We start from the raw sequence: 45532 nt of genomic DNA, 5'->3' as shown, positions 1-45532 counted from the left end.
CGGACGCACCCCCGCCGCCATCCGGCCTGCCCCGAACCCCTCCGGCGCACCCCCTCGTTAGCAGTCCGCCGGGCTCCCCGGCACGCCAGGACCCGGCCTGCCCACCCCCCACCTGGAGGCCCCATGAAACGCACCCCCGCGCGCCGCCGCCCACTGCGCCGCTGGGCCCTCGCCGCCGGCACCGCCCTGTGCCTGGGCGCCGCCCCCCTCGCCGCCACCGGCACCGCCCAGGCCACGCCCGCCCCCCCGACCGCACGGCCCGCCACCGTCGACGGACCCCCGTACCCCGTGGGCGACCTCGGCACCGCCGTACACAATTTCCTCGCCCGCCCGGACACGGTCGACGGCGCCAACGACTGGACGTGCAAGCCCACCGCGCGCCACCCCCGGCCGGTCGTCCTCACCCACGGCACCTTCGCCAACTCCGGAGCCAACTGGGTCGCGCTCGCCCCGATGCTCGCCAACGAGGGCTACTGCGTCTACACCCTCAACTACGGCATGAACCACCTGTCGATGGGCCGGATCGGCGGGCTGGCCGACATCGGCGACTCGGCCAAGGCCCTCGGCGCCTTCGTCGACAAGGTGCTCGCCGCCACCGGCGCCGACAAGGTCGACGTGGTCGGCCACTCGCAGGGCGGCATGATGCCGAATCAGTACCTCAAGCGGCTGGGCGGCGCCGCAAAGGTCCGCACCCTGGTCGGCATCGCGCCGAGCAACCACGGCACCACCCTCGACGGCCTGGTCGGCCTCGGCAGCACGATGAACGCACTCGGCTTCGTCAACAGCTTCCTCGACGTCACGGGGCTGACCGCGCTCAAGCAGCAGGCGGCCGGATCGGACTTCCAGAACGCCCTGTGGAAGGACGGCGACACCGTGCCCGGCGTCCGCTACGTCGTCATCCAGACCCGGCAGGACAAGGTCGTCACGCCCTACACCAACGCCTTCCTGCACGGCGAAGGCGTGACCGACGTCCTCCTCCAGGACCAGTGCCCCGACGACAAGGTCGGACATGCGGGCCTCTTCCTGGACAGCCCCGCCCTGCAGAACGTCATGAACGCGCTCGGCCCCGCCGACCCGCACTTCCGTCCCACCTGCACCGGCTACGGCCCCGCGGCCTGACACCAGGTCAACTCCCGGCAGCACAAAGGGCCTTCCTCCCCCGCCCGGGGAAGGAAGGCCCTTCGGTACAGCGTCCGGCCCGCCGGATCAGCCCAGCGCCGACTTCACCGCGTCCGCCAGCCGCTCGGCGACCGCGCGGGCCTGCTCGATGTCGGCGGCCTCCACCATCACCCGCACCAGCGGCTCCGTACCGGAGGGCCGCAGCAGCACCCGCCCGGTCGCGCCCAGCTCACGCTCCGCCTCGGCGACCGCGGCGGTCAGCGCGGGCGAGGTCGTGACCCGCGACTTGTCGACGTCGGGGACGTTGATCAGCACCTGCGGCAGCCGCTCCATGACCCCGGCCAGCTCGTCGAGCGGACGGCCGGTCGCCGCGACCCGGGCCGCGAGCATCAGGCCGGTCAGCGTGCCGTCCCCGGTGGTGGCGTGATCCAGCACGATGACGTGCCCGGACTGCTCGCCGCCCAGCGCGAAGCCGTTCGCCTTCATCGCCTCCAGGACGTACCGGTCGCCGACCGCGGTCGCCACGAAGTCGATGCCCTCGCGCTCCATCGCCAGCTTGAAGCCCAGGTTGGACATGACGGTGGCGACGACGGTGTTCTTGCGCAGCGCACCGGACTCCCGCATACCGAGCGCCAGCACGGCCAGGATCTGGTCGCCGTCGATCTCGTTGCCCGCCCGGTCCACGGCCAGGCAGCGGTCCGCGTCACCGTCGTGCGCCACCCCCAGATCGGCGCCGTGCTCGACGACCGCGGCGCGCAGCAGGCCCAGGTGGGTGGAGCCGCAGCCGTCGTTGATGTTCAGGCCGTCGGGGTCGGTGCCGATGGTGACGACGTCGGCGCCGGCCCGCGCGAACGCCTCGGGCGAGACCCGCGCCGCCGCGCCGTGCGCACCGTCGATGACGATCTTCAGGCCGTCCAGGCGGTTGGGGAGGACGCCGACGAGATGCGCGACGTAGTTGTCGAAGCCCTCGTCGTAGACGGTGACCCGGCCGACACCCGCCCCGGTGGGACGCTCCCAGGGCTCGCCCGCGCGGTGCCCGCGGTAGGTCTGCTCGATGCGGTTCTCCAGCTCGTCGGCGAGCTTGTGACCGCCGCGGGCGAAGAACTTGATGCCGTTGTCGGGCATCGGATTGTGGCTGGCGGAGAGCATCACACCGAGGTCCGCACCGAGCGACCCGGTCAGATACGCCACCGCCGGGGTCGGCAGCACGCCCACCCGCAGCACGTCCACACCGGCGCTGGCCAGGCCCGCCACCACCGCGGACTCCAGGAACTCACCGGACGCCCGCGGATCTCGCCCGACCACGGCCACCGGCCGGTGCCCCTCGAACGTGCCCGCCTCTGCGAGTACGTGCGCCGCAGCGACCGACAGACCGAGCGCCAGCTCCGCCGTCAGATCCGCATTGGCGACACCGCGCACCCCGTCCGTTCCGAAGAGTCGTCCCACTGGTGTCCTCCGAGTATCTGAGCTTGGTCCAGAGTGTGGAATCCAGGTATACGCCCCCGGCGTCCAGATATACGCCCCGGCCCCGGATAGCCGAACGCCCCGGCAGCACGGAAAGTGCCACCGGGGCGTTCGCCAAGTGCTGCATGTCGCAGCGAGCGCGCTTAGCGCTTGCTGTACTGCGGCGCCTTGCGGGCCTTCTTCAGACCGGCCTTCTTGCGCTCGACCGCACGGTCGTCGCGCTTGAGGAAGCCGGCCTTCTTCAGCGTGCCGCGGTTGTTCTCGACGTCCGCCTCGTTCAGCGCACGGGCGACGCCCAGACGCAGCGCACCGGCCTGGCCGGAGATGCCGCCGCCGGAGATGCGGGCAACCACGTCGTAGCGGTTGTCCAGTTCGAGCACCTTGAAGGGCTCGTTGACTTCCTGCTGGTGCACCTTGTTGGGGAAGTAACCCTCAAGGGTGCGACCGTTGATCTTCCACTGACCGGTGCCCGGAACGATCCGGACGCGGGCGATGGCGTTCTTGCGACGGCCCAGGCCGGCAGCCGGCTGCGGGTCGCCGAAGCGGGAGGCGAGGGACTCGGAGGTGTACTCACCCTCCACGACCTCGGTCTCGGTGGTGTATTCCTCGACGGCCGCCTCGTCGTTCTCGATGACGGGGGTCTCGGGAGTGGTCTCGGCCACGATGCTCCTCAGATTCTTTTCGTCTTAGGGGGTGGCCGGACTTACTGCGCGACCTGGGTGATCTCGAACGGGACCGGCTGCTGCGCAGCGTGCGGGTGCTCGGCGCCCGCGTAGACCTTCAGCTTCGAGAGCATCTGACGGCCGAGGGTGTTCTTGGGGAGCATGCCCTTGATGGCCTTCTCGACGGCCTTCTCGGGGTTCTTGTCGAGCAGCTCGTCGTAGCGGACGGACCGCAGACCACCCGGGAAACCCGAGTGACGGTAGGCCATCTTCTGGCTCCGCTTGTTACCGGACAGGTGCACCTTGTCGGCGTTGACGATGATGACGAAGTCACCCATGTCAACGTGCGGCGCGTACACCGGCTTGTGCTTGCCCCTCAGGAGGGACGCGGCCTGGGTGGCCAGACGGCCCAGGACAACGTCCTGCGCGTCAATGATGTGCCACTGGCGCTGGACATCGCCGGGCTTGGGGCTGAACGTACGCACGGTCGTAGCCTTCGCTTCTTCAGTGATGGGGTCACCCCGTACCCGCGAGGGTCCGGAGGACGGGGTCCTGTACTGGACACCCGGTCGATCGCACCAGCACTGGCAGCACTACGGGTGACGCAACCCGATCGTCCGCCGCTGGTTCATCGGCCCGGTGGCCGGCGTAAGGGCCCCTCACGTGAGATAGAGCAAGCCAATACGCATAACGAACCAGCAGAATACCGGCCTGCACCCAGCCGGGTCAAAACGCGCCGGGCGAACCGGGCCGGACCCGGCGCCTACCGCGCCCGCTCCACCCGCCGCTCGTCCCACACCGGCTCCGCCGTCTCCCGCACCAGGCCGTCCGACCCGAAGACCAGATACCGGTCGAAGGACCGCGCGAACCACCGGTCGTGCGTCACCGCCACCACCGTCCCGTCGTACGCCTCAAGGCCCTCCTGCAGCGCCTCGGCGCTCTCCAGGTCGAGGTTGTCCGTCGGCTCGTCCAGCAGCAGCGCGGTCGCGCCCGCCAGCGCCAGCAGCAGGATCTGGAAACGGGCCTGCTGGCCGCCCGAGAGCCGCTCGAAGCGCTGCTCCGCCTGCCGCTCCAGCTCGTACCTGCGCAGCGCGCTCATCGCCTTGCCGCGGTCCTTGGCGTGCTCGGTCCACAGGATGTCCAGCAGGGTGCGGCCCAGCAGCTCGGGATGCGCGTGCGTCTGCGCGAAGTGCCCGGGAACCACCCGCGCGCCCAGCTTCCAGGCGCCGGAGTGCGCGACCGGATTCCCGGTGTCCCCGGCCAGCAGCCGCAGGAAGTGCGACTTGCCCGAGCCGTTGGACCCCAGCACCGCGACCCGCTCGCCGTAAAAGATCTCCAGGTCGAACGGCCGCATCAGGCCGGTCAGCTCCAGGCCCTCGCAGGTGATCGCGCGCACGCCCGTCCGGCCGCCCTGGAGCCGCATCGTGATGTCCTGCTCACGCGGCGGCTCCGGCGGCGGGCCCAGCTCCTCGAACTTGCGCAGCCTGGTCTGCGCCGCGTGGTAGCGCGAGGCCAGCTCGTGGCTGTTCTCCGCGGCCTGGCGCAGATTGCGCACCAGCTTCTTCAGCTGCTCGTGCTTCTCGTCCCAGCGCCGCCGCAGCTCCTCGAAGCGCGCGAACCGCTCCTTGCGCGCCTCGTGGTACGTCGCGAAGCCGCCGCCGTGCACCCAGACGTCCGACCCGGCGGGCCCCGGCTCGACGCTGACGATCTTGTCGGCGGCCCGCGCCAGCAGCTCCCGGTCGTGGCTGACGAACAGCACCGTCTTCTTCGTCTCGCGCAGCCGCTCCTCAAGCCAGCGCTTGCCCGGCACGTCCAGATAGTTGTCCGGCTCGTCCAGCAGCAGCACCTCGTCGTTGCCACGCAACAGCGACTCCAGGACCAGCCGCTTCTGCTCGCCGCCGGACAGCGTGCGCACCTGCCGCCACTGCGCCTTCTCGTACGGCATCCCCAGCGCCGCCATGGTGCAGATGTCCCAGGCCGTCTCGGCTTCGTAGCCGTGCGCCTCCGCCCAGTCGCTGAGCGCCTGCGCGTAGCGCATCTGCGCGGCCTCGTCGTCCACCGTCATGATCGCGTGCTCGGCCTCGTCCACCGCGGCGGCCGCCTGGCGCAGCCGCGGCTGGGCCACCGACACCAGCAGATCGCGCACCGTACGCTCGTCCCGTACCGAGCCGACGAACTGCGGCATCACGCCGAGCCCGCCGCTGACCGTGACCGCACCGCCATGCGGCTGCAACTCCCCCGCGATCAGCCGCAGCAGCGTCGTCTTGCCCGCGCCGTTGGCCCCCACCAACGCGACCGAGGCCCCTTCCCCCACCCGGAAGGAGACGTCCCCGAGCAGGACCCTCCCGTCCGGCAGGTAGTACTCCAGATGCCCGGCCTCCACATGTCCCATGAAGCGGATTGTCACCGGAGACCGCCGATTTCCCCAAGCGGATTAGGATGCGCGGCATGAGCTTTGGGCATGGGGGGCCGTTCGACGGCCCCGGGGGAACCGGTTCCACCCCGGACTGGGAAGCGCTGGCCGAGGAGAGCGAAGCGGGCGCCAAGCGAAAGCGCTGGCTGCTGATCGGCGGCGGCGCCCTGGCCACCGTCGTCGTGGCGGGCATCGTCGCCGCCGCGGTGGTCAGCAGCAACAGCGGCGGCTCCGACGCCAAGCCGACGGCGCACGGCTCCGCATCGGGCTCGGCCATCGAACCGGACGCACCGCACCCGTCCTTCTCCGACGTCTCCGTCCCGCCGCCGCCGAACCCGCGGGACTACATCAGCGACCCGAAGAAGGACAAGGCGCCCTTCACACCCGCCACCCTCTTCCCGGACAAGAAGATGGTCATCGGCGACCACACCTACCCGCGCGCCGCGACCGCCGCCTCCAAGGACTGCACCGAAGCCGCCCAGGGCGCACTCGGCTCGCTGCTCAAACACAGCGGCTGCACGTCCCTGCTGCGCGCCACGTACGCCAAGGACGGCGTCGCGGTCACGGTCGGCGTCGCGGCCTTCGACTCCCCCGCGGCCGCCGCCCACGTCAAGGACAAGGCCCCCAACAACCTCGCCCCGCTGGCCGGCGGCGATGTCGGCGGGTCCTTCTGCCGCGGCACGGCCTGCCGGATGACGACCAACGCCACCGGCCGCTACGCCTACTTCACGATCTCCGGCTACCTCGACGGCAAGCGCACCACCGGCGCCTCCGCCCCGGTGATACAGATCGGCAGGGACGGCGAGTCCTACGCGTTCGCCCGGATCATCCAGCGCGGCAAGTACCAGGCGGCGAAGGCCGCCCAGGAGCAGGCCACCCACTCCTGAGCCCGGCGTGCGGGGCGGCCGCCTGCCGCCCCGCCCCGGCGCCTCAGCAGCAGCCGGCCCCCGGCAGCGTCCGCTTGTTGCGCGCCTCCAGATTGCGCGCCATCAGCAGCTCGTCGGCCGGATAGCCGACCTCTTCGAGCGTCAGCCCGTGCGGCCGCACCACATGCACCGCCGAGTCCCGCACCCCCGCCGCCAGCACCTTGCCCGGCCATTCCACCGGCCGGTGCCCGTCGCCGACGAACAGCAGCGCGCCCACCAGCGAACGCACCATGTTGTGGCAGAACGCGTCGGCCCGCACCGTCCCGGTCAGCACCCCGGCCGCGTCCCGCACCCAGCTCAGCTCCTGGAGCGTACGGATCGTCGTCGCCCCCTCCCGCCGCTTGCAGTACGCCGCGAAGTCGTGCTCGCCCAGCAGCGCCTGCGAGGCCGCGTTCATCGCCTCGACGTCCAACTCCCAGTCGTGCCACAGCACATGGCCGCGCAGCAGCGGATCGACGCCCCCGGGGTGATCGGTCACCCGGTACGCGTACCGCCGCCAGATCGCCGAGAACCGCGCGTTGAAGCCGTACGGCGCCTCGGCGACCCGCCACACCCGTACGTCCTTCGGCAGCCGCCCGGCCAGCCGGCGCAGCAGCCGCTCGCCGTGCTCGGCCCACACCGCCTCCGGCAGATCCACGTGCGCCACCTGACCGCGCGCGTGCACCCCGGCATCGGTCCGCCCGGCGACGGTCAGCTCGAACGTCTCGTCCGACCGGGTCACCGTCCGCAGCGCGGTCTCCAACTCCCCCTGGACGGTGCGCCTCTCGCGCTGCTTCGCCCAGCCGGAGAAGTCCTTGCCGTCGTACGAAAGATCCAGCCGCACCCGGACGCACCCGGGCTCCACCTCATCGCTCACGCATCGATCCTCTCAGAGCGGACAAACGGAACGGGCCCGCTCCCCGAAGGGAACGGACCCGTCCGCAGACTCAGCGGCCTCAGGCGTCCTTGGACTCCTCGGCCGGCACCTCGGCGGCCTTGGCCTCGGCGGCCTCGTCCTTCTTCAGCGCGTCTTCCTTGACCGCACGCTTGGTGGCGGCCTCGGCCTCACCGGTGGCCTGCTGGGCCACGGTCAGGGCCTCCACCAGCTCGATGACGGCCATGGGAGCGTTGTCGCCACGGCGGTTACCGATCTTGGTGATGCGGGTGTAGCCACCCGGACGGTTCTCGAACCGCGGGCCGACCTCGGTGAAGAGCGTGTGCACGATGCTCTTGTCCGAGATGAGCTGCATGACCTGGCGGCGGTTGTGAAGGTCACCCTTCTTCGCCTTGGTCACCAGACGCTCGGCGTACGGGCGCAGACGACGGGCCTTGGCCTCGGTCGTCGTGATGCGGCCGTGCTCGAAGAGCGCGGTGGCCAGGTTGCGCAGCATCAGACGCTCGTGCGCAGCGCTGCCGCCCAGACGGGCACCCTTGGCGGGCTTCGGCATGGTGTTTCTCCTTCATTGCTGCACCGGCCGTATCAGGTACCGGTGTCAGTTCCCACGAGGCGGCCGCCCCGCGGAAGATTTCATGCGGCCGGGCCCGGGGACGTACCCCGGGCCCGGCCGTACGACTCAGTACTGCTCGGTCTCCACGAAACCGGCGTCCGCGTCGTCGTCGGCGCCGAAGGCGTCGGCGGCGGCGGTCGGGTCGAATCCGGGCGGGCTGTCCTTGAGCGCCAGGCCCATGCCGGCCAGCTTCGCCTTGACCTCGTCGATCGACTTCGCGCCGAAGTTGCGGATGTCGAGCAGGTCCGCCTCGGAGCGGGCCACCAGCTCGCCCACCGAGTGGATGCCCTCGCGCTTGAGGCAGTTGTAGGAGCGGACCGTCAGCTCCAGCTCCTCGATCGGCAGCGCCAGATCGGCGGCGAGCGCGGCGTCCGTCGGCGACGGGCCCATGTCGATGCCCTCGGCGTCGATGTTCAGCTCGCGCGCCAGGCCGAACAGCTCGACCAGGGTCTTACCGGCCGACGCCATGGCGTCACGCGGCCGCATGGCCTGCTTGGTCTCGACGTCGACGATCAGCTTGTCGAAGTCGGTGCGCTGCTCGACACGGGTCGCCTCGACCTTGTACGTGACCTTGAGCACCGGCGAGTAGATGGAGTCGACCGGAATCCGGCCGATCTCCTGGCCCACCTGCTTGTTCTGGACGGCGGAGACGTAGCCGCGACCGCGCTCGACGGTCAGCTCCATCTCCAGCTTGCCCTTGCCGTTGAGCGTGGCGAGGACCAGGTCGGGGTTGTGGACCTCGACACCGGCCGGCGGGGCGATGTCCGCGGCGGTGACCAGACCGGGGCCCTGCTTGCGCAGGTACATGACCACGGGCTCGTCGTGCTCGCTGGAAACGACCAGCTGCTTGATGTTCAGGATGAGGTCGGTGACGTCCTCCTTGACACCCGGCACGGTGGTGAACTCGTGCAGGACGCCGTCGATACGGATGGACGTGACCGCCGCACCCGGAATCGAGGAGAGGAGCGTACGACGCAGGGAGTTGCCGAGGGTGTAACCGAAGCCCGGCTCCAGCGGCTCGATCACGAACCGCGAACGGTACTCGTCGACGACCTCTTCGGTCAGCGACGGACGCTGAGCGATAAGCATGTGTGCATCCTTCAGTCGTGGGCGCCCGCTATTTGACGCCCTCTGTACACAAGGGTACGGGCGGTACGGCTCCGAAGAGCCTGTACCGCCCGAGCCCGCTGCCCTACTTACTTGGAGTAGAGCTCAACGATCAGCTGCTCCTGCACCTGGGTGTCGATCACCTGGCGCTCGGGCATGCTGTGCACGAGAACCCGCAGGTTCGACGGGATCGCTTCCAGCCACGCCGGAACGGTCCTCTCGCCGGCCTCGGCCTGCGCCACCGCGAACGGGGTCAGGTTCCGGGAGCCCTCGCGGACCTCGATGATGTCGTTCGCGGACACACGAGCCGACGGAATGTCGGTCTTGCGGCCGTTCACGTTGATGTGTCCGTGACGCACCAGCTGACGGGCGTGGTCGCGGGACTTGGCGAAGCCGGCCCGGTAGACCACGTTGTCGAGGCGGGTCTCAAGGATGCGCAGAAGGTTCTCACCGGTCTTGCCGGTCTTCTGGTTCGCTTCCTTGTAGTAGTTCACGAACTGCTTCTCAAGGACACCGTAAATACGGCTGCACTTCTGCTTCTCACGAAGCTGGAGCAGGTACTCGCTGTCCTTGGTGCGCCCGCGACCGTGCTCACCCGGGGGGTAAGGACGAATCTCGATCGGGCACTTTGCGCTCTCGCACTTGCTCCCCTTGAGGAAGAGCTTCTGCTTCTCCCGACGGCAACGCTTGCAGTCGGCCCCGGTGTAACGCGCCATATTGTTTTGTCTCCTACTTCAGCTGGTCAGACGCGGCGACGCTTGGGCGGGCGGCATCCGTTGTGCGGAGTGGGGGTGACGTCCTGGATCGAACCCACCTCCAGGCCGGTGGCCTGGAGCGAGCGGATCGCGGTCTCACGACCGGAGCCGGGGCCCTTGACGAAGACGTCGACCTTGCGCATGCCGTGCTCCTGCGCGCGACGGGCAGCCGACTCGGCGGCCATCTGCGCGGCGAACGGAGTCGACTTACGCGAACCCTTGAAGCCCACGTGACCGGCCGAAGCCCAGGAAATCACGTTGCCGGTCGGGTCGGTGATCGAAACGATGGTGTTGTTGAACGTGCTCTTGATGTGAGCGTGCCCGTGGGCGACGTTCTTCTTCTCCTTGCGGCGCACCTTCTTGGCGCCGGCCGTACGGCCCTTCGGAGGCATTCATTACTCCCGTGGAGGTGGTCGGTCCTACAGCGAAGACCGCTTGGGGGGCCAAGGGGGAAGTCCCCCGGAGGCCACAGTGCGTCCTGCTGAGGACTACTTCTTGCCCGGCTTCTTCTTGCCGGCAATCGCGCGACGCGGGCCCTTGCGGGTACGGGCGTTCGTGCTGGTGCGCTGGCCGTGGACCGGAAGGCCACGACGGTGACGCAGACCCTGGTAGCAGCCGATCTCGACCTTGCGGCGGATGTCGGCCTGGATCTCGCGACGGAGGTCACCCTCGGTCTTGAGGTTGTTGTCCACGTACTCGCGGATCTTGACCAGGTCTTCCTCGGCCAGGTCGCGGACCCGGGTGTCCGGGTTCACGCCGGTGGCGGCGAGGGTCTGCTGCGACAGCGTGCGCCCGATGCCGAAGACGTAGGTGAGGGCGACCTCCACGCGCTTTTCACGCGGGAGATCAACGCCTGCGAGGCGTGCCATTGATGTGGCTCCTGATGGCTATTCGGAGGTCTTCCGCAGCACCGTTCCCGTAAGACTCTGCTGAATTACGAGCCGGGCCCCGGCCTCCGAGCCGGGGGTGTCGTCCCCACGCGACAGATGCGGGGGTCGGGTGACTGCGTATGTACGTGTTTACGTGCGTCGCGCGAAAAACTGCGAAATGCAGGTTGGTCGGCGTGCGTCAGCCCTGGCGCTGCTTGTGGCGCAGGTTGTCGCAGATGACCATGACCCGGCCGTGACGGCGGATCACCTTGCACTTGTCGCAGATCTTCTTGACGCTCGGCTTGACCTTCATGGGTGTGAGGTTCTCCGGGTCAGTGCCGTCGCCCCACGGGAGCGGGGCGGCGACAAGATCTACTTGTAGCGGTAGACGATCCGGCCACGCGTCAGGTCGTACGGAGAGAGCTCCACCACGACCCGGTCATCCGGGAGAATACGGATGTAGTGCATCCGCATCTTGCCGCTGATGTGCGCGAGGACCTTGTGACCGTTCTGGAGCTCTACCTTGAACATCGCGTTCGGCAGAGACTCGATCACGGTGCCCTCGATCTCGATGGCACCTTGCTTCTTGGCCACGCTTCGCCTTTCGAATCGGCTACCTTGATCAACTCTCCTGCGTGGGCCGCTCCGAGAAGCAGGCACACGGATGCACGAGAGCCGACGCGTCAGTCTACGTCAGCGCCACCGAAAAGACGAATCCACGATTATTGCCCACCCGGGGAGATCCTTACGCCACCGCACCGCCATCGGCCCGTCGCCGCGCCCCTGACGGACAGCGGCCGGGCCCCCGGATCAGGCGCCCGCGAGCGGATCCGGCGCGGCCTGAATGCCCAGCTCCGCCAGCTTCGCCTTGCCGCCGTCCACCGCGGTCAGCACCAGCGGGCCCTCTTCGGTCAGCGCCACCGAGTGCTCCCAGTGCGAGGACCAGCCGCCGTCGTTCGACTTGACCGTCCAGTCGTCCTCCAGCACGTGCGTCTTGGCGGTACCGAGGTTGACCATCGGCTCGATCGCGAGGCAGAAGCCCGGCACCAGCTTCGGGCCGCGGCCGCGCTTGCGGTCGACGTAGTTCAGCAGGTGCGGGTCCATGTGCATCTGCGAGCCGATGCCGTGGCCGCCGTAGTCCTCGACGATGCCGTACTTGCCGTTCGAGGGGCGCGGCTGCCGGCGGATGTAGCCCTCGATCGCCTTGGAGATGTCCACCAGCCGGTTGCCCTTGCCGACGGCCGCGATGCCGGCCCACATCGACTCCTCCGTCACCCGGCTCAGCTCGACCAGCTCCGGGGAGTGACCGGTGCCGACGAACGCGGTGTACGCGGCGTCGCCGTGCCAGCCGTCGATGATGGCGCCGCAGTCGATGGAGATGATGTCGCCGTCCCGCAGGACCGTCTCCGTGTCGGGGATGCCGTGCACCACGACGTCGTTCACCGACGTGCAGACCGTCGCCGGAAAGCCGCCGTAGCCAAGGAAGTTCGAGGTGGCGCCGTGCGCGGCGAGCACCTTGCGGGACACGTCGTCCAGATCCTTGGTCGTCGCGCCCGGCACCGCGGCCTCACGGGTCGCCGCGTGAATGGCGGCGACCACCAGCCCCGCCTCGCGCATCTTCGCGATCTGCTCCGGGGTCTTGATCTCCACCATGGCGAATAACGCCTTCCTGAACCGACGATGACGACATCTGCGTCCTTTGCCCGGCCGACCGCCGGACGGGCGCGCCCGCCCCTCATACACGATACGGCCGCGCCGCCCTCGCCGGGCAACGCGGCCGTACCGGAGTGTGTGTGCGGCCTTACGCGCCGCGACCCAGTGCGGTCATGGACCGCTGGGTGACCTCGTCGACCTTGCCGAGGGCCGGAATCGTCACGACGAGTTCCTGGTCCTTGTAGTAGTCGATGATCGGCTCGGTCTCCGAGTGGTAGACCTCCAGGCGCTTGCGCACCGTGTCCTCATGGTCGTCGTCGCGCTGGTACAGCTCGCCGCCGCAGACGTCGCAGACGCCCTCGGTCTTCGGCTTGCTGTACTCGGCGTGGAAGACGTGCGCGGAGTTCTTGCGGCAGATGCGCCGGCCGGCGATCCGCTTGACGACCTCGTCCTCGGGGACCTCCAGGTCGAGCACCGCGTCCAGCGCGATGCCCTTGCCCTTGAGGTAACCGTCGAGCGCCTCGGCCTGCTTGAGGTTCCGCGGGAACCCGTCCAGCAGGAAGCCCCCGGCCGCGTCCGACTGCTCCAGGCGGTCCTCGGCCATGCCGATCGTGACCTCGTCCGGCACCAGGTTCCCGGCGTCCATGTAGGACTTCGCCTGCACTCCCAGGGGCGTGCCCTGGCTGATGTTGGCGCGGAACAGGTCGCCCGTGGAGATGTGCGGGATCTGGAGGTTCTTGGCAAGGTACGCAGCCTGCGTACCCTTACCGGCCCCCGGGGGTCCGACGAGGACGATTCGCATCAGCGGAGGAACCCTTCGTAGTTGCGCTGCTGAAGCTGGCTCTCGATCTGCTTCACGGTCTCCAGACCCACACCCACGATGATCAGGATGCTCGTCCCACCGAACGGGAAGTTCTGTTGCGTGTTGAACAGCACCAACGCCACTGTTGGCACGAGAGCGATCAGCCCCAGGTACAGCGAGCCCGGCCACGTGATCCGGTTGAGCACGTAGCTGAGGTACTCGGCCGTCGGGCGACCAGCCCGGATGCCCGGGATGAAGCCACCATACTTCTTCATGTTGTCGGCAACTTCTTCGGGGTTGAAGGAGATAGCCACGTAGAAGAAGGCGAAGAACACGATCAACAAGAAGTACGTAACGATGTAAACCGGGTGATTGCCCTTGGTGAAGTTGGTGCTGATCCACTCCGCCCAGCCCGCCGTCGAACCGCTGAACTGCGCGACCAGGGCCGGAATGTAGAGCAACGACGACGCGAAGATGACGGGAATCACACCCGCCTGGTTCACCTTCAACGGGATGTACGTGGACGTACCGCCATAGGAACGGCGACCGATCATGCGCTTCGCATATTGGACCGGAATGCGGCGCTGGGCCTGCTCCACGAAGACCACCAGGGCGACCATGGCAAGACCCACGACGATCACGGCGAAGAACTCGATCCAGCCGTCGGCCAGCTTGCCCTGGACCTTGATCTGCCAGAGGGCGCCCGGGAATCCGGCGGCGATCGAGATGAACATCAGGATGGACATGCCGTTGCCGATACCGCGGTCGGTGACCAGCTCACCGAGCCACATGACCATGGCCGTACCGGCGGTCATCGTGATGACCATCGTGATGGTGGTGAAGATGGAGTTGCTCGGCACGATCTCGCTGGCGACCGGGCAGCCCTTGAAGAGCGCGCCGCTGCGGGCGGTGGCCACCAGGCCGGTGCCCTGCAGGATCGCCAGCGCCACGGTCAGATAGCGGGTGTACTGGGTGATCTTCGCCTGACCGGTCTGCCCCTCTTTCTTGAGGGCCTCCAGTCGTGGAATGACCACGGTCAGCAGCTGGAGAATGATGCTCGCCGTGATGTACGGCATGATGCCCAGCGCGAAGATCGTGATCTGCAGCAGCGCACCACCGCTGAACATGTTCACCAGGGCGAACAACCCGCTGTTGCCGCCGGCCTGCTTCATGCAGGTCTCGACGTTCGCGTAGCTCACCCCGGGGACCGGGATATGCGCACCGATCCGGTAGAGCACGATGATGCCCAATGTGAACAGCAGCTTCTTGCGCAGGTCGGGCGTCTTGAACGCTCGGGCGAACGCGGTGAGCACGGTGCCTCCTGCGCCTCCCGCCTCGTGGGCGAGAGGTGACGGTCTTGAGGATCGACGAATAGAAAGTGGCCAAACGCCGCACGGCCGGAGCCGTACGGCGGGGGTCCGGTGCTCTCCCCCAGGAAAACACTGCACCGGCAAGCCACCTTACCGGCGACCGTACCCCCGTGGAACGACCAACCGGGGATGCCCCAAACGATGGGCATCCCCGGTCAGTTGAACCAACGAACTCAGATGAGTTCGGTGACGGTGCCGCCGGCAGCGGCAATCTTCTCCTTGGCGGAGCCGGAGACGGAGTCCACCGTCACCTGCAGTGCCACGGAGACCTCGCCGGCGCCGAGCACCTTGACGAGCTCGTTCTTGCGCACCGCGCCCTTGGCGACCAGATCGGCCACCGTGACCTCGCCACCCTGCGGGTAAAGCGCGGCCAGCTTCTCCAGGTTCACGACCTGGAACTGCTTGTGGGCGGGGTTCTTGAAGCCCTTCAGCTTCGGGAGGCGCATGTGGAGGGGCATCTGCCCGCCCTCGAAGCGCTCCGGAACCTGGTAACGGGCCTTCGTGCCCTTGGTACCACGACCAGCGGTCTTACCCTTGGACGCCTCACCACGACCCACACGGGTCTTGGCGGTCTTGGCGCCCGGGGCGGGCCGGAGGTTGTGGACCTTCAGCGGGTTCTGCTCCGCCATGTCAGTCGACCTCCTCAACCGTCACGAGGTGGCGGACGGTCTGCACCATGCCGCGGAACTCGGGACGGTCCTCCTTGACAACCGAGTCGTTCAGGCGCTTGAGCCCGAGCGACCGCAGGGTGTCACGGTGGTTCTGCTTGCTGCCGATGTAGGACTTCGTCTGCGTGATCTTGAGGTGCGCCATTACGCGGTCACCCCGGCACGCGCACGCAGCAGGGCTGCGGGAGCAACGTCCTCCAGCGGCAGGCCACGACGGGCCGCGATCTCCTCGGGGCGCTGAAGGCCCTGAAGCGCGGTCACCGTGGCGTGCACGATGTTGATCGGGTTCGACGAACCGAGCGACTTGCTCAGGACATCGTGGATGCCCGCGCACTCCAGAACGGCGCGCACCGGGCCACCGGCGATCACACCGGTACCGGGGGAAGCCGGCTTGAGCAGGACAACGCCCGCAGCCTTCTCGCCCTGGATGGGGTGGGGGATGGTGCCCTGGATACGGGGGACCTTGAAGAAGTTCTTCTTGGCCTCTTCCACGCCCTTGGCGATGGCAGCCGGAACTTCCTTGGCCTTGCCGTAACCGACACCTACGGTGCCGTCACCGTCGCCCACCACGACCAGCGCGGTGAAGCTGAAACGACGACCACCCTTGACAACCTTGGCGACACGGTTGATCGCGACAACGCGCTCAACGTATGCGGTCTTCTCGGCGGCAGCGCCACCGTCGCGACCCTTCCGGTCCCGCCGCTCGCCGCCACCGGCACCGCTTCCGCGGCGCTGGGGTCCAGCCATTGGATTTACCTCTCTCTGTTACGTCCGCTAGCTCCGGAACCGGGGCTTAGAACTTCAGCCCGGCTTCGCGGGCGGCGTCCGCCAGAGCGGCAATGCGCCCGGCGTACTGGTTGCCACCGCGGTCGAACACGACGGCCTCGACGCCGGCGGCCTTGGCGCGCTCAGCGACCAGGGCACCGACCTGCTTGGCCTGGTCGCCCTTGCTGCCTTCACCGCCACGGATCGACGCGTCCAGGTGCGACGCCGACGCGAGCGTGTGGCCCGCGATGTCGTCGATGACCTGGGCGGTGATGCCGCGGTTGGAACGCGTCACGACCAGACGCGGACGCGCCGGCGTACCCGCAATCCGCTTACGGATGCGGATGTGGCGCCGCTTGAGGGCGGCACCCTTACGGGCATTGCCCTTCGCGATCTTCACACCGTATGCCATGGCTTACTTACCAGCCTTTCCGACCTTGCGGCGGATGACCTCGCCGGCGTACTTGACGCCCTTGGCCTTGTACGGGTCAGGCTTGCGCAGCTTGCGGATGTTCGCCGCAACCTCGCCGACCTTCTGCTTGTCGATGCCCTCGACGCTGAGCTTGGTCGGGGACTCGACCTTGAAGGAGATACCCTCGGGCGCCTCGACGACGATGGGGTGGCTGTAGCCCAGGGCGAACTCCAGGTTGGAGCCCTTCGCCTGGACGCGGTAGCCGACACCGCTGATTTCGAGCGCCTTGCTGTAGCCCGTGGTCACGCCGGTGATCATGTTCGCCACCAGCGTGCGGGACAGGCCGTGGAGGGCCTTGTTCTGACGCTCGTCGTTCGGGCGCGAGACGGTGATGAAACCGTCCTCACCCTTGGCGACCTCGATGGGCGCGGAAACGGTGTGCGAGAGGGAACCCTTGGGGCCCTTCACCGCGACCGTCCGGCCATCGATGGTGACGTCCACACCAGCGGGAACCTGGATGGGCAGCTTGCCAATACGCGACATTAGCTATTCCTCCGTTCCCTGGTTACCAGACGTAGGCGAGGACTTCCCCACCCACGCCCTTCTTGCTGGCCTGCTGACCGGTCAGGAGACCGTGGGACGTGGAGATGATCGCCACGCCCAGGCCACCGAGGACCTTCGGCAGGTTGGTGGACTTTGCGTAGACCCGCAGGCCCGGCTTCGAAATCCGCTTGATGCCGGCGATCGAGCGCTCGCGGTTCGGGCCGAACTTCAGCTCGAGGGTGAGGTTCTTGCCGACCTCGGCGTCCTCGACCTTCCAGCCGGTGATGTAGCCCTCCTGCTGGAGGATCTCCGCGATGTGCGACTTGATCTTGCTGTGCGGCATCACGACGGTGTCGTGGTACGCCGAGTTCGCGTTACGCAGACGGGTCAGCATGTCTGCGATGGGATCAGTCATGGTCATGAATTGGCCTTCGGCCTCTCTCGCCGGGGTTTCCTATGTGCGCCATCCCTCTCCCCGATCAGAGTCGGGACGGGTGCGGCGCGGGGACCTACGGCGTAGTAAGCGACGTTATGCGGGCGGTGTGCCCGCGGTCGGTCTCGGGCGGCGGGGCGCCCAACCCTTCTACCCTACGGGACAAAGGGCGGGGCGCCTGCCGACCGGATGCTTACCGAGAGCTTCCGGGTGAACCCAACTAGGGGTTTACCAGGAGCTCTTGGTCACGCCCGGCAGCTCGCCACGGTGAGCCATCTCACGAAGGCACACGCGGCAGAGGCCGAACTTGCGGTAGACGGAGTGCGGCCGGCCGCAGCGCTGGCAACGCGTGTACGCGCGCACAGCGAACTTCGGCTTGCGGGCCGCCTTAGCAATCAGGGCCTTCTTCGCCACGGTCAGTTCTCCTTGAACGGGAAGCCGAGGTGACGAAGCAGGGCACGGCCCTCATCGTCGTTCTGGGCGGTCGTCACCACGGTGATGTCCATGCCCCGGACCCGGTCGATCTTGTCCTGGTCGATCTCGTGGAACATGACCTGCTCCGTGAGACCGAAGGTGTAGTTGCCCCGGCCGTCGAACTGCTTCGGGGACAGACCACGGAAGTCGCGGATGCGCGGCAGCGCGAGCGACAGCAGGCGGTCCAGGAACTCCCACATGCGGTCACCACGGAGGGTGACGTGGGCACCGATCGGCTGGCCCTCGCGCAGCTTGAACTGCGCGATGGACTTACGGGCCTTGGTGACGGCCGGCTTCTGGCCGGTGATCGTGGTGAGGTCCTTGATGGCACCGTCGATCAGCTTGGAGTCGCGGGCGGCGTCGCCCACACCCATGTTGACCACGATCTTGGTCAGACCGGGGATCTGCATGACGTTCTCGTACGAGAACTCGTCACGCAGCTTTCCGGCGATTTCTTCGCGGTAGCGCTGCTTGAGGCGCGGCGCGTTGGTGGTGGCAGTCATCAGATGTCCTCACCGGTCCGCTTGGCAACGCGGATCTTGTTGCCGTCATCGTCGAAGCGGTAACCGACGCGGGTGACAACCTTGTTGCCGTCCTTCTCCACAACCAGCTGAACGTTGCTGACGTGGATCGGGGCCTCGGTCGTGACGATGCCGCCGGTCTGCGAACCGCGAGCGGTCTGGCCGGCCTTGGTGTGCTTCTTGACCCGGTTGACACCCTCGACCAGGACACGGTCCTCGCGGGGGAAGGCCGCGATGACCTTGCCCTGCTTGCCCTTGTCCTTACCGGTGATGACCTGGACCAGGTCGCCCTTCTTGATCTTCATCGGTTACAGCACCTCCGGCGCGAGCGAGATGATCTTCATGAACTTCTTCTCGCGCAGCTCACGGCCCACGGGGCCGAAGATACGGGTGCCGCGGGGGTCGCCATCGTTCTTGAGGATGACGGCCGCGTTCTCGTCGAAGCGGATGTACGAGCCGTCCGGACGGCGGCGCTCCTTGACGGTGCGAACGATGACAGCCTTGACGACGTCACCCTTCTTCACGTTGCCACCGGGGATCGCGTCCTTCACGGTGGCGACAATGACGTCACCGATGCCCGCGTAGCGGCGACCCGAACCACCGAGAACACGGATGGTGAGAATTTCCTTCGCACCCGTGTTGTCGGCGACCCGAAGTCGCGACTCCTGCTGGATCACGTCTATCTCCTGATCGTCTGCCGGTTCCCGGCAGGGACTTCAGCGAAGTCCCTGCCGAGCCTGGCGGAACTGACCTGAGGGGTAACCCCCACAGGCGGTATCTCTCGGAACTCCCTTACGGGAAATCCCTACTTGGCCTTCTCAAGGATCTCGACGATGCGCCAGCGCTTCGAGGCGGACAGCGGCCGGGTCTCCATCAGGAGGACGCGGTCGCCGACACCAGCGGCGTTCTGCTCGTCGTGCGCCTTGAGCTTGTTGGTACGGCGGATGACCTTGCCGTACAGCGCGTGCTTGACACGGTCCTCGACAGCGACGACGACGGTCTTGTCCATCTTGTCGCTGACGACGAGACCCTCGCGGGTCTTGCGGAATCCGCGCTCGTTCGTCTCAGTCACATTCTTCTCGCTCATCAGGCGCTCTCCACCGTCTCGATGCCCAGCTCGCGCTCACGCATCAGGGTGTAGATCCGGGCGATGTCCTTACGGACGGACTTGAGCCGACCGTGGTTCTCAAGCTGTCCGGTCGCCGCCTGGAAGCGGAGGTTGAACAGCTCCTCCTTGGCCTCACGAAGCTTGCCGACGAGGTCCTCGTCATTCAGCTCGCGCAGCTCGGTCGCCTTGATACCGGCCGCCATCACGACTCACCTGCCTCGCGCCGCACGATGCGGCACTTCATCGGAAGCTTGTGGGCGGCGCGGGTCAGCGCCTCCTTGGCAACCTTTTCGTTCGGGAAGGACAGCTCGAACATCACCCGACCGGGCTTGACGTTCGCGACCCACCACTCCGGAGAACCCTTACCGGAACCCATGCGGGTTTCGGCCGGCTTCTTCGTGAGCGGGCGGTCCGGGTAAATGTTGATCCAGACCTTGCCGCCACGCTTGATGTGACGGGTCATCGCGATACGAGCGGACTCGATCTGACGGTTCGTCACGTAAGCCGGGGTGACGGCCTGGATGCCGTACTCACCGAAGGCCAGCTCGGTGCCACCCTTGGCCATGCCGTTGCGCTTCGGGTGGTGCTGCTTGCGGTGCTTGACCCTGCGAGGGATCAGCATGTCGGTCAGGCCTCCGTTCCGGGGGTCTCCGCCGGAGCAGCGGCAGCGGCCTCGGCCTTGGGGGCCTCGGCAGCGGCGTTCTGCTGCGGCTTGCGGCCGCGGCCGCCACGCTCGCCACCGCGGCGCGGGCGGTCGTTGCCGCCACCACGCGCCGGGCGGTTGCCCGCACGGGCGGCAGCGTTCTCCGCACGAACCTCGGCGATGTTCTTGACGTCGCCCTTGTAGATCCAGACCTTCACGCCGATGCGGCCGAAGGTGGTCTTGGCCTCGAAGAAGCCGTAGTCGACGTTCGCACGGAGCGTGTGCAGGGGCACACGGCCCTCGCGGTAGAACTCCGAGCGGGACATCTCGGCACCGCCGAGACGGCCACCACACTGGATCTTGATGCCCTTGGCGCCGGCCTTCATCGTCGACTGCATGCTCTTACGCATGGCGCGACGGAAGGAGACGCGGGAGGACAGCTGCTCGGCGACGGCCTGGGCCACCAGCTGAGCGTCCACCTCGGGGTTCTTGACCTCAAGGATGTTCAACTGGACCTGCTTGCCGGTCAGCTTCTCCAGTTCGCCACGGATGCGGTCGGCCTCGGCGCCACGGCGGCCGATGACGATGCCCGGACGAGCGGTGTGGATGTCAACGCGGACGCGCTCACGGGTGCGCTCGATCTCCACCTTGGAGATACCGGCGCGCTCCATGCCCTTCGTCATCATGCGACGAATGGCGACGTCTTCCTTGACGTAGTCCTTGTACAGCTTGTCGGCGTACCAACGCGACTTGAAGTCGGTGGTGATGCCGAGCCGGAACCCGTGCGGGTTAACCTTCTGGCCCATTACCGGGTTCCTTCCTTGCTGCTGACGACCACGGTGATGTGGCTGGTCCGCTTGCGGATCCGGTAGGCACGGCCCTGGGCGCGCGGACGGAACCGCTTCAGGGTCGGGCCCTCGTCGACGTACGCCTCGGAGATGACGAGGCTGTCGGCGTCGGTGTGGTCGTAGTTGTGCGCGGCGTTGGCAATGGCGCTGTCCAGCACCTTGCCAACCGGCACGCTCGCGGCCTGCGGGGCGAAACGCAGGACCGCCTGAGCCTCCGTGGCATCCATGCCACGGATAAGGTCCACCACGCGGCGGGCCTTCATGGGCGTGACGCGGATGTACCGCGCCTGGGCCCTGGCTTCCATGGTTGTCCCTTCGGTGTCAGTCATAGTCTTCGCACTCCGCCGATCAACGACGCCGCGACTTGCGGTCGTCCTTCTCGTGGCCGCGGAAGGTGCGGGTCGGCGCAAACTCGCCGAGCTTGTGGCCGACCATCGACTCGGTGACGAACACCGGGACGTGCTTGCGGCCGTCGTGCACCGCGATCGTGTGGCCGAGCATGGCCGGGACGATCATGGAGCGGCGGGACCAGGTCTTGATGACGTTCTTGGTGCCGGCTTCGTTCTGGACATCCACCTTCTTGGTGAGGTGTCCGTCGACGAAGGGCCCCTTCTTGAGACTGCGCGGCATCTAAACCCGCTCCTAGCGCTTCTTGTTCGTCTTGCGGCGGCGGACGATGTACTTGTTGCTGGCCTTCTTCGGCGAGCGAGTACGACCCTCCTTCTGACCCCAGGGCGAGACCGGGTGGCGACCACCGGAAGTCTTGCCTTCACCACCACCGTGGGGGTGGTCGACGGGGTTCATCACGACACCGCGCACGGTCGGGCGGACGCCCTTCCAGCGCATACGGCCGGCCTTGCCCCAGTTGATGTTCGACTGCTCGGCGTTGCCGACCTCGCCAATCGTGGCGCGGCAGCGGACGTCGACCAGGCGGATCTCACCGGAGGGCATACGAAGGTGGGCCATGGTGCCCTCCTTCGCCAGCAGCTGCACGGAGGCACCGGCGGAGCGGGCGAACTTCGCACCGCCGCCCGGCCGCAGCTCGATCGCGTGGATCGTCGTACCCACGGGGATGTTGCGCAGGGCCAGGTTGTTGCCCGGCTTGATGTCGGCGCCAGGGCCGTTCTCAATCCGAGCACCCTGGACCAGGCCACGGGGCGCGATGATGTAGCGCTTCTCGCCGTCTGCGTAGTGCAGCAGCGCGATGCGCGCGGTGCGGTTGGGGTCGTACTCGATGTGCGCGACCTTGGCCGGCACGCCGTCCTTGTCGTGACGACGGAAGTCGATCACTCGGTAGGCGCGCTTGTGGCCACCGCCCTGGTGGCGAACGGTCACACGACCGGCGTTGTTACGGCCGCCCTTGCTGTGCAGCGGGCGGACCAGCGACTTCTCCGGCGTGGACCGCGTGATCTCGACAAAGTCGGCGACGCTGGAGCCACGACGGCCCGGGGTCGTCGGCTTGTACTTGCGGATACCCATTTCTCAGTCCTCGTCCGATTCCGGACGACTCGACCTCCGTCAGGAGGTCGGGCCGCCGAAGATGTCGATACGGTCGCCCTCGGCGAGGGTCACGATGGCGCGCTTGGTGTCCGCGCGCTTGCCGAAACCGGTGCGGGTGCGCTTGCGCTTGCCCTGCCGGTTGATCGTGTTGACCCCGGTGACCTTGACCGAGAAGACCGCCTCGACGGCCTGCTTGATCTGGGTCTTGTTGCTGCCGGGCGCGACGATGAACGTGTACTTGTTCTCGTCCAGCAGCGCGTAGCTCTTCTCCGAGACAACCGGCTTGACGAGAATGTCGCGCGGGTCCGAGAAGGTCTTGCTGGTGACGACGGCCTCACTCATCAGGCGTCGCTCCCTTCGGTCTCAATGGCCTGGGGGCCAGACACGAAGGACTCGAAGGCGGCCTTGGTGAAGACCACGTCGTCCGAGACGAGCACGTCGTACGTGTTCAGCTGGCCCGGCTCCAGGAGGTGAACCTGGGGCAGGTTGCGGGCGGACAGCCACGCGGCCTCGTCGGAACGCTCGGCGACCAGCAGCACGTGCTTGCGCTCGCTGACCTTGCCGAGGAGGTCCTTGGCGGCCTTCGTGGAGATCGCACCGTCGACCACGCCGGAGACGACGTGGATGCGGCTGTTGCGGGCCCGGTCGCTGAGGGCACCGCGCAGGGCGGCAGCCTTCATCTTCTTGGGCGTCCGCTGCGAGTAGTCACGCGGCACGGGGCCGTGGACGACGCCACCGCCGGCGAACTGCGGCGCACGGGTCGAACCCTGGCGCGCGCGGCCGGTGCCCTTCTGGCGGTACGGCTTCTTGCCACCGCCGCGGACCTCGCCGCGAGTCTTGGTCTTGTGCGTGCCCTGGCGGGCAGCGGCCAGCTGAGCGACAACGACCTGGTGGATCAGCGGAATGCTGACCTTGGCGTCGAAGATCTCCGTGGGGAGCTCGACGGTCCCGGCCTTGTCACCTGCCGGCGAAAGGATGTCAATGGTGCTCATCGGTTACCTCAGGCCCCCTTGGCCGCGGTACGGACCAGGACGAGGCCGCCGTTCGGACCAGGAACTGCGCCCTTGATGAGCAGCAGACCCTTCTCCGCGTCAACGGCATGGACGGTCAGGTTCTGGGTGGTGACCCGCTCGTTGCCCATACGACCGGCCATCCGCATGCCCTTGAACACGCGGCCCGGGGTGGCGCAGCCACCGATGGAGCCCGGCTTACGGTGCACACGGTGGGCACCGTGGGAAGCCTTGCCGCCGTGGAAGCCGTGACGCTTCATGACGCCGGCGAAGCCCTTGCCCTTGCTCTTGCCGGTCACGTCCACCTTGATGCCGGACTCGAAGGTCTCGGCAGTCAGCTCCTGGCCGAGGGTGTACTCGCCGGCATCGGCGGTACGGACCTCGACGAGGTGGCGGCGGGGGGTGACGTCGGCCTTCGCGAAGTGGCCCTTGAGGGGCTTGTTCACCTTGCGCGGGTCGATCTCGCCGAAGGCGATCTGGACGGAGTCGTAGCCGTCCTGGTCATTGGTGCGCACCTGGGTAACGACACAGGGGCCGGCCTTCACCACGGTCACCGGAACGACACGGTTGTTGTCGTCCCAGACCTGGGTCATGCCGAGCTTCTCGCCCAGGATGCCCTTGATCTGCTTAGCCATCTCTTCCGCGCCTCTCAGAGCTTGATCTCGATGTCAACGCCGGCCGGAAGGTCCAGGCGCATCAGCGAGTCAACGGTCTTGGGCGTCGGGTCGAGGATGTCGATCAGGCGCTTGTGCGTGCGCATCTCGAAGTGCTCGCGCGAGTCCTTGTACTTGTGCGGCGACTTGATGACGCAGTACACGTTCTTCTCAGTGGGCAGCGGCACCGGGCCCGCGACCGACGCACCAGTTCGCGTCACCGTCTCGACGATCTTCTTCGCCGAGCTGTCGATGACCTCGTGGTCGTAGGCCTTGAGCCGGATGCGGATCTTCTGTCCCGCCATGGCTACTTCGTAGTCCTGTCTCTCGTAACGCTCTGGGACTCGGTGCGTTCGCGTCCCGCCTCCGACCCACGCGGTCGGGCGTGTCGCGCCCCTTCCCGAAAATTTCCGTAACGGAAACCCTTCAAGAAGGAGAAGTGGGGGCAGAACACCCACCGAGCGCCTGGCTGAGGCACCCCGCTGACACTTCCCGGAAGATTCCCGTACTTCCGCCCCTGAAAAGGGACGACGAATACCTGGGACTCGCTTCCGGTCCTCCCGGCGGGAGGCGCGCAGCATCGGCACTCAACCGAGCAACCTGGACAGTGTGCCACACCTGCGCCATGGCTGGCCAACCGAAGCCGGGGAGGGTACCCCACGACACCGGCGCCCAACCCCTCGGCTCGCGCGAAAGGGCGGTTTGCCCACCCTTTCCGGCCGCCCGCGGGCACCCTCCGACGCGCCTACACCCCCGCGACCGCCCCGGGCCCCCGCACCGTCCCGCTCCCCGGCGCCGGCTCTGACGCGTCCGCCCCGACCCCGGCGATCCGGTTCCCGGCGTCCACATGCACCACCCGCGGCCGCAGTGCCCGCGCCTCCGCGTCGTCCACCTGCGCGTAACTGATGAGGATGACGAGATCGCCGGGGTGCACGAGGTGCGCGGCGGCCCCGTTGATCCCGATGACGCCCGAGCCGCGCTCCCCCGCGATGGTGTACGTCTCCAGCCGGGCCCCGTTGGTGACGTCGACGATGTGGACCAGCTCGCCGGGCAGCAGATCGGCGGCGTCCAGCAGGTCGGCGTCGACGGTGACCGACCCGACGTAGTGCAGGTCGGCCTGGGTCACGGTGGCCCGGTGGATCTTGGACTTGAACATGGTGCGCAGCACGGCGTCACTCCTGGGACAAAGGGTCGCGTCTCCCCGGGGGAGTACGCGCCGGCCCGCCCATCGTCGGCGAGCGGCCCCGCCCAGGCAAGCCCCGGCCGCCCGCGCGACCCCGCACCGGGACAGCGGAAAGCGCCCGCACGACCGAAGTCGTACGGGCGCTTCCGTGAGCCGAGGCTCGAATGCTCCGGGGAGCTACCGGGTTACCCCGATCAACGAAATCAGACGTTGATCTTGGTGACCTGGCCGGCGCCGACGGTCCGGCCACCCTCACGGATGGCGAACTTCAGGCCCTCCTCCATGGCGACCGGCTGGATCAGCTCGACCGACATCTCGGTGTTGTCGCCCGGCATGACCATCTCGGTGCCCTCGGGGAGGGTCACGACGCCGGTCACGTCAGTCGTACGGAAGTAGAACTGCGGGCGGTAGTTGTTGAAGAAGGGGGTGTGACGGCCACCCTCGTCCTTCGACAGGATGTACGCCTGGGCCTCGAAGGAGGTGTGCGGCGTGACCGAACCCGGCTTGATGATGACCTGGCCGCGCTCGACGTCCTCGCGCTTGATACCGCGAAGCAGCAGACCGACGTTCTCACCGGCCTGACCCTCGTCCAGCAGCTTCCGGAACATCTCGATGCCGGTGACCGTGGTGGTGGTCTTCTCCTGCTTGATGCCGATGATGTCGACGGTCTCGTTGACCTTGAGGACACCACGCTCGATACGACCGGTGACAACGGTGCCACGGCCGGTGATCGTGAAGACGTCCTCGATCGGCATCAGGAACGGCTTGTCGACGTCACGCTCGGGCTGCGGGATCGCCTCGTCGACGGCCTTCATCAGCTCGACGATCGACTTGCCCCACTCGGCGTCGCCCTCGAGCGCCTTGAGCGCCGAGACCTTGACGACCGGAACGTCGTCGCCCGGGAACTCGTACTCGGAGAGGAGCTCACGGACCTCAAGCTCGACGAGCTCCAGGATCTCCTCGTCGTCCACCATGTCGGCCTTGTTCAGGGCGACAACGATGTAGGGAACGCCGACCTGGCGGGCCAGGAGCACGTGCTCCTTGGTCTGCGGCATCGGGCCGTCGGTGGCGGCAACCACGAGGATGGCGCCGTCCATCTGCGCCGCACCCGTGATCATGTTCTTGATGTAGTCCGCGTGACCGGGGCAGTCGACGTGGGCGTAGTGACGGTTCTCCGTCTGGTACTCGACGTGCGCGATCGAAATCGTGATACCGCGCTGGCGCTCCTCGGGAGCCTTGTCGATCTGGTCAAAGGCCGAGGCCTCGTTCAGGTCCGGGTACTCGTCGTGCAGCACCTTGGTAATGGCGGCCGTGAGGGTCGTCTTACCGTGGTCGATGTGACCGATGGTGCCGATGTTGACGTGCGGCTTAGTCCGCTCGAACTTCGCCTTCGCCACTGGTTCCTCCTGAAGTGGTTCTGTACGCCTTACTCATCGGCGCCAGGTGATCTTTGCTGGGATGCCGGCTGCCGGGACATTCCTCACGGATTGCGGGGATTGCCCCGGCAGACGGTGTCAAGCCTAAAGCGTGTTCCGACTATCGGGAGACGGAGCTACTCGCCCTTGGCCTTCGCGATGATCTCCTCGGCGACGTTCCGGGGAACCTCGGCGTAGGAGTCGAACTGCATCGAGTAGCTTGCGCGACCCGACGTCTTGCTGCGGAGGTCTCCGACGTAGCCGAACATCTCCGACAGCGGGACCAGGCCCGTGACGAGCTTGGCGCCGCTGCGGTCCTCCATGGACTGGATCTGACCGCGGCGCGAGTTGATGTCGCCGATGACGTCACCCATGTAGTCCTCGGGCGTCGTCACCTCGACCTTCATCATCGGCTCAAGCAGGGCCGGGCTGGCCTTGCGGGCGGCCTCCTTGAAGGCCATCGAACCGGCGATCTTGAAGGCCATCTCGGACGAGTCGACCTCGTGGAAGGCACCGTCGAGCAGGGTGACCTTGACACCGGTCAGCGGGTAGCCGGCGAGAACACCGAACTCCATGGCCTCCTGGCAGCCCGCGTCCACGGACGGGATGTACTCCCGCGGGATACGGCCACCGGTGACCTTGTTCTCGAACTCGTACCCGTCGCCCTCAAGCGGCGCGATCGCGATCTGGACCTTCGCGAACTGACCGGAACCACCGGTCTGCTTCTTGTGCGTGTAGTCCAGGCGCTCGACCGGCTTGCGCAGCGTCTCACGGTAGGCCACCTGCGGCTTACCGACGTTGGCCTCGACCCGGAACTCGCGCTTCATACGGTCGACCAGCACGTCGAGGTGCAGCTCGCCCATACCCGCGATGATGGTCTGGCCGGTCTCCTCGTCGGTGTGGACCTGGAACGACGGGTCCTCTTCCGCGAGGCGCTGGATGGCGACACCCAGCTTCTCCTGGTCGCCCTTGGACTTGGGCTCAATGGCGACCTGGATGACCGGAGCGGGGAACTCCATCGACTCCAGGATCACCGGGTTGCCCGCGTCGCAGAGGGTCTCACCGGTGGTGGTCTGCTTCAGACCCATGACGGCGACGATGTCACCGGCACCCACCGACTCGATCTCCTCACGCTTGTTCGCGTGCATCCGGTAGATCTTGCCGATGCGCTCCTTCTTGCCCTTCACCGAGTTCTGCACCTGCGAGCCGGCCTCAAGGCGGCCCGAGTACACCCGGATGAACGTGAGCTTGCCCAGGTGCGGGTCGCTCGCGATCTTGAAGGCGAGGGCGGCCAGCGGCTCGTCCTCGGAAGGCTTACGGGTGACGACCTGCTCGGCGTCGCTGACCGCGTGGCCCTCGATGGCCTCGACGTCCAGCGGCGAGGGGAGGTAGCGCACGACCGCGTCGAGCAGGGGCTGCACGCCCTTGTTCTTGAACGCGGTACCGCAGAACACCGGGGTGACGGTCTTGTTCTCCGCCTTGCCGGAAGCGATCGTGATCCGACGAATCGCCGCGTAGAGCTGCTCCACGGTGGGCTCCTGGCCCTCCAGGTACAGCTCCATCATGTCTTCGTCGTTCTCCGCGACGGCTTCGAGGAGCTTGCCGCGCCACTCTTCGGCTGCCTCGGTGTGCGTGGCCGGGATGTCGACGGTGTCGTACATCTCGCCCTTGGCCGCCTCGGCGGACCACACGAGGGCCTTCATGGTGACGAGGTCGACGACTCCCTGGAAGTCCGCCTCGGTACCGATCGGCAGCTGCATCACGATCGGCACCGCACCCAGGCGGTCCACGATCATGTCGACGCAGCGGTGGAACTCGGCACCGGTGCGGTCGAGCTTGTTGACGAAGCAGATGCGCGGCACGCCGTAGCGGTCCGCCTGACGCCAAACGGTCTCGGACTGGGGCTCAACACCGGCAACGCCGTCGAACACCGTCACGGCACCGTCGAGGACGCGCAGCGAACGCTCCACCTCGACGGTGAAGTCGACGTGGCCCGGCGTGTCGATGATGTTGATGGTGTGGTCGACGTCGTTCAGCGGCCAGTGGCAGGTCGTCGCGGCAGACGTGATCGTGATGCCGCGCTCCTGCTCCTGCTCCATCCAGTCCATCGTGGCAGCGCCGTCGTGGACTTCACCGATCTTGTAAGAGACACCGGTGTAGAACAGGATCCGCTCGGTGGTGGTCGTCTTGCCCGCGTCGATGTGGGCCATGATCCCGATGTTGCGGACCTTGGCCAGGTCAAGCGAAGTGGTGGCCATATCGGCTCAATCTTCTCTCGGTCTCGATGTGGGTTGCGACTACCAGCGGTAGTGCGCGAAGGCCTTGTTGGACTCGGCCATCTTGTGCGTGTCCTCGCGCTTCTTGACCGAAGCGCCGAGGCCGTTGGAGGCGTCGAGCAGTTCGTTCATGAGGCGCTCGGTCATGGTCTTCTCGCGACGGGCGCGGGAGTAGCCCACGAGCCAGCGGAGCGAGAGGGTGGCGGCACGGCCGGGCTTGACCTCGACCGGGACCTGGTAGGTCGCGCCACCGACACGGCGGGACTTGACCTCAAGGGTCGGCTTGATGTTCTCGAGCGCGCGCTTGAGCGTGATGACCGGGTCGTTACCGGTCTTCTCGCGCAGACCCTCCATGGCGCCGTAAACGATGCGCTCGGCGGTGGAGCGCTTTCCGTTCAGCAGAACCTTGTTGATGAGGGAGGTCACCAGAGGAGAGCCGTAGACCGGGTCGATGATGACCGGGCGCTTCGGGGCGGGGCCCTTACGAGGCATTCTTACTTCTCCTTCTTGGCGCCGTAGCGGCTGCGAGCCTGCTTACGGTTCTTGACGCCCTGCGTGTCGAGGGAGCCGCGGATGATCTTGTACCGAACACCCGGCAGGTCCTTCACACGGCCGCCACGCACGAGCACGATCGAGTGCTCCTGCAGGTTGTGGCCCTCACCCGGAATGTAAGCGGTGACCTCGATCCCGCTGGTCAGACGCACACGCGCGACCTTACGCAGGGCCGAGTTCGGCTTCTTCGGGGTGGTCGTGAAAACACGCGTGCAGACGCCGCGGCGCTGGGGCGAACCCTCCAGAGCGGGCGTCTTGTTCTTCTCGACCTTGTCCTGCCGGCCCTTCCGGACCAGCTGCTGGATCGTAGGCACTACTTCTCCGGTTTCTGTGTGCCAATCACGGTAAAGCTAACCTGAAACACACGCCGACCCACGAGGTCGGGTGTGTCGAAACTGCATGCTCCCGCTGCGAGGCGGAAAAGGCGCAGATTGCGGCGTGGCCGAAAACAGCTCGCCATGCGGCTGAAGACACGCATGGCAGCCAGGGCACACCCCAGGCACAAGGTCTGAGCGTACCTACCTCACCGACTCCGGTCAAAACAAATGCCTCGGGGCCGACACGCCGGGCACAACCGGTCAGAAGCCGGTCACGGTGAGCCCCACGGCCGGGCGCCTCCCGCCGCAGCCGACGCTCACCCTCGGGAAGCCACCGCGACGAGGAACACCAGGAAGAACAGCGCCCAGCCACCGATCCCCAGCCAGCCCAGCACCAGCCCCGTGAGCGCCTGCCCGTCCCCGCGCTCGCCGCTCCTGCGGATCTCGGCGCGCGCCTTGTGCCCCAGGATGACGGCCGGGATCGCGGTCAGCCCCCAGGTCACCGGCGTCATGATCCCGCACACCAGCGCGCCGGTGGCGGAGCTGTTCGTGTGCACCGGCACCGGCATCTGCATCGGCAGGAACGCCGCCGGCACCGGCCGCGGCGCGAACTGCGCCTGCGGCACCGGCCCCTGCGGAAGGTCAGCGACCAGCATCTGCAGCTCGGCATGCGTCTGCGCCTGATAGGCCCGCGTGATGCGCTGCTCGTACTCCCCCTGCGCGAGCCGGCCCTCGGCGAACCCCGCCTTCAGCACGTCGACCGCACGCTCACGGTCCGCATGCGAAGCACGCATCGTCGCCGCCACCTGATGCGGCGGCTGAACGGGCTGCCCACCCTGCCACGGCTGGAATGCCATGCGCGATCCTCCCCCGCTCGACAGCTCTCCCCATCTTCTCATCACAGACGCAGCAATGGGAGGACGAGTTCCCTCGGGCGGCGGGCCGCGGCGCGACGGCTGCACAACGCCGCAGGGCGGTCACCCGATCGGGTGACCGCCCTGCGGTTGAGCACGTATCCGGCGCGCGGCCGGACGGCCGTCCTACTGGTTGTAAGGACCGTAGTCGTAGTCCTCCAGCGGGACCGCCTGGCCGGAGCCGGTGCCGAAGGGCGAGTAGTCGATGTCGTCGTAACCGACGGCCGAGTACATCGCGGCCTTGGCCTCTTCGGTGGGCTCGACCCGGATGTTGCGGTAGCGGGACAGGCCCGTACCGGCCGGGATGAGCTTACCGATGATGACGTTCTCCTTGAGGCCGATCAGGGAGTCCGACTTGGCGTTGATCGCCGCGTCGGTCAGGACCCTGGTCGTCTCCTGGAAGGACGCCGCCGACAGCCAGGACTCGGTGGCCAGCGAAGCCTTGGTGATACCCATCAGCTGCGGACGACCGGAGGCCGGGTGGCCGCCTTCCGCCACGACGCGACGGTTCTCGCCCTCGAACTTCGTGCGCTCCACCAGCTCGCCCGGCAGCAGCTCCGCGTCGCCGGACTCGATGATCGTCACGCGGCGCAGCATCTGCCGGATGTTGATCTCGATGTGCTTGTCGTGGATCGCCACGCCCTGGCTGTTGTAGACCTTCTGGACCTCGCCGACGAGGTGGACCTGGACGGCACGCTGGCCGAGGATCCGCAGCACGTCGTGCGGGTTGATGGCACCCAGCGTGAGCGGCTGGCCGACCTGGACGTGGTCGCCCTCGCCCACCAGCAGACGGGCACGCTTCGAGACGCCGTAAGCGGTCTCGTCGCTGCCGTCGTCGGGGGTGACGACAACCTTCTTGGTCTTCTCGGTCTCCTCGATACGGACGCGGCCTGCCGCCTCCGAGATCGGCGCGACACCCTTGGGCGTACGGGCCTCGAAGAGCTCGACGACACGCGGCAGACCCAGGGTGATGTCGTCACCCGCCACACCACCGGTGTGGAAGGTACGCATCGTCAGCTGGGTGCCGGGCTCACCGATGGACTGGGCGGCGATGATGCCGACCGCCTCACCGATGTCGACCAGCTTGCCGGTGGCCAGCGAACGGCCGTAGCAGAAGGCACAGGTGCCGACCGCGGACTCGCAGGTCAGGACCGAGCGGGTCTTGACCTCCTCGACGCCGTGCGCGACCAGCTGGTCGATGAGCACGTCACCGAGGTCGACGTTCGCGGAGGCGATGACCTTGCCGTCGACGACGACGTCCTCGGCCAGCATGCGGGCGTAGACGCTCGACTCCACGTCGTCCGTCTTGCGCAGGCTGCCGTCGGCGCCGCGGGTCGCGATCTTCAGCTTGAGGCCGCGCTCGGTGCCGCAGTCCTCCTCGCGGATGATCACGTCCTGCGAGACGTCCACCAGACGACGGGTCAGGTAACCCGAGTCGGCGGTACGCAGGGCGGTGTCCGCCAGACCCTTACGGGCACCGTGCGTGGAGATGAAGTACTCCAGCACGGAGAGACCCTCGCGGAACGACGCCTTAATGGGTCGCGGGATGGTCTCGTTCTTGGCGTTCGACACCAGACCACGCATACCGGCGATCTGACGCATCTGCATCATGTTTCCTCGGGCACCCGAGTCAACCATCATGAAGATGGGGTTCGTCTTGGGGAAGTTCTCATTCATCGCCTCGGCAACCTCGTTGGTCGCCTTGGTCCAGATGTTGATGAGCTCCTGCGTGCGCTCGTCCTTGGTGATCAGACCGCGCTCGTACTGCTTCTGGACCTTCTCGTCCTGGGCTTCGTAGCCCGCGACGATGCCCTTCTTGGCCTCCGGGACGACGATGTCCGAGACGGCGACGGTGACGCCGGAACGGGTCGCCCAGTGGAAGCCGGCCGCCTTCAGGTTGTCGAGCGTCGCCGCCACGATGACCTTGGGGTAGCGCTCGGCCAGGTCGTTGACGATCGCGGAGAGCTGCTTCTTGCCCACCGAGTAGTCGACGAACGGGTAGTCCTCGGGCAGCAGCTCGTTGAAGAGCGCGCGGCCCAGGGTCGTCCGCAGGCGGAAGCTGTCACCCTGCTGCCACTCGGGCTCGCCCTCCTCCGGAGTCGGCGGGGTCCAGCCACGGGGCGGGACGGTGCCGATCGGGAAGCGGATGTCGACCTTCGCCTGGAGCGACAGCTCCTTGGCGTCGAACGCCATGATCGCCTCGGCGACCGAGCCGAACGCCCGGCCCTCGCCGATGACCTTGCGCTCTTCCTCGTCAGTGGTGAGGAAGAACAGGCCCAGCACCATGTCCTGGGTCGGCATGGTGACCGGACGGCCGTCGGCCGGCTTGAGGATGTTGTTCGAGGACAGCATCAGGATGCGGGCCTCGGCCTGCGCCTCCGCGGACAGCGGCAGGTGCACGGCCATCTGGTCACCGTCGAAGTCCGCGTTGAACGCGGTGCAGACGAGCGGGTGAATCTGAATGGCCTTGCCCTCGACCAGCTGCGGCTCGAAGGCCTGGATGCCGAGGCGGTGCAGGGTGGGCGCACGGTTCAGCAGCACCGGGTGCTCGGCGATGACCTCTTCGAGGACGTCGTACACGACGGTGCGGCCGCGCTCGACCATGCGCTTGGCCGACTTGATGTTCTGCGCGTGGTTCAGGTCGACCAGGCGCTTCATCACGAACGGCTTGAAGAGCTCCAGCGCCATGGCCTTGGGCAGACCACACTGGTGCAGCTTGAGCTGCGGGCCGACGACGATGACGGAACGCGCCGAGTAGTCGACTCGCTTGCCGAGCAGGTTCTGACGGAAACGACCCTGCTTGCCCTTGAGCATGTCGCTCAGGGACTTCAGCGGGCGGTTACCGGGACCGGTGACCGGGCGACCGCGACGACCGTTGTCGAAGAGCGCGTCCACGGCCTCCTGGAGCATGCGCTTCTCGTTGTTCACGATGATCTCGGGCGCACCGAGGTCGAGAAGCCGCTTCAGGCGGTTGTTGCGGTTGATCACACGGCGGTACAGGTCGTTCAGGTCGGAGGTCGCGAAGCGGCCACCGTCCAGCTGCACCATCGGACGCAGGTCCGGCGGGATCACCGGGATGCAGTCCAGCACCATGCCCTTGGGGCTGTTGCGGGTCTGCAGGAAGGCGGAGACGACCTTGAGGCGCTTGAGCGCACGGGTCTTCTTCTGGCCCTTGCCGGTCCGGATGATCTCGCGGAGGCGCTCGGCCTCCTCGTCCAGATCGAAGGTCTCCAGCCGCTTCTGCAGCGAGGCGGCGCCCATCGCACCGTCGAAGTACGTGCCGAAGCGGTCACGCAGCTCGCGGTAGAGCAGCTCGTCGCCCTCCAGGTCCTGGACCTTGAGGTTCTTGAAGCGGTTCCAGACCTCGTCGAGGCGGTCGATCTCGCGCTGCGCACGGTCGCGCAGCTGCTTCATCTCACGCTCGGCACCCTCGCGCACCTTGCGGCGCACGTCGGCCTTGGCGCCCTCGGCCTCCAGCTCGGCCAGGTCGGTCTCAAGCTTCTTGGCGCGGGCCTCCAGGTCGGAGTCGCGGCGCTGCTCGATCTGCTGACGCTCGACGGAGACGTGCGCCTCCAGCGAGGGCAGGTCGCGCGTACGGCGCTCCTCGTCCACCCACGTGATCATGTAGGCGGCGAAGTAGATGACCTTTTCGAGGTCCTTGGGCGCGAGGTCCAGCAGGTAGCCCAGCCGGCTCGGCACGCCCTTGAAGTACCAGATGTGGGTGACGGGAGCGGCCAGCTCGATGTGGCCCATCCGCTCACGGCGCACCTTGGCGCGAGTGACCTCGACGCCGCAGCGCTCGCAGATGATGCCCTTGAAGCGGACGCGCTTGTACTTACCGCAGTAGCACTCCCAGTCCCGGGTCGGACCGAAGATCTTCTCGCAGAAGAGTCCGTCCTTTTCGGGCTTGAGGGTGCGGTAGTTGATGGTCTCCGGCTTCTTGACCTCACCGTGGGACCACTGACGGATGTCGTCAGCGGTGGCGAGGCCGATCCGCAGCTCGTCGAAGAAGTTGACGTCGAGCACTGTCGTCAATCCCTCTTTCAGGGTCGAGTCTCAATCATGGTCTGACGGGGGGTCCGGGGACGGCCGGGGCTCTGAGTGGGAGCCCCGGCCAGACCCGTCAGACCTCTTCGACGCTGCTCGGCTCGCGCCGGGACAGGTCGATACCGAGCTCTTCCGCTGCACGGAAGACGTCCTCGTCGGTGTCGCGCATCTCGATGGACATGCCGTCCGAGGACAGCACCTCCACGTTGAGGCAGAGCGACTGCATTTCCTTGATGAGCACCTTGAAGGACTCGGGAATGCCGGGCTCGGGGATGTTCTCGCCCTTGACGATGGCCTCGTAGACCTTCACGCGGCCGGTGACGTCGTCGGACTTGATCGTGAGCAGCTCCTGGAGGGCGTACGCGGCGCCGTATGCCTCCAGCGCCCACACCTCCATCTCACCGAAGCGCTGACCACCGAACTGGGCCTTACCACCCAGCGGCTGCTGGGTGATCATCGAGTACGGACCGGTCGAGCGCGCGTGCAGCTTGTCGTCGACCAGGTGGTGCAGCTTGAGGATGTACATGTACCCGATCGAGATCGGGTCCGGGAACGGCTCACCGGAGCGGCCGTCGAACAGCCGCGCCTTGCCGGAACCCTTGACCATGCGCTCGCCGTCGCGGTTCGGGATCGTGGACTCGAAGAGACCGGAGATCTCGTCCTCGCGCGCACCGTCGAACACCGGGGTGGCGACGTTGGAGCCGGGAGCGACCTCGTCCGCCGCAATGGCGTGCAGGCGCTGCTTCCACTCCTCCTCGACACCCTCGACCTTCCAGCCCTGGCTGGCGAGCCAGCCGAGGTGGATCTCCAGGACCTGTCCCGGGTTCATTCGGGACGGGACACCCAGCGGGTTGAGGATGATGTCGACCGGGGTGCCGTCCTCCAGGAACGGCATGTCCTCGACCGGCAGGATCTTCGAGATGACGCCCTTGTTGCCGTGACGGCCGGCGAGCTTGTCACCATCGGTGATCTTGCGCTTCTGCGCGACGTAGACGCGAACCAGCTGGTTCACACCCGGGGGCAGCTCGTCGCCCTCTTCGCGGTCGAAGACGCGGACGCCGATGACCTTGCCGATCTCACCGTGCGGCACCTTCAGCGAGGTGTCGCGCACCTCGCGCGCCTTCTCACCGAAGATCGCGCGCAGCAGGCGCTCCTCGGGGGTCAGCTCGGTCTCACCCTTGGGCGTGACCTTGCCGACGAGGATGTCGCCGGCGACGACCTCGGCACCGATACGGATGATGCCGCGCTCGTCGAGGTCGGAAAGGACCTCTTCGGAGACGTTCGGGATGTCCCGGGTGATCTCCTCCGGGCCGAGCTTGGTGTCACGGGCGTCGACCTCGTGCTCCTCGATGTGGATCGAGGAGAGGACGTCGTCCTGCACGAGGCGCTGCGACAGGATGATCGCGTCCTCGTAGTTGTGACCCTCCCACGGCATGAACGCCACGAGCAGGTTCTTGCCGAGCGCCATCTCGCCTTCGTCCGTGGACGGACCGTCGGCGAGGACCTGGCCCTCGATGACCCGCGCGCCCTCGTCCACGACGACCTTCTGGTTGAAGGAGGTGCCCTGGTTGGAGCGGGTGAACTTGGCGACGCGGTACGTGGTGTACGTGCCGTCGTCGTTGGCGACGGTGATGTAGTCCGCGGAAACCTCCTGGACCACACCGTCCTTCTCCGCCTTGATGACGTCACCGGCGTCGACCGCACAGCGGTACTCCATGCCGGTGCCGACCAGCGGGGACTCCGCCTTGATCAGCGGAACCGCCTGGCGCATCATGTTCGATCCCATGAGCGCGCGGTTGGCGTCGTCGTGCTCCAGGAACGGAATCATGGCGGTCGCGGCCGACACCATCTGGCGCGGCGAGACGTCCATGAAGTCGACGTCCTCGGCGGGGATCAGGTCGACCTCGCCGCCACGCTGGCGGACCAGCACACGCTGCTCGGCGAAGCGCATGTCCTCGGTGAGCTTGGCGTTGGCCTGCGCGATCAGGAAGCGGTCCTCCTCATCTGCGGTGAGGTAGTCCACCTCCTCGGTGACCTGGCCGTCGACGACCTTGCGGTAGGGCGTCTCGATGAAGCCGAAGACGTTGACCCGGCCGTACGAGGCCAGCGAGCCGATCAGACCGATGTTGGGACCTTCAGGGGTCTCGATCGGGCACATGCGGCCGTAGTGCGAGGGGTGCACGTCACGGACGTCCAGGCCGGCCCGCTCACGGGAGAGACCACCCGGGCCAAGCGCCGACAGACGGCGCTTGTGGGTCAGACCCGACAGCGGGTTGGTCTGGTCCATGAACTGGGACAGCTGGCTGGTGCCGAAGAACTCCTTGATGGAGGCGACGACCGGCCGGATGTTGATCAGCGTCTGCGGCGTGATCGCCTCGACGTCCTGGGTCGTCATGCGCTCACGCACGACGCGCTCCATACGCGCCAGGCCCGTGCGGACCTGGTTCTGGATGAGCTCGCCGACGTTGCGCAGACGACGGTTGCCGAAGTGGTCGATGTCGTCGGTCTCGACCACGATCGAACGGCCGGACTCGCCGGTCGTCTCGGTCTCGCCGGCGTGCAGCTTGACCAGGTACTTGATCGTGGCGATGACGTCATCGGTGGTCAGCACACCGGCGTCCAGCGGCTCGTCGCCGCCCAGCTTCTTGTTGACCTTGTAGCGGCCGACCTTGGCGAGGTCATAACGCTTGGGGTTGAAGTAGAGGTTCTCCAGCAGCGTCTGCGCGGCCTCACGGGTCGGCGGCTCGCCCGGACGCAGCTTGCGGTAGATGTCGAGCAGCGCGTCGTCCTGGCCCTGGGTGTGGTCCTTCTCCAGGGTGGCGCGCATGGACTCGTACTCGCCGAACTCCTCCAGGATCTGCTCGGTCGTCCAACCGAGAGCCTTGAGCAGGACGGTGACGGACTGCTTGCGCTTGCGGTCGATGCGCACACCGACCATGTCGCGCTTGTCGATCTCCAGCTCCAGCCAGGCACCCCGGGACGGGATGACCTTGGCCGAGAAGATGTCCTTGTCGGACGTCTTGTCGATGGAGCTGTCGAAGTAGACGCCCGGCGAGCGCACCAGCTGCGAGACGACGACACGCTCGGTGCCGTTGATGCAGAAGGTGCCCTTGTTCGTCATGAGCGGGAAGTCGCCCATGAAGACCGTCTGGGACTTGATCTCGCCGGTCTCGTTGTTGGTGAACTCCGCGGTGACGAAGAGCGGAGCCGCGTACGTGAAGTCGCGCTCCTTGCACTCGTCGATGGAGTTCTTCGGGGGCTCGAAGCGGTGGTCGCGGAACGTCAGCGACATCGACCCGGAGAAGTCTTCGATCGGGGAGATCTCTTCAAAGATCTCTTCGAGACCGGACTTGGTGGGGACTTCCTGCCCACTCTCCAGCGCAGCCTCGACGCGACCCTTCCATGCGGCATTGCCGAGCAGCCAGTCGAAGCTTTCGGTCTGCAGCGCAAGGAGGTTGGGAACCCCGAGGGGCTCCTTGATCTTCGCAAAAGAGATGCGCAGCGGGGCGGTGCTGTCGCCGTTGTTCGTATTGGCAGTCGAGGCGTTGCGCGAGGCGGCCAAGAGGGGGTCCTTCCGAGGGCTCGGACTCACTACGCGCGTACCGGTCCCGAATCGAACAGACTGAGGGAAAGCCCAGGTCAGGGCGGTTCAGTCAGTGATGCTCAGGTTCGGGCATGCCCCTGGTGACGGGCAGGGAGCAGCTAACAGGCAGCGCAAAGGGTCAGTGTAGCCACTTGGCACACTGATGTCCAGAGCGAGTTTCCGGAGACCGGTCCAGCACCGTGATACCGATCTTCTCCCTCCGGGAGGTGGCGCCCTCCGAGCCGGAGGAACCCCTCGTTGTTCTTCGCTGCGTCCAATGCCCTGCGCCTGCCGAAAGCCCTGCGCCAGTGGCGCACACCGATGCTTCCCTCTTCGCCCGCGATCCATGCCTCGGACCCTGGATCGCTTCTGCGTTGCGTCCCGAGAATTGCGCGCCGCGTCCGGTTCGTCAAGGCCCCCCGCCCCTGCGAGATCGTCACACGGGGCACGTCAGGGCAACGAAGATCACCATACTCGCACGCCGGGCCGGGGCAACGCAGCCGTGGCGAGCACGCCGAAGGGCGACCACCCGCTTGGGTGATCGCCCTTCGCTGTGTCCAGGGGCGCCAGAGGCGCTCAGGACGTGAGTCGGAGACTCAGTGAGGTCACTTGACCTCGACGGAGGCGCCGGCGCCCTTGAGGGCCTCGGCGGCCTTGTCCGCGGCAGCCTTGTCGACCTTCTCGAGGACGGGCTTCGGGGTGCCGTCGACGAGGTCCTTGGCCTCCTTCAGGCCCAGGGAGGTCAGCTCACGCACGACCTTGATGACCTGGATCTTCTTGTCACCGGCGCCGGTGAGGACGACGTCGAACTCGTCCTGCTCCTCGGCCTCGGCGGCGGCGGGGGCACCGGGGACACCGGCGGCAACGGCGACCGGGGCGGCAGCCTCGACGTCGAACTTCTCCTCGAAGAGCTTCACGAACGCGGAGAGCTCCAGGAGGGTCATGTCCTCGAACTGCGCGAGCAGGTCTTCCTGGCTGAGCTTCGCCATGGGGGCGGTCCTTCCACTAATTCGGCTGGTGCCGGATGTATATGTCTGGCGGGCGTACGGGCCCGCTGGACTGCTGAGAGCCACGCCCCGCGAGGGGCATGAAGGTGCTTACTCGGCAGCCTCGGCGGGAGCCGGCGTACCGGCACCGCCCTGCTCCACCTTGCTGCGAAGCGCGTCCGCGGTGCGGGCGAACTTCGTGAGGGGGGCCTGGAAAGTCGCCGCGGCCTTGGCCATGGACGCCTTCATGCCACCCGCCAGCTTGGCGAGCAGAACCTCGCGGGACTCGAGGTCCGCAAGCTTCTTGATCTCGTCGGCGGACAGCGCCTTGCCATCAAGGACACCGCCCTGGATGACGAGAGCGGGGTTCTCCTTGGCGAAGTCACGAAGACCCTTCGCCGCCGTGACCGGGTCACCGGTCACGAAGGCAACTGCGGTCGAGCCCTTGAGGTGCTCGTCCAGCGCGATTCCGGCCTCATTCGCCGCAATCTTGGTCAGCGTGTTCTTCACCACACGGTACTGAGCGTTGTCACCGAGCGAACGGCGCAGCTCCTTGAGCTGCGCAACGGACAGTCCGGTGTACGCGGTCACCACAGCTGCGTTGGAGTTACGGAACTTGTCCGTGATCTCCTCAACTGCTGCGACCTTGTCGGGCCTCGCCATGAGCCTCGGCCTCCTTCCGGGTGATGAGGACCGCGCAGAAGGGGCTGGGCAAAACAAACGCCCCGGCGCAGGCGCACGGGGCGTGACTCAACCGGACGGAAAACATCCGGGAGTTCATCCACTCACACCTGCGCAGGCCGTCCGCAGCTAGCGGATCCTTCGGCCACTACGCATCCGGGAAGGACGCGTAGAGACAACCAGCGGTCTTTGGCTTCTTCGGTACGGTACGCGAACGGCCTACGCTCAGGCAAATCGGCCCACCTGAGGGCGCGGGAACGCCCCCACGGCGCCCATGCTTGGACATAGCGTCCGGCGCGCAGGGCGCCGGCAGTACAAGCGGCAGGCCCCGCCCTCCGGTGCGGAGAGCGGGGCCTGCGTCACGTAGCGCGCGCTACGAAGCGTCGATCACGGAGATCAGACGGCTTCGTCCTCGGCAAGGAGGTTGCGGGTGCGGTTGGCGTCCAGCGGAATGCCGGGGCCCATCGTGGTGGTGATGGTCGCCTTCTTGATGTAGCGGCCCTTCGCAGCGGAGGGCTTGAGGCGGTTGATCTCCTCAAGCGCCGCGGCGTAGTTCTCCACCAGCTTGGTCTCGTCGAAGGAGACCTTGCCGATGATGAAGTGGAGGTTCGCGTGCTTGTCCACGCGGAACTCGATCTTGCCGCCCTTGATCTCGGTGACAGCCTTGGCGACGTCCGGGGTGACCGTGCCGGTCTTCGGGTTCGGCATCAGACCACGGGGACCGAGCACGCGGCCGAGGCGGCCGACCTTACCCATGAGGTCCGGGGTGGCGACGACGGCGTCGAAGTCCAGACGGCCCTTGGAGACCTCGTCGATCAGTTCGTCCGAGCCGACGATGTCGGCGCCGGCGGCTTCCGCGGCCGCAGCACGGTCGCCGGTCGCGAAGACCAGGACCCGGGCGGTCTTACCGGTGCCGTGCGGGAGGTTCACGGTGCCACGGACCATCTGGTCGGCCTTGCGCGGGTCGACACCCAGACGCATGGCAACCTCGACGGTCGCGTCGAACTTGGCGGAGGTGGTGTCCTTGGCGAGACGGACGGCCTCGAGCGGGGCGTAGACGCGCTCCCGGTCGATCTTCGCGTCCGCGTTGCGAAGAGTCTTGCTGCGCTTCACTGCTGCTCCTGTGTGCTGGAGATGGAGTCGTGGTGCGGGCCAGCGCCTGGCCCTGCCACGGGCGGTGGCCTTCTGCGGCTACCGCCGGGGGCTACGAGGTGACCTTCAGCCCTCGACCGTGACGCCCATGGACCGGGCGGTGCCGGCGATGATCTTCGCGGCCGCGTCCAGGTCGTTGGCGTTCAGGTCGGGCATCTTGGTCGTGGCGATCTCGCGCACCTGGGCGTCGGTGATCTTGGCGACCTTCTTGGTGTGCGGCTCGCCTGAGCCCTTGTCCACACCAGCGGCCTTCAGGATCAGCTTCGCGGCCGGCGGGGTCTTGGTCACGAAGGTGAAGGAGCGGTCTTCGTAGACCGTGATCTCCACCGGCACGACCATGCCACGCTGCGACTCGGTCGCGGCGTTGTAGGCCTTGCAGAACTCCATGATGTTGACCCCGTGCTGACCCAGCGCGGGGCCGACCGGCGGAGCCGGGTTCGCGGCGCCGGCGCTGATCTGGAGCTTGATGAGCCCCGTGACCTTCTTCTTCTTGGGAGGCATGCTCTCTCCGGGTCCTAGTGAGAGGTTTCGCCCCGCAATCCGGTCATCCGGATGGAGGCATACCGCACCACGATAACGGGTATGGTCGTGCGGCCAAAAACCGAGCAGGTCAGACCGGCTGTGACAGCCGGTCTGACCTGTTCGGAAGCAGTGGTCCGAAGAACGTCAGTTCTTCTGGATCTGGTCGAAGCTCAGCTCGACCGGGGTCTCGCGGCCGAAGATCTCGACGAGGCCCTTGACCTTCTTCGAGTCGGCGTTGATCTCGTTGATCGTGGCCTGCAGCGTCGCGAACGGACCGTCGGTGACGGTGACCGAGTCGCCCACCTCGAAGTCCAGCACCTGGACCTCGACCTTGCGGGACGGCGCCGGCTTGCCCTCGGCCGCGGCGGCCTCCTTGGCGGCCTTCTCCTCGGCCTCCGGGGCGAGCATCTTGACGATCTCGTCCAGCGTCAGCGGGTACGGGTCGTAGGCGTTGCCGACGAAGCCGGTGACACCGGGGGTGTTGCGGACGACGCCCCAGGACTCGTTCGTCAGATCCATGCGCACGAGCACGTAGCCCGGGAGCTTGTTCTGGCGAACGTTCTTGCGCTCGCCGTTCTTGATCTGGACGATCTCCTCTTCGGGGACCTCGGCCTGGTAAATGAACTCCTCGACGTTCAGCGAGACCGCACGCTGTTCGAGGTTGGCCTTCACGCGCTTCTCGTAGCCCGCGTAGGTGTGGATGACGTACCACTCGCCGGGGAGGAAGCGCAGCTCCTCGCGGAGTGCGGTCACCGGGTCGACCGGCTCCTGCTCCTCCTCGGCCTCGGCGTCCTCGTCGGTCTCGGCAGTGGCCTCGGCGTCGTCCTCGACGTGCACCGCTGCGGACTCGGCGGGCTCGCCTGCCTCGGCGTCCTCGGCATCGAGCTCGTCGGCGCCGTCGGCGTTCTCGACGATCTCCACGGCGCCCTCGTCATCAGAGACGGCGGCAGCGTCGCCCTCGACCTCCGCCGGGACGGCCGCGTCCGCGTCGGCCTCTGCGGCCGCGACGGGCTCGGCGGCGTCGTTCAGGTTCGGGTCAGACACGTGGCTGCTTCTTCCTGGCTTCAAGGGGTTGAACATGCGAAAGGGCACCCCGCTGAGGTGCCCTCCGCGGGATCAGCCGAAGACGTACCCGACGACTCGGTTGATTCCCAAGTCAATCACGGTTACGAGACCGATGATGATGACAACGAAGACGATCACCACGGTGGTGTACGTCGACAGCTGGTTGCGCGTGGGCCAGACGACCTTGCGGAGTTCCGCCACGACCTGGCGGTAGAAAAGCGCGAGACGCGCAAAAGGCCCCTTCTTGCCGCGCTTACCGCCGCGACGGGGCTTCTTGGATTCCGCTGTGTCGTCCTCGGAACGACCGCGCTCAGGCATGTCGATGGAGCCCAGGGCGTCCGTCACTCGTCCTCACCTGAATCCGGGTCGTGGCCGTGCGGCGTCCGGCCCGGCCGCACGGCGGTGCATTTCAGTACGTACGCGTGCACGCACCTTGGTGAAGAAGTGCGTGTAGCAGGGCCGGAGGGACTTGAACCCCCAACCGCTGGTTTTGGAGACCAGTGCTCTACCAATTGAGCTACGACCCTTTGTGTGTCCCCAACCTACCGCATGCGACCGACTGCTCTAAGTGCGTGAGCCGCGGTGGCCTGTTGGGAGCCAACGGTCAGCGAGTGTACGTGTTCCGGAGCCGGGCGTCGAACAGAAACGTCCCGGGTGGTGCCCGCAAACCCCCGCGCCGGGCCGCTCCGGGGTCTGCGACGATGCATGTATGAGCGCTGCCACTCCTTCCGAGTCGTCCTCCGCCAGCCGTCCGGGGCAGTCCCCGGCGGACCGCCGTGTGTCCGCCCGCGTCGGGGCCATCTCCGAGTCCGCCACCCTCGCCGTCGACGCCAAGGCCAAGGCACTCAAGGCCGCCGGGCGTCCGGTGATCGGCTTCGGCGCGGGCGAACCGGACTTCCCCACGCCCGACTACATCGTCGAGGCGGCCGTGGATGCCTGCCGGAACCCCAAGTTCCACCGGTACACCCCGGCCGGCGGCCTCCCCGAACTGAAGTCCGCGATCGTCGCGAAGACGCTGCGCGACTCGGGGTACGAGATCGAGGCCGCCAACGTCCTGGTGACCAACGGCGGCAAGCAGGCCATCTACGAGTCGTTCGCAGCCCTCCTCGACCCGGGTGACGAGGTCATCGTCCCGGCGCCGTACTGGACCACCTACCCCGAGTCGATCCGGCTGGCCGGCGGCGTCCCGGTGGATGTCGTCGCGGACGAGACGACCGGGTACCGCGTGACCGTCGAGCAGCTGGAGGCGGCCCGCACGGAGCGCACCAAGGTGCTGCTGTTCGTCTCGCCGTCGAACCCGACGGGCGCGGTCTACACGCGCGAGCAGGTCGAGGCGGTCGGCCGCTGGGCCGCGGAGCACGGCCTGTGGGTGCTGACCGACGAGATCTACGAGCATCTCGTTTACGGGGACGCGGAGTTCTGCTCGCTGCCGGTCGTCGTCCCGGAGCTGCGCGACAAGTGCGTCGTCGTCAACGGCGTGGCGAAGACGTACGCGATGACCGGCTGGCGGGTCGGCTGGGCGATCGGCCCGAAGGACGTCATCAAGGCCGCGACGAATCTCCAGTCGCACGCCACGTCCAACGTCGCCAACGTCTCGCAGGCCGCGGCCATCGCCGCCGTCTCCGGTGACCTCAAGGCCGTGGACGCGATGAAGGTCGCCTTCGACCGCCGCCGGCGCACGATCGTGCGGATGCTGAACGAGATCGACGGCGTGCTCTGCCCCGAGCCGGAGGGCGCGTTCTACGCGTATCCGTCCGTCAAGGAGCTGCTGGGCAAGGAGATCCGCGGCAAGCGTCCGCAGACCAGCGTGGAGCTGGCCGAGCTGATCCTGGAGGAGGCGGAGGTCGCCGTCGTCCCGGGTGAGGCGTTCGGCACCCCCGGTTACCTGCGTCTTTCGTACGCGCTGGGCGACGAGGACCTGGCCGAGGGCGTCTCGCGGATCCAGAAGCTGCTGGCCGAGGCGAAGTGAATGCAGTGACTCACGTGAGTCACTGCGACTGCGGGCCACCGGGAGCCATCCCGGTGGCCCGTACGCGTTTTCCCGGGGCACTTCGTTCGGGGCTGCCCTACCGGCGGGCCGGGTGCGTACGGCAAGATCGGTGAATGGAGAGCGTTCGTGACGTGCGTCAGTTGCCGAAGGCCCATCTGCACCTGCACTTCACCGGGTCGATGCGTGCCGCGACCCTGCTGGAGCTGGCCGACAAGTACGGCGTCCATCTGCCCGAAGCGCTCCGCGGCGGCCGGCCGCCGCAGCTGCGGGCGACGGACGAGCGCGGCTGGTTCCGCTTCCAGCGGCTGTACGACATCGCCCGGTCGTGCCTGCGGACGCCGGAGGACATCCGGCGGCTGGTGCGCGAGACCGCCCAGGAGGATGTCGCCGACGGGTCGGGGTGGCTGGAGATCCAAGTGGATCCGACGTCCTACGCGCCCCGGCTCGGCGGCCTGATCCCGGCGCTGGAGATCATCCTGGACGCGGTGCACAGCGCGTCCAGGGAGACCGGCCTCGGCATCCGGGTCCTGGTCGCGGCGAACCGCATGAAGCATCCGCTGGACGCCCGCACGCTGGCCCGTCTCGCGGTGCGCTACGCCGACCAGGGCGTCATCGGCTTCGGTCTGTCCAACGACGAACGCCGG

54 protein-coding genes and 1 tRNA gene (1 of these 55 running past the window's edge) are annotated in these 45532 nt (G+C 67.2%); 4 read left to right on the top strand and 51 right to left on the bottom strand.

What is annotated here, in order from left to right; translation table 11 throughout:
- Positions 1-123: 123 nt before the first annotated feature.
- Complete coding sequence (locus tag LIU39_RS11370) at positions 124-1119, top strand: esterase/lipase family protein (protein WP_227046505.1); 996 nt, start codon at positions 124-126, stop codon at positions 1117-1119.
- 87 nt (positions 1120-1206) lie between these two features.
- Here the strand turns inward: LIU39_RS11370 and glmM are convergent, their stop codons facing one another.
- From glmM to LIU39_RS11350, 4 genes are all read right to left on the bottom strand, one after another.
- Positions 1207-2565, bottom strand: a complete 1359-nt coding sequence (gene glmM, locus LIU39_RS11365) for a phosphoglucosamine mutase (RefSeq protein WP_227046504.1) — start codon at positions 2563-2565, stop codon at positions 1207-1209.
- 161 nt (positions 2566-2726) lie between these two features.
- Entirely contained in the window at positions 2727-3245 is a 519-nt protein-coding gene (rpsI, locus tag LIU39_RS11360) for a 30S ribosomal protein S9 (protein WP_227046503.1), read from the bottom strand.
- 41 nt (positions 3246-3286) lie between these two features.
- A complete protein-coding gene (gene rplM / locus LIU39_RS11355) occupies positions 3287-3730 on the bottom strand; it encodes a 50S ribosomal protein L13 (protein WP_227046502.1) in 444 nt (147 codons plus the stop codon).
- Positions 3731-4008: 278 nt separating this feature from the next.
- Positions 4009-5637, bottom strand: a complete 1629-nt coding sequence (locus tag LIU39_RS11350) for an ABC-F family ATP-binding cassette domain-containing protein (protein WP_227046501.1) — start codon at positions 5635-5637, stop codon at positions 4009-4011.
- Positions 5638-5693: 56 nt separating this feature from the next.
- Between LIU39_RS11350 and LIU39_RS11345 the strand changes: the two genes are divergently transcribed.
- Positions 5694-6545 carry a hypothetical protein gene (locus LIU39_RS11345; RefSeq protein WP_227046500.1) on the top strand — a complete coding sequence of 284 codons (852 nt, stop codon included), beginning with the start codon at positions 5694-5696 and terminating at the stop codon, positions 6543-6545.
- Positions 6546-6588: 43 nt separating this feature from the next.
- On the opposite strand, the gene truA is transcribed toward LIU39_RS11345, so the two are convergent.
- The 47 genes from truA to LIU39_RS11110 form a co-directional block, all read right to left on the bottom strand.
- The gene (gene truA, locus LIU39_RS11340; RefSeq protein WP_227046499.1) at positions 6589-7440 is read right to left on the bottom strand and encodes a tRNA pseudouridine(38-40) synthase TruA; all 852 of its coding nucleotides are present in this window, start codon (positions 7438-7440) and stop codon (positions 6589-6591) included.
- A gap of 79 nt (positions 7441-7519) precedes the next feature.
- On the bottom strand, positions 7520-8011 hold the full coding sequence (gene rplQ / locus LIU39_RS11335) for a 50S ribosomal protein L17 (RefSeq protein WP_227046498.1): 492 nt from the start codon (positions 8009-8011) through the stop codon (positions 7520-7522).
- Positions 8012-8137: 126 nt separating this feature from the next.
- Positions 8138-9160: a DNA-directed RNA polymerase subunit alpha gene (locus LIU39_RS11330; protein WP_003956430.1), complete on the bottom strand. Its 1023-nt coding sequence runs from the start codon at positions 9158-9160 to the stop codon at positions 8138-8140.
- Between the two features lie 107 nt (positions 9161-9267).
- Entirely contained in the window at positions 9268-9894 is a 627-nt protein-coding gene (rpsD, locus tag LIU39_RS11325; RefSeq protein WP_227046497.1) for a 30S ribosomal protein S4, read from the bottom strand.
- Positions 9895-9920: 26 nt separating this feature from the next.
- Positions 9921-10325 carry a 30S ribosomal protein S11 gene (rpsK, locus tag LIU39_RS11320; protein ID WP_004571845.1) on the bottom strand — a complete coding sequence of 135 codons (405 nt, stop codon included), beginning with the start codon at positions 10323-10325 and terminating at the stop codon, positions 9921-9923.
- Positions 10326-10421: 96 nt separating this feature from the next.
- Positions 10422-10802 carry a 30S ribosomal protein S13 gene (gene rpsM / locus LIU39_RS11315; RefSeq protein ID WP_006604894.1) on the bottom strand — a complete coding sequence of 127 codons (381 nt, stop codon included), beginning with the start codon at positions 10800-10802 and terminating at the stop codon, positions 10422-10424.
- Between the two features lie 199 nt (positions 10803-11001).
- On the bottom strand, positions 11002-11115 hold the full coding sequence (gene rpmJ, locus LIU39_RS11310; protein WP_003956441.1) for a 50S ribosomal protein L36: 114 nt from the start codon (positions 11113-11115) through the stop codon (positions 11002-11004).
- A 59-nt stretch (positions 11116-11174) separates the two neighbouring features.
- Complete coding sequence (infA, locus tag LIU39_RS11305) at positions 11175-11396, bottom strand: translation initiation factor IF-1 (protein WP_003956442.1); 222 nt, start codon at positions 11394-11396, stop codon at positions 11175-11177.
- A 216-nt stretch (positions 11397-11612) separates the two neighbouring features.
- The gene (gene map, locus LIU39_RS11300) at positions 11613-12455 is read right to left on the bottom strand and encodes a type I methionyl aminopeptidase (protein WP_227046496.1); all 843 of its coding nucleotides are present in this window, start codon (positions 12453-12455) and stop codon (positions 11613-11615) included.
- A gap of 148 nt (positions 12456-12603) precedes the next feature.
- Positions 12604-13257, bottom strand: a complete 654-nt coding sequence (locus LIU39_RS11295) for an adenylate kinase (RefSeq protein ID WP_227046495.1) — start codon at positions 13255-13257, stop codon at positions 12604-12606.
- Positions 13257-14570, bottom strand: a complete 1314-nt coding sequence (gene secY / locus LIU39_RS11290; protein ID WP_227046494.1) for a preprotein translocase subunit SecY — start codon at positions 14568-14570, stop codon at positions 13257-13259. Before secY ends, LIU39_RS11295 begins: the two co-directional genes overlap by 1 nt.
- Positions 14571-14800: 230 nt before the next feature.
- A complete protein-coding gene (gene rplO / locus LIU39_RS11285; RefSeq protein WP_227046493.1) occupies positions 14801-15256 on the bottom strand; it encodes a 50S ribosomal protein L15 in 456 nt (151 codons plus the stop codon).
- A 1-nt stretch (position 15257) separates the two neighbouring features.
- Positions 15258-15440 carry a 50S ribosomal protein L30 gene (gene rpmD, locus LIU39_RS11280; protein ID WP_227046492.1) on the bottom strand — a complete coding sequence of 61 codons (183 nt, stop codon included), beginning with the start codon at positions 15438-15440 and terminating at the stop codon, positions 15258-15260.
- On the bottom strand, positions 15440-16042 hold the full coding sequence (rpsE, locus tag LIU39_RS11275) for a 30S ribosomal protein S5 (protein WP_006604888.1): 603 nt from the start codon (positions 16040-16042) through the stop codon (positions 15440-15442). Before rpsE ends, rpmD begins: the two co-directional genes overlap by 1 nt.
- A 46-nt stretch (positions 16043-16088) precedes the next feature.
- Complete coding sequence (rplR, locus tag LIU39_RS11270; RefSeq protein WP_227046491.1) at positions 16089-16472, bottom strand: 50S ribosomal protein L18; 384 nt, start codon at positions 16470-16472, stop codon at positions 16089-16091.
- A gap of 3 nt (positions 16473-16475) precedes the next feature.
- Entirely contained in the window at positions 16476-17015 is a 540-nt protein-coding gene (gene rplF, locus LIU39_RS11265) for a 50S ribosomal protein L6 (RefSeq protein ID WP_227046490.1), read from the bottom strand.
- A gap of 22 nt (positions 17016-17037) precedes the next feature.
- Complete coding sequence (rpsH, locus tag LIU39_RS11260) at positions 17038-17436, bottom strand: 30S ribosomal protein S8 (RefSeq protein WP_227046489.1); 399 nt, start codon at positions 17434-17436, stop codon at positions 17038-17040.
- Between the two features lie 240 nt (positions 17437-17676).
- Entirely contained in the window at positions 17677-17862 is a 186-nt protein-coding gene (locus LIU39_RS11255; RefSeq protein ID WP_004571834.1) for a type Z 30S ribosomal protein S14, read from the bottom strand.
- A gap of 2 nt (positions 17863-17864) precedes the next feature.
- Positions 17865-18425: a 50S ribosomal protein L5 gene (gene rplE, locus LIU39_RS11250; RefSeq protein ID WP_227046488.1), complete on the bottom strand. Its 561-nt coding sequence runs from the start codon at positions 18423-18425 to the stop codon at positions 17865-17867.
- Positions 18425-18748 (bottom strand): 50S ribosomal protein L24, encoded by a 324-nt coding sequence (rplX, locus tag LIU39_RS11245; protein WP_227046487.1) that lies wholly within the window; start codon positions 18746-18748, stop codon positions 18425-18427. The genes rplE and rplX overlap by 1 nt, the downstream gene beginning before the upstream one ends.
- A gap of 3 nt (positions 18749-18751) precedes the next feature.
- Entirely contained in the window at positions 18752-19120 is a 369-nt protein-coding gene (gene rplN / locus LIU39_RS11240; protein WP_003974257.1) for a 50S ribosomal protein L14, read from the bottom strand.
- Positions 19121-19248: 128 nt separating this feature from the next.
- On the bottom strand, positions 19249-19530 hold the full coding sequence (gene rpsQ, locus LIU39_RS11235; protein ID WP_030589651.1) for a 30S ribosomal protein S17: 282 nt from the start codon (positions 19528-19530) through the stop codon (positions 19249-19251).
- The gene (gene rpmC / locus LIU39_RS11230; RefSeq protein ID WP_030074787.1) at positions 19530-19754 is read right to left on the bottom strand and encodes a 50S ribosomal protein L29; all 225 of its coding nucleotides are present in this window, start codon (positions 19752-19754) and stop codon (positions 19530-19532) included. Before rpmC ends, rpsQ begins: the two co-directional genes overlap by 1 nt.
- On the bottom strand, positions 19754-20173 hold the full coding sequence (gene rplP / locus LIU39_RS11225; RefSeq protein ID WP_004571829.1) for a 50S ribosomal protein L16: 420 nt from the start codon (positions 20171-20173) through the stop codon (positions 19754-19756). Before rplP ends, rpmC begins: the two co-directional genes overlap by 1 nt.
- Positions 20174-20178: 5 nt before the next feature.
- Complete coding sequence (rpsC, locus tag LIU39_RS11220; protein WP_227046486.1) at positions 20179-21000, bottom strand: 30S ribosomal protein S3; 822 nt, start codon at positions 20998-21000, stop codon at positions 20179-20181.
- A complete protein-coding gene (gene rplV, locus LIU39_RS11215) occupies positions 21000-21347 on the bottom strand; it encodes a 50S ribosomal protein L22 (RefSeq protein ID WP_030619142.1) in 348 nt (115 codons plus the stop codon). Before rplV ends, rpsC begins: the two co-directional genes overlap by 1 nt.
- A 43-nt stretch (positions 21348-21390) precedes the next feature.
- Entirely contained in the window at positions 21391-21672 is a 282-nt protein-coding gene (gene rpsS, locus LIU39_RS11210) for a 30S ribosomal protein S19 (protein ID WP_052859621.1), read from the bottom strand.
- 12 nt (positions 21673-21684) lie between these two features.
- Positions 21685-22521, bottom strand: coding sequence for a 50S ribosomal protein L2 (gene rplB, locus LIU39_RS11205; RefSeq protein ID WP_227046485.1), 837 nt, complete (start codon positions 22519-22521; stop codon positions 21685-21687).
- 39 nt (positions 22522-22560) lie between these two features.
- Complete coding sequence (gene rplW / locus LIU39_RS11200) at positions 22561-22884, bottom strand: 50S ribosomal protein L23 (RefSeq protein ID WP_227046484.1); 324 nt, start codon at positions 22882-22884, stop codon at positions 22561-22563.
- Positions 22884-23534 (bottom strand): 50S ribosomal protein L4, encoded by a 651-nt coding sequence (gene rplD, locus LIU39_RS11195; protein ID WP_227046483.1) that lies wholly within the window; start codon positions 23532-23534, stop codon positions 22884-22886. Before rplD ends, rplW begins: the two co-directional genes overlap by 1 nt.
- Positions 23535-23542: 8 nt before the next feature.
- Positions 23543-24187: a 50S ribosomal protein L3 gene (gene rplC / locus LIU39_RS11190; protein WP_227046482.1), complete on the bottom strand. Its 645-nt coding sequence runs from the start codon at positions 24185-24187 to the stop codon at positions 23543-23545.
- Between the two features lie 14 nt (positions 24188-24201).
- Positions 24202-24510, bottom strand: coding sequence for a 30S ribosomal protein S10 (gene rpsJ, locus LIU39_RS11185; protein ID WP_003948644.1), 309 nt, complete (start codon positions 24508-24510; stop codon positions 24202-24204).
- Positions 24511-24950: 440 nt separating this feature from the next.
- The gene (gene panD, locus LIU39_RS11180) at positions 24951-25373 is read right to left on the bottom strand and encodes an aspartate 1-decarboxylase (RefSeq protein WP_227046481.1); all 423 of its coding nucleotides are present in this window, start codon (positions 25371-25373) and stop codon (positions 24951-24953) included.
- 218 nt (positions 25374-25591) lie between these two features.
- The gene (tuf, locus tag LIU39_RS11175; RefSeq protein ID WP_227046480.1) at positions 25592-26785 is read right to left on the bottom strand and encodes an elongation factor Tu; all 1194 of its coding nucleotides are present in this window, start codon (positions 26783-26785) and stop codon (positions 25592-25594) included.
- Positions 26786-26940: 155 nt separating this feature from the next.
- Entirely contained in the window at positions 26941-29061 is a 2121-nt protein-coding gene (gene fusA, locus LIU39_RS11170) for an elongation factor G (protein WP_227046479.1), read from the bottom strand.
- A gap of 39 nt (positions 29062-29100) precedes the next feature.
- Positions 29101-29571, bottom strand: coding sequence for a 30S ribosomal protein S7 (gene rpsG / locus LIU39_RS11165; protein WP_004571813.1), 471 nt, complete (start codon positions 29569-29571; stop codon positions 29101-29103).
- 2 nt (positions 29572-29573) lie between these two features.
- Complete coding sequence (gene rpsL / locus LIU39_RS11160) at positions 29574-29945, bottom strand: 30S ribosomal protein S12 (RefSeq protein WP_003948652.1); 372 nt, start codon at positions 29943-29945, stop codon at positions 29574-29576.
- Positions 29946-30265: 320 nt separating this feature from the next.
- The gene (locus LIU39_RS11155; protein ID WP_227046520.1) at positions 30266-30742 is read right to left on the bottom strand and encodes a DUF1707 and DUF4190 domain-containing protein; all 477 of its coding nucleotides are present in this window, start codon (positions 30740-30742) and stop codon (positions 30266-30268) included.
- A 246-nt stretch (positions 30743-30988) separates the two neighbouring features.
- Complete coding sequence (locus tag LIU39_RS11150) at positions 30989-34888, bottom strand: DNA-directed RNA polymerase subunit beta' (protein ID WP_227046519.1); 3900 nt, start codon at positions 34886-34888, stop codon at positions 30989-30991.
- Between the two features lie 97 nt (positions 34889-34985).
- On the bottom strand, positions 34986-38471 hold the full coding sequence (gene rpoB / locus LIU39_RS11145) for a DNA-directed RNA polymerase subunit beta (RefSeq protein ID WP_227046478.1): 3486 nt from the start codon (positions 38469-38471) through the stop codon (positions 34986-34988).
- A 626-nt stretch (positions 38472-39097) separates the two neighbouring features.
- Entirely contained in the window at positions 39098-39481 is a 384-nt protein-coding gene (gene rplL, locus LIU39_RS11140) for a 50S ribosomal protein L7/L12 (RefSeq protein WP_227046477.1), read from the bottom strand.
- Positions 39482-39589: 108 nt separating this feature from the next.
- Positions 39590-40141, bottom strand: coding sequence for a 50S ribosomal protein L10 (gene rplJ, locus LIU39_RS11135; RefSeq protein ID WP_227046476.1), 552 nt, complete (start codon positions 40139-40141; stop codon positions 39590-39592).
- A 414-nt stretch (positions 40142-40555) separates the two neighbouring features.
- Positions 40556-41272 carry a 50S ribosomal protein L1 gene (gene rplA / locus LIU39_RS11130; RefSeq protein WP_227046475.1) on the bottom strand — a complete coding sequence of 239 codons (717 nt, stop codon included), beginning with the start codon at positions 41270-41272 and terminating at the stop codon, positions 40556-40558.
- A 105-nt stretch (positions 41273-41377) separates the two neighbouring features.
- Entirely contained in the window at positions 41378-41812 is a 435-nt protein-coding gene (gene rplK / locus LIU39_RS11125) for a 50S ribosomal protein L11 (RefSeq protein ID WP_143940025.1), read from the bottom strand.
- A gap of 165 nt (positions 41813-41977) precedes the next feature.
- On the bottom strand, positions 41978-42877 hold the full coding sequence (nusG, locus tag LIU39_RS11120; RefSeq protein WP_227046474.1) for a transcription termination/antitermination protein NusG: 900 nt from the start codon (positions 42875-42877) through the stop codon (positions 41978-41980).
- Positions 42878-42949: 72 nt separating this feature from the next.
- Positions 42950-43243 carry a preprotein translocase subunit SecE gene (gene secE / locus LIU39_RS11115; RefSeq protein WP_227046473.1) on the bottom strand — a complete coding sequence of 98 codons (294 nt, stop codon included), beginning with the start codon at positions 43241-43243 and terminating at the stop codon, positions 42950-42952.
- 109 nt (positions 43244-43352) lie between these two features.
- Positions 43353-43425: transfer RNA gene (locus LIU39_RS11110), tRNA-Trp, on the bottom strand.
- A 182-nt stretch (positions 43426-43607) separates the two neighbouring features.
- Between LIU39_RS11110 and LIU39_RS11105 the strand changes: the two genes are divergently transcribed.
- Together LIU39_RS11105 and LIU39_RS11100 are read left to right on the top strand one after the other, a co-directional pair.
- Positions 43608-44867: a pyridoxal phosphate-dependent aminotransferase gene (locus LIU39_RS11105; RefSeq protein WP_227046472.1), complete on the top strand. Its 1260-nt coding sequence runs from the start codon at positions 43608-43610 to the stop codon at positions 44865-44867.
- Positions 44868-45001: 134 nt separating this feature from the next.
- Positions 45002-45532: the 5' portion of an adenosine deaminase gene (locus LIU39_RS11100; protein ID WP_227046471.1), read on the top strand. The gene runs 489 nt beyond the window's last position; the window shows 531 of its 1020 coding nt (coding positions 1-531); its start codon is at positions 45002-45004; the stop codon falls past the right edge of the window.

Origin of the sequence: Streptomyces pinistramenti, from assembly GCF_020564935.1 — a bacterium.
Taxonomy (GTDB): Bacteria; Actinomycetota; Actinomycetes; order Streptomycetales; family Streptomycetaceae; genus Streptomyces; species Streptomyces pinistramenti.
This window is presented reverse-complemented; position numbering and strand designations above follow the sequence as displayed.

Excerpts from the sequence above, each read along its gene's own strand:
- LIU39_RS11370 (WP_227046505.1), top strand. The coding sequence starts at position 124 with ATGAAACGCACCCCCGCGCGCCGCCGCCCACTGCGCCGCTGGGCCCTC.
- LIU39_RS11350 (WP_227046501.1), bottom strand. The coding sequence starts at position 5,637 with ATGGGACATGTGGAGGCCGGGCATCTGGAGTACTACCTGCCGGACGGG.
- LIU39_RS11345 (WP_227046500.1), top strand. The coding sequence starts at position 5,694 with ATGAGCTTTGGGCATGGGGGGCCGTTCGACGGCCCCGGGGGAACCGGT.
- rplQ (WP_227046498.1), bottom strand. The coding sequence starts at position 8,011 with ATGCCGAAGCCCGCCAAGGGTGCCCGTCTGGGCGGCAGCGCTGCGCAC.
- LIU39_RS11330 (WP_003956430.1), bottom strand. The coding sequence starts at position 9,160 with ATGCTTATCGCTCAGCGTCCGTCGCTGACCGAAGAGGTCGTCGACGAG.
- rpsD (WP_227046497.1), bottom strand. The coding sequence starts at position 9,894 with ATGGCGCGTTACACCGGGGCCGACTGCAAGCGTTGCCGTCGGGAGAAG.
- rpsK (WP_004571845.1), bottom strand. The coding sequence starts at position 10,325 with ATGCCTCCGAAGGGCCGTACGGCCGGCGCCAAGAAGGTGCGCCGCAAG.
- rpsM (WP_006604894.1), bottom strand. The coding sequence starts at position 10,802 with ATGGCACGCCTCGCAGGCGTTGATCTCCCGCGTGAAAAGCGCGTGGAG.
- rpmJ (WP_003956441.1), bottom strand. The coding sequence starts at position 11,115 with ATGAAGGTCAAGCCGAGCGTCAAGAAGATCTGCGACAAGTGCAAGGTG.
- map (WP_227046496.1), bottom strand. The coding sequence starts at position 12,455 with ATGGTGGAGATCAAGACCCCGGAGCAGATCGCGAAGATGCGCGAGGCG.
- LIU39_RS11295 (WP_227046495.1), bottom strand. The coding sequence starts at position 13,257 with ATGCGAATCGTCCTCGTCGGACCCCCGGGGGCCGGTAAGGGTACGCAG.
- rplO (WP_227046493.1), bottom strand. The coding sequence starts at position 15,256 with ATGGCGGAGCAGAACCCGCTGAAGGTCCACAACCTCCGGCCCGCCCCG.
- rpmD (WP_227046492.1), bottom strand. The coding sequence starts at position 15,440 with ATGGCGCACCTCAAGATCACGCAGACGAAGTCCTACATCGGCAGCAAG.
- rpsE (WP_006604888.1), bottom strand. The coding sequence starts at position 16,042 with ATGGCTGGACCCCAGCGCCGCGGAAGCGGTGCCGGTGGCGGCGAGCGG.
- rplR (WP_227046491.1), bottom strand. The coding sequence starts at position 16,472 with ATGGCATACGGTGTGAAGATCGCGAAGGGCAATGCCCGTAAGGGTGCC.
- rplF (WP_227046490.1), bottom strand. The coding sequence starts at position 17,015 with ATGTCGCGTATTGGCAAGCTGCCCATCCAGGTTCCCGCTGGTGTGGAC.
- rpsH (WP_227046489.1), bottom strand. The coding sequence starts at position 17,436 with ATGACCATGACTGATCCCATCGCAGACATGCTGACCCGTCTGCGTAAC.
- rplE (WP_227046488.1), bottom strand. The coding sequence starts at position 18,425 with ATGACTGCCACCACCAACGCGCCGCGCCTCAAGCAGCGCTACCGCGAA.
- rplX (WP_227046487.1), bottom strand. The coding sequence starts at position 18,748 with ATGAAGATCAAGAAGGGCGACCTGGTCCAGGTCATCACCGGTAAGGAC.
- rpsQ (WP_030589651.1), bottom strand. The coding sequence starts at position 19,530 with ATGAGCGAGAAGAATGTGACTGAGACGAACGAGCGCGGATTCCGCAAG.
- rpmC (WP_030074787.1), bottom strand. The coding sequence starts at position 19,754 with ATGGCGGCCGGTATCAAGGCGACCGAGCTGCGCGAGCTGAATGACGAG.
- rplP (WP_004571829.1), bottom strand. The coding sequence starts at position 20,173 with ATGCTGATCCCTCGCAGGGTCAAGCACCGCAAGCAGCACCACCCGAAG.
- rpsC (WP_227046486.1), bottom strand. The coding sequence starts at position 21,000 with ATGGGCCAGAAGGTTAACCCGCACGGGTTCCGGCTCGGCATCACCACC.
- rplV (WP_030619142.1), bottom strand. The coding sequence starts at position 21,347 with ATGGAAGCCAGGGCCCAGGCGCGGTACATCCGCGTCACGCCCATGAAG.
- rpsS (WP_052859621.1), bottom strand. The coding sequence starts at position 21,672 with ATGCCGCGCAGTCTCAAGAAGGGGCCCTTCGTCGACGGACACCTCACC.
- rplB (WP_227046485.1), bottom strand. The coding sequence starts at position 22,521 with ATGGGTATCCGCAAGTACAAGCCGACGACCCCGGGCCGTCGTGGCTCC.
- rplW (WP_227046484.1), bottom strand. The coding sequence starts at position 22,884 with ATGAGTGAGGCCGTCGTCACCAGCAAGACCTTCTCGGACCCGCGCGAC.
- rplD (WP_227046483.1), bottom strand. The coding sequence starts at position 23,534 with ATGAGCACCATTGACATCCTTTCGCCGGCAGGTGACAAGGCCGGGACC.
- rplC (WP_227046482.1), bottom strand. The coding sequence starts at position 24,187 with ATGGCTAAGCAGATCAAGGGCATCCTGGGCGAGAAGCTCGGCATGACC.
- rpsJ (WP_003948644.1), bottom strand. The coding sequence starts at position 24,510 with ATGGCGGGACAGAAGATCCGCATCCGGCTCAAGGCCTACGACCACGAG.
- fusA (WP_227046479.1), bottom strand. The coding sequence starts at position 29,061 with ATGGCCACCACTTCGCTTGACCTGGCCAAGGTCCGCAACATCGGGATC.
- rpsG (WP_004571813.1), bottom strand. The coding sequence starts at position 29,571 with ATGCCTCGTAAGGGCCCCGCCCCGAAGCGCCCGGTCATCATCGACCCG.
- LIU39_RS11155 (WP_227046520.1), bottom strand. The coding sequence starts at position 30,742 with ATGCGTGCTTCGCATGCGGACCGTGAGCGTGCGGTCGACGTGCTGAAG.
- rplL (WP_227046477.1), bottom strand. The coding sequence starts at position 39,481 with ATGGCGAAGCTCAGCCAGGAAGACCTGCTCGCGCAGTTCGAGGACATG.
- rplJ (WP_227046476.1), bottom strand. The coding sequence starts at position 40,141 with ATGGCGAGGCCCGACAAGGTCGCAGCAGTTGAGGAGATCACGGACAAG.
- rplK (WP_143940025.1), bottom strand. The coding sequence starts at position 41,812 with ATGCCTCCCAAGAAGAAGAAGGTCACGGGGCTCATCAAGCTCCAGATC.
- LIU39_RS11105 (WP_227046472.1), top strand. The coding sequence starts at position 43,608 with ATGAGCGCTGCCACTCCTTCCGAGTCGTCCTCCGCCAGCCGTCCGGGG.